The following is a 57,671-nucleotide window of genomic DNA, read 5'->3' as shown; positions in this document are numbered from 1 at the left end:
AATCGTAACAGAGATAGACATCGCAAGAAGCCATGGCGATCTAAAAGAAAATGCCGAGTATCACGCAGCAAAAGAGAAGCAAGCCTTTATAGACGCTAGGATCGCTGAGCTTAGCGCACTTTTAGCAAACGCAGAAGTGATCGATCCAAGTAGCTACGAGCATGACAGGGTGAGGTTTGGCTCAAGTGTGACGATAATGGACGAAGAGACTGAGGTAGAGCATACTTACACGATAGTTGGCGTTAGCGAAAGTGACCTAGACAAGGGCTATATCTCGATAAACTCACCTCTTGCAAAGCAGCTTTTAGGCAAGGCTGAGGGAGATGAGGTCGCGCTAAATTTACCAAAAGGCAGAAGCGACGTTGAGATCGTTAAGATCTGCTACAAACCTATAAAATTTGACTAAAAAGACGAGGCAAAGGGCTAAAAACTGTTTTTTGGCTCTGCTAATTTTTAATTAAGGCAAAATTTGAGCGAATATCTATATGCCCCCGTTATAAAAGAAGGCGCGATCTTTTTGGCTGATGCGCATGAAAACATAAACCGCGATGGATTTTTGAAATTCTTGCGCGCCGTCGATAGCGGAGAGATCAAAGAGCCGCCACAGATTTTCTTGCTTGGTGATATATTTGATTTTTTAACTAGCGAGGGCGAATATACAAGAGAATTTTACGCTGAGCACTTAAGCCTTTTAAATAAAATTTCACAAAAGGTGGAAATTTTTTACTTCGAGGGCAACCACGATTTTAGGCTTTCAAATTTATTTAATAAAACTAGAGATTTTTGGGACAAAGGCAAGAGGCTAAGCTTTGAAGGGGTAAAAGTTTATGACATTTGCGCTCAGCCAGTGAAATTTAGAACGATAGGTGGCGAGCACGTCCAGATCGCGCACGGAGATATATTTTTACCTTTTATAGATAAGTACGCACTTAGGTTTTTAAGGCTTAGATGGTTTTTGAAATTTATGAACGCGCTTGATAAAATTTTGAGCTTTAAAATTTCAAAAGCGATATTAGCCAAACTTACTAAGAAAAATCTGCACTATAAAATTTCAAACTTCAAGGAACTAATGAGCAAGCATTTGCAGGGCTTTGACGCAAGTGTAGTGATAGAGGGGCACTATCATCAAGGTGAGCTATTTGATATTTACGATAGATTTTATATAAATTTACCTTGTTTTGCATGCGAGCAAAGTTATTTTGTTGTAGAATACGCCCAGCAAAAGTTGAATTTGCTCAAAATGAGTTTGAAAGGACATTGATGTTTGGAGACAACGTACTAAAAACGGGCTCAAACGAGATGGAACTTGTTGATTTTCGTATCTTTAAAAAGGCCGAAAACAAAGTATATGAAGGAATATACGGAGTCAATGTCGCAAAGGTGCGGGAGATCATTAAGATGCCAAATCTTACCGAGCTTCCTGGCGTTCCTGAGTATATCGAGGGAATTTTTGATTTAAGAGGTGTGGTTATCCCCGTTATAAATTTGGCAAGATGGATGAATATCATCGAGCCAACTGAGGGTGTAGTCATAAAGCCACGTGTTATTATCGCTGAATTTAGCGGTATATTAATCGGTTTTATCGTCCATGAGGCCAAGAGGATCAGACGTATAAACTGGAAAGACATAGAGCCTGCAAATTTTGCTGCTGGAGCTGGTACTCTGGATAAAGGTAAGATCACAGGCGTAACAAGAATAGAAAATGACGAAGTACTTCTCATTCTTGATCTTGAAAGCATCGTTGAAGAGCTAGGAATTTACTCACCAAAGATCGAATTTGACGTAACAGACGATCAAAAGATCAAAGGCGCTGCTTTAGTTCTAGATGATAGCTCAACTGCTAGAAAGCTAGTAAAAGACGCACTTGAGAAGATGGGTCTTAGCGTAGTTGAAGCTAAAAACGGCGTTGAGGGCTTAGAGAGAATGGAAGAGCTTTATCAAAGATATGGAGATAACTTAACAAAAGAGCTTAGAGTTATCTTAAGTGATATCGAAATGCCACAAATGGATGGATACCGCTTTGCTTCAACTATTAAAAATGATGATAGATTTAAAGATGTTCCGATTGTGTTTAACTCTTCATTAAGCAACGAATTTAGTGAGGTTAAGAGTAAAGAAGCCGGTGGTGCTGCGTATCTTACAAAATTTGATGCTGGTGTATTTTATCAAGAGGTGCTAAAAGTGATTGAAGCACATTCTAAATCTGCGAAGTGAGGTGAAGTATGGATGATATGAAAGAAATAATGGAAGACTTTTTAATAGAGGCTTTCGAACTTATTGAGCAGATAGACCATGACCTTGTCGAACTTGAGTCAAACCCTGAAGATTTGGAGCTTTTAAATAGAATTTTCCGTGTTGCTCACACAGTAAAAGGTAGCTCAAGCTTTTTAAATTTTGATGTTTTAACAGAGCTTACTCACCACATGGAAGATGTTTTAAACAAAGCTAGAAAAGGCGAGCTAAAGATCACTCCGGACATCATGGACGTTGTTCTTGAGTCAGTTGATATGATGAAGGGACTACTTGAGAGCATTAGAGATAACGGTAGTGACGCAGCCGCTGGCATTGATATCAAAAATATTTGTGTAAGACTTACTCAAATTTCTGAAGGTGAAGCACCAAGCGCAGCCGCAGAAGCTCCAGCCGCACCAGCACCTGAGCCAGTAAAAGAGCCAGAACCTGTCGCACCAGCTGAAGAAGCAGCTCCTGAAGTAAGTGATGCTGAGCTTTCAAAGCTAAGCGACTCTGAGGTTGAAGCTGAGATAGAAAGACTTTTAAAAGTTAGAAAGGCTGAAGATCAAGCAAGACGTGCTTCAAAAGGCATAGCTCCAAAATCTCCTGAAGAGATAGCTCCAGCCACAAGCGCTGCGTCAGCACCTGCACCTAAGCCAGCTCCTAGTAGAGAAAGAGATGCGGATAAAAAAGTGCCAGCAGCTAGTAGTAACAGTGCGGTAGCACAAGAGCAAACGATACGTGTTGAAGTAAAAAGACTTGATCACTTGATGAATTTAATCGGTGAGCTTGTTCTTGGTAAAAACCGCCTACTAAAAATTTATGATGACGTAGAAGAGAGATATGAGGGCGAGAAATTCCTTGAAGAGCTAAATCAAGTAGTATCAAGCCTAAGTTTAGTTACGACTGATATCCAGCTTGCAGTTATGAAGACAAGGATGCTTCCAATAGCAAAAGTCTTTAATAAATTCCCACGTATGATACGTGATCTTAGCCGCGACCTTGGTAAGCAGATCGACCTTGAAATTTCAGGTGAAGAGACAGAGCTTGATAAATCAATCGTTGAAGAGATCGGCGATCCGCTAGTTCATATCATCAGAAACTCATGCGATCATGGCATCGAAGATCCTGAGACAAGAAAGGCAATGGGAAAACCTGAAAAAGGCCTTGTTCAGCTAAAAGCTTACAATGAGGGCAACCATATCGTTGTTGAGATAGTTGATGATGGTAAAGGCTTAGATGCTGATATGCTTAAAGCCAAGTCGATAGAAAAAGGCATCATTACTGAGCGAGAAGCCGATGCAATGAGCGAAAAAGAGGCTTTTGGTCTTATATTTAAGCCAGGATTTTCAACTGCAGCCAAGGTTACAAACGTATCTGGTCGTGGCGTTGGCATGGACGTTGTTAAGACAAATATCGAAAAACTAAACGGCATAATTGATATTGAGAGTGAAGTTGGAAAAGGCACAGTTATGAAGCTTAAAATTCCACTCACACTTGCGATCATTCAATCACTTCTTGTCGGAACACAAGAGGAATTTTATGCGATACCACTTGCGAGCGTTCTTGAAACTGTTCGTGTACCTATCGATGATATTTACACGATTGATGGCAAAAACGTTCTAAGACTAAGAGATGAGGTCTTGTCTCTTGTTAGACTTTCAGATGTCTTTGGTGTCAATAAAGTCTTTGATGGCGGAGATCAAACTTATGTCGTTATCATCGGCGTTGCTGAGGCAAAACTGGGCATCATAGTAGATACATTAGTCGGTCAAGAAGAGATCGTTATTAAGTCAATGGGTGATTATTTACAAAATATCCCAGGCATCGCTGGAGCTACTATAAGAGGCGATGGCCGCGTAACTCTTATCATAGACGTTGGTGCTATGATGGAGATGGCAAAGGATATTAAGGTAAATATTAGAGCCGAAATGGAAGATAGTGCTAAAGCAAAAGAGAAACCAAGCGATTATAAGGTCCTAATCGTTGATGACTCTAAGATGGATAGAACCATCATGCAAAAATCGCTTGAGCCAATCGGCGTCACAATAATAGAAGCAACTAACGGAGTAGAAGCACTCAATATAATTAAATCAGGCGAGCATGCATTTGATGCGGTCTTAATCGATATTGAGATGCCAAGGATGGACGGATATACTCTAGCTGGTGAAATTCGCAAATACTCTAAGTATCGCACTTTACCACTAATAGCAGTAACATCAAGAACGTCTAAAACTGATAGATTGCGCGGAGTAGAGGTTGGTATGACTGAATATATCACAAAACCATATTCGTCAGAATACCTTGAAAACGTTGTTAGAAAAAATATTAAATTAGGTTAGGGGTTAGGCGATGAATGATAAACTAAACCAAGTTTTAAGCAAACAAAAACAGCAAATTGACGAGCCTGAGATAAAAAACAACGAAGATATAGTCCAACTTGTAGGCTTTGTTGTTGGCGAGGAAGAGTATGCGATACCTATTTTAAATATCCAAGAGATAATCAAGCCTATCGAATACACCCGTGTTCCTAGTGTGCCTGACTATGTCCTTGGTGTATTTAACTTGCGTGGAAACGTTATCCCTCTTATTGATTTGCGAAAACGTTTTTCACTAAATGTTACAAAACAAAGCTCAAACACAAGATATATCGTCATGAAAGATGAGGATAATATAGCAGGCTTCGTGATAGACCGCTTGACGGAGGCTATCAGAATAGACCGCAACAGGATCGATCCGCCGCCAGAGACTTTAGTAAAAGACAAAGGCATGATCTATGGTATCGGCAAACGTGATCAAAACATCCTTACGATTTTAAAGGTTGAAAGCCTTTTAAAGCGTGATTTTTAGGGCATAGCTTGATAAAACTTTGTGTTTTTGACTTTGACTCTACGATAATGGACGGCGAGACGATTGATATCCTCGCCGCTGCCAATAACGCCAGCAATGAGGTGGCTAGCATAACGAAGCGTTCTATGAACGGCGAACTTGATTTTTTTGAAAGTCTTACAGCAAGAGTAAAATTTTTAAAAGGAATGCCACTTTCAAAGGCAGATGAAATTTGTAAAAATTTACCTATCATGCCAGGAGCTAGCGAGCTTATAGCGGCTCTAAAGCAAAAAGGTATAAAGGTCGTGGTTTTTAGTGGTGGTTTTCACATCGCAACTGATAAGATGCAAGAAAAACTTAAATTTGATGCAAATTTTGCAAATATTTTGCACCATAAAGATGGAATTTTAACAGGTGAAGTTGGCGGAGAGATGATGTTTGGTAGCTCAAAAGGTGAGATGATAGATCGTTTAAAGGGGCTATTAAATTTAGATAAAAGTGAGATCATGTGCGTTGGCGACGGAGCTAACGATGTGTCTATGTTTAGAAAATGTGATCTAAAGGTTGCCTTTTGTGCGAAAGAAATTTTAAAAAAAGAGGCGACGCATTGCGTGGATGTCAAGGATCTGCGTGAAATTTTAAATTTTATAAGGTGAAAAAATGTATGACAATGAAGCTAGATTTTCTCTTTGGTGTGACTTTATAGAGAGAGATTTTTTACAAAACGAATTCAACTCTTTGCTGGAAAGTGGCGTTATAAACGGAGCTACAAGCAACCCAGCTATCTTTAAAACAGCTTTTGCATCACCTGCTTACAAACAGATCATACAAAATAGCAACAAGCGTCACCCAAAAGATCTCTATGAAATTTTAGCGACCCAAGATATCAAGATCGCCGCATGTAAAATGCTAGAAAACTACGCAAATGGCGATGATGGCTTTGTTAGCATCGAGGTTGATCCAAATTTAAGTGGCGAAACAGCTGCTACGATAGAAGAGGGCATCAGACTTCACAACCTTATCTCAATGCCAAATGTTATGATAAAAATTCCAGCCACAAAAGAGGGCTATGAAGCGATGAGTGCGCTTATGGCAAGAGGTATCAGTGTAAATGCGACGCTCATTTTCTCGCCAGATCAGGCTAAAAACTGCCTAGAGGCTTTTAAAGAGGGCAGTAAGGCATACGCAAGCCGCTTTGTGGATACCACTATGCCAAAAGGCGTTATTAGCGTTTTTGTTAGTAGGTTTGATAGAAAGCTTGATGAGACAATGTCTGCAAAGAGCTTGCCAACAGGACAGATCGGCATAATGAACGCTGCAAATATCTATCATATCATTGAGGATTTTGGCTTAGACAATGTAAGGACACTTTTTGCAAGCACTGGCGTAAAAGGCGGTGGCTTAAGAGGGGATTATTACGTTAGGGAGCTAATGTATAAAAACTCTATAAACACAGCTCCGATAGATACGATAAAAGAATTTATAAAAGAAAAAGCTGAGGCAAAAAATGCTCCTAGCAAAGAGAATATCTCAAGCTTTTTTCACATCATAAAAAATAATGAGATCGATATAAATGCTACTTATAAAGAGCTTTTAAATGACGGCTTAAAGCAGTTTGTTGCAGCATTTGACGACATTATGAAATCGCTTTAATGACCAAACAAGACCTAGACTCATATCTGTGCTCTTTAGTGGATAAAGGCGGTAGCGATCTTCATCTAAAGTCTGCAAGCCTTGTTTATGGCAGATTTAATGGTGAGATCATGCCACTTAGCGAAGAAAATTTAGACCCAAGTGACGCAGTAGCTATCGCAAATGAGCTTTTGGGGGCTAAATTTGATGAGTTTATGGATAAAAAAGATATAGATTTTTCTTATAAACTAAATGATGAGTACTGCTTTCGTGTAAATATGTTTTTGCAGATAAATGGAATTTCTGCTGTATTTCGTGTCACTCCAACTAAAATTCCAACCATAAAAGATCTAAATTTACCAAGTGTGATAGAAAAAATTTGCACTGAGACCACTCGTGGTATCATCCTAGTGACTGGCCCAACTGGAAGTGGCAAGACGACAACGCTTGCTAGCATGATAAATTTCATAAACCAGACAAAAAGATCGCACATCGTGACTATCGAAGATCCGATCGAATACGTATTTAACGACGATAAAAGTATAATAAATCAGCGCTCTATCGGGGCAGATGCGCTAAATTTCTCAGATGCGCTAAGAGCTTCGCTAAGAGAAGATCCTGACATCATCTTGGTGGGCGAGATGAGAGATCTTGAGACGATTGAGACTGCCATTAGAGCTGCTGAGACTGGTCACTTGGTGCTTTCGACACTTCACACACTTGATGCAAAAGAGAGCGTAAATAGAATAGTAAATAGCTTCCCTCAAGGCGAGCGAGATAAGGTCAGCCTTATGTTCTCTTCAGTGCTTGCTTGCGTCATCTCACAAAGGCTAGTTAAGACACTTTTTGGCACAAGACGGCCAGCAGTCGAGATCATGAGAAAAAATACCCGCATAAAAGAGCTCATATCTGAAGAGAAATTTGACGAGATCGATCTTGCCATAGCTGAGTCAAAAAATACTTACGGCATGCAAACTTTTGATCAGCACCTGCTTGAGCTTTATGAAAATAAGATAATTAGTGCCGAAGTAGCACTTGACAATGCCAGCAATAGGGGCGATTTGCAGCTTAAGATAAAAAGCTCAAATGTGGCAGGTTTTAGCTTTGAAAATGGTGTAAATTTTGGCAAACCTCAAAGTAAACAAGATCAACCTGAAGTGATCGCGCTTAAAGAAATTTAATAAGCTTTATGTGAAATTTATAAAGCATTAGATAAAATCAGCACCTATTTTTTATGAAAGGAAAACGATGTTAGAAGGAATCGTTAGAGAGAGTATCGGTAAGAAGTCTGCGAAGGCTTTGAGAAGAGATGGTTATCTAATCGCCAACATTTATGGCAAGGGATTAGAGAATGTTGCAGCTGCTTTTAAAGTCAATGACTTTATTAAAGAAGCGCGCAAAAAAGAAGGCCTTGCTTTTGATGTAAAAGTAGGCGGAAAAGTTTATAATGTCGTTATTGTTGATTACCAAAGAGATGTTGTTACAAGCGATCTTAAACACGTGGATCTAAAAGTAGCACTTCCTGGTGTTTTATCAAAATATATGATCCCGGTTAAGCCAGTTGGAACACCTATTGGTCTTAAAAATAAGGGCGTTTTGATCCAGTCAAAAAGACGTCTTTGCGTAAAATGCACGGCTGAAAATTTACCAAATTCATTTGACGTTGATGTAAGCAAACTTGACATTGATGATACGATTTTGGTTCGTGATATCACAGCTCCTAAAGGCGTTACTATCATTGACGCTGACCGTGTTGCGGTACTTGGAGTTATTAAAGCTAAATAAAAAGGGCTTTTGTGACACTAATAGCGGGGCTAGGCAATCCTGGCCCCAAATACGAAAATACTAGACACAACATAGGCTTTATGCTTATAGACCTTCTAAAAGACTCAAATTTCAAAGATGTTAGCTCAGCTAAATTTCAAGGCGAAGTTTTTAAATTTAATGACATTATCTTGCTAAAACCAACAACTTTTATGAACCTCTCAGGTCAAAGTGTTAAGGCGGTAAAAGACTTTTATAAGCCAAATAGGATCATTGTCATCCATGACGATCTTGATCTTAGCTTTGGCGCGGTTAAATTTAAAAAAGGCGGCAGTAGCGGCGGACATAACGGCATAAAATCGATCGATAATCTAATAGGCAACGACTACGAAAGAGTGCGCGTTGGCATAGGGCATGAGGGTGATGCTAAAAATTTCGTCCTTGGTGAGTTTGGTGATGATGAGAAAAAGGCTTTAGATGAAATTTTAGCCTACACAAAAAATGCAGTTTGTGAGCTTCTAAAGAGCGACATCAACGAAATTTCACAAAAATTTACGGTAAAAAAAGGTCTTATCAAATGAAACTATACGCCAGATATGTTGGCTGGGTCTATATAAAATCTTTTCTTATCGTATTTTTAGCGCTTGAGCTATTTTATGTTGGCATTGATCTGCTTACAAATTTAAAAGATCTGCCGCCATCTGCGAACCTTCAGCTACTCTACGTTGGCCTTACTGCGCTAAGTGCCATTAGCTATGTTTTGCCACTATCACTCATCTTTGCGCTAATAATTTTACATGTAAATATGGTTCGCTCAAACGAGCTAATCAGCTTTTATGCTCTTGGCATTAGCAAAAATAAGCTCATTTTGCCGCCATTTCTTATCGCATTTTTTGTGACTATTTTTTACGTTGGGCTAAATTTTACGCCATTTGCTTATGCGCATGACTATCAAAAAAGTATCGCAAAAAATACCGCTTTTTCAAAAAGTACAAACGACTCATTTTTGAAATTTGAAGGTAAATTTATCTATATAAAAGAGCTAAACTCAGCCAAACAAAGGGCAAATGATGTGAGAATTTTTGACATTAATGGCACTGACTTGCTCTCGACAACCTTTGCCAACCACGCTAAATTTAAAGACAATGAGTGGGTTTTAGAGGATGTAAATCAGACCTTTTTGCCTCAAAATTTAGAGCTTGGCGAAAATGGCTTTAGCAAGGTAAAAAGCGAAAATTTAGATGCATTAAGAGGCTTTAAGCCAAAGAGCATCGAGAGTGCTGCAAGCGTTGAAAACTCGAAATTTAACATACCTGATGCGATAAATTTTATAAAGACTTTTAAAAACGAAGGCATAGGGCTAGACAGCGCAAAAACGGCATTTTATAACCTTGCTATCACCCCATTTTTTGCGCCATTTTTATTGCTTATTTTTTACTATCATTTGCCAGTGACCGGCAGGTTTTTTAACCTTGCACTCTCAACATTTATCTTTGTCGTCATAACACTCGTAGTTTGGGGACTTCTCTTTATCTTAACCAAATTTGCTCAAACCTCAGTCGTCTTGCCAGAGATCGGCATGGTGCTCCCTGTTATTTTGCTTTTTGCATACGCCATTTATCTCATAAAATCGCATCGTTAAGCCAAATTTTGGCAACTTTTTTGTAAAATCAAGCCATTTTAAAAAAGGCTATTTTATGGATTTTAAAGAGCTTGCAAGCAAATACAAAACCCCACTTTATGTTTATGATTTTAACTACATTAAAGAGCGCTATGAGGCGCTAAAAAACGCATTTTACGCTAGAAAATCTCTAGTTTGCTACGCTGTAAAGGCAAACTCAAATTTAAGTGTTTTAAAATTTCTAGCTGATCTTGGAGCAGGATTTGACTGCGTGAGCATCGGCGAGGTCAAAAGAGCGCTACTAGCGGGAGCTAAGAGATATCAGATCATCTTTAGCGGCGTTGGCAAGAGCGATGCGGAGCTAAAAGAGGCTTTAGAAAATGAAATTTTGCTTATAAATGTCGAGAGTTTTGCCGAGCTTTTAAGGCTTGAAAACATTGCAAAGGGGCTAAATTTAAAAGCTAGGATTAGCATCAGGGTAAATCCAGGCGTTGATGCAAAAACACACCCATACATCTCAACAGGGCTAAATGAAAACAAATTTGGCGTCGATGCGCAGACAGCTAAAAAGATGTATATCCACGCTAAAGCTTCAGAGTTTCTTGAGCCAACTGGCATACACTTTCACATCGGCTCGCAACTAACTTCACTAAGCCCGATAATAGACGCTGCAAAGATCGTAAGCGAGCTTTTAAGAGAGCTAAGAGCGCTTGAGATTGATATCAAATTCTTTGACGTTGGTGGCGGACTTGGCATCATCTATAACGACGAAAAAGAGATAAATTTATATGACTACGCACAAGGAATTTTAGGCGCGCTAAAAGGTCAAGATGTGACCATTGTTTGCGAGCCAGGACGCTTCATCGTGGGCAATGCTGGCTACTTTGTGGCAAGCGTTTTATATGAGAAATTTAATGGCAAAAAGAGATTTGTCATCACTGATGGCGCGATGAATGATCTTATAAGACCAAGCCTTTATGGCGCGCATCACAAAATTTTCGCCTATGGCAAGGATGAAAATTTAGGCACTTGCGACGTGGTTGGTCCAGTTTGTGAAAGTGGCGACTTTTTAGCAAAAGATATAGAGCTACCAGAGTGTAAGAGTGGCGATATCATCGTGGTTAAAGGAGCTGGGGCTTATGGATTTAGCATGAGTTCAAACTACAATACAAGAAACAGAGCCGCTGAAGTTTGCCTGCTTGATGGCAAAGATAGGCTGATAAGAAGACGCGAGAGTTTCGAGGACGTTGTGGCACCTGAGATAGAATTTTTGGAGAGCGCTGATGCAAGAGCTAAATGAGCTTAGAAAAGAGATCGATACGATCGATGATCTTATCTTAAACAAGCTAAATGAGAGAATGGGGTTAGTCGAGCAAATCGGCAAGCTAAAGCAAACGAGTGGGACGCCTATATATCGCCCTGAGCGTGAGCGAGCTATCATAAACCGCTTAACTAGTCTTAGCAAAGATAAAGCTTTAAATAAGGCTGCGATCGAGGCTATTTATCTTGAAATTTTTGCCGTTAGTAGAAATTTAGAGATGCCTCAAAAGATCGTCTATCTTGGACCTGAGGGCACCTATACGCATCAAGCGGCGCAGAGTAGATTTGGCGCGATGAGTGCCTATCTGCCACTTGCTACGATCGAGGCAGTTTTTACGAAGCTAGCTCAAAAAGAGGCAAAATATGGCGTCGTGCCTATCGAAAACAACACCGAAGGCGCTGTTGGAGCTACGCTTGATTGTTTGGGTAAATTTGATGATATAAAGATAGTAGCAGAGCTCTACGTAGATATCCACCACAGCTTTGTTAGTATAAATGAAAATTTAAAAGAGATAAAGCGAATTTACTCGCATCCGCAAGGCTACAACCAGTGCCGTAAATTTTTAGAAGATCACTTGCTAAACGAGGTCGAATTTATCCCAGCCAAATCAACCGCCGCAGCCGCATATATGGCATCTATGGATAGAGAATCAGCCGCTATTTGCTCAAAAATCGCAGCTAAAATTTACAATGTGCCAATCGTCTATGAGACTATTGAAGATAATATGGCAAATAGAACGAGATTTCTCATTCTTAGCGATTTTAAAAACGCCAAGGTTGAAAACTCAAAAACTTCGATCCTAGCTAAAACCGATCACAGTCCAGGACGCCTTGCTGATCTGCTTTCTATCTTTAAAAATGAAAATATCAATATTACAAAACTTGAGTCACGTCCTATCAAACAGCGCGAATTTAAGTCAATTTTTTACCTTGACTTTGAGGGGCATATCGACGATGAGAGGGTGCAAAATGCCTTTGAACTCGCAAAAGAGAGCGGCGCTGAGATAACGTGGCTTGGAAGCTATTTAAACGGAGATGAGTAATGAAATTTAATGACTTTTTAGATGATCTAGTAAATTACGAGGCTGGAAAGCCGATCGAACTTGTGGTTAGAAAGTTTGGCATCGATGCAAAAGATGTGATAAAGCTAGCGAGCAATGAAAACCCTTTTGGCACTAGCAAACGCGTAGAAGAGGCGCTAAAAGAGGTCGCTAAAAACGCACATCTTTATCCAGACGATAGCTACTTTGAGCTAAAAGAGGGGCTGGCTAAGAAATTTGGCGTAACTAGCAAAAATCTAATCATCGGCTCTGGAAGCGACCAAATCATAGAGTTTGCGCTTCACGCAAAGGCAAATAAGCAAAGTGGCGTTTTGATGGCTGGTGTGACATTTGCGATGTATGAAATTTATGCAAAACAAACAGGGGCTAAAATTTACCGCACAAAGAGCGTGGAGCATAATTTGAGTGAGTTTTTAGAAATTTATAACGCGCACAAAGATGAAATTTCTGTCATCTTTCTTTGCTTGCCAAACAACCCTTTGGGCGAATGCATCGATGCCGACGAGGTCTATAAATTTATAAAAAACATTGATGAAAACACACTTGTGGTGCTTGATTGCGCTTACAACGAATTTGCTAAATTTAAAGACAGCAAAAAAGAGATAAAGCCAAGCGAGGTGGTGAAATTTAAAAATGCCATCTACCTTGGCACTTTCTCAAAGGCCTACGCACTTGGCGGCATGCGCGTTGGATACGGCGTAGCAAATGAAGAGATTATAGGGGCTCTTTCAAAGCTAAGAGCTCCATTTAACATCACAACTCCAAGTCTAAGAGCAGCGATAGTAGCACTTGGAGATGATGAATTTGTGCAAAAAACTATGCAAAACAACTTCGAACAGATGAAGAGATATGAGGAGTTTGCAAAGCAAAATGGCATCGAGTTTATCCCAAGCTACACAAATTTCATAACTTTTAAATTTAACGAGCCAAAATCAAGCCAGATATGCGAAAAGATGCTAAAAAAAGGTATAATTTTACGAGATTTAAAAAGCTACGCCTTAAATGCGGTGAGAATCACCATCGGTCAGGCATGGCAAAACGATAGAGTTTTTGAAGAGTTAGAGCAAATTTTAAAGTAGGGATATGGATTTTAAGGCATTACTTCATCAAATAAGTCAAATTTATCAAAAGCTTTCACTAAAACAAAAGATCGTCGCAGGCAGCTCGATCGTTTTGGTTGTGGCTTTTTTGGTATTTTTAACGCTTTACAAAAGCAAAAGTGATAGCTTTGCAGGATATAGCGTCCTTTTTGAAAACATCAGCCCAAGCGACTCAGCCTTAATAGTCGATCAGCTAAACAAAGATGGTATCAAGTATAAACTAGCAAATGAGGGAACAATACTGGTGCCAACAAGCGATGTATATAAAGAGCGTATCGCTGTTGCAACGCTTGGCATACCAAAAGAGAGCAAGATCGGTTTTGAAATTTTTGACAAGCAAGAATTTGGAGCAACGGACGCCGAGCAGAGAGTTAAATTTCAAAGAGCGCTTGAGGGTGAGCTAGCTAGAACGATCGAGAGCCTCTCATCTATCCAAAAAGCAACTGTAAGAATAGCCATACCAAAAGAGAGCGTCTTTACTGAAAGACAAGCACTCCCAACGGCCTCGATCGTGGTTGAGCTAAAGCCAGGCGTTAGTTTAAATGCGAAGCAAATTTTTGGCATTAAAAACCTAGTTGCTGCCTCTGTTACAAATTTAAGCACAGAAAATGTAAAGATAGTAAATCAAGATGGCGTCGCACTTGGCGATGAAGACGGAGAATTTGATAGTGATGCCATAGCTCAGCAGATCCGCTATAAGCGCGAGTTTGAAAATAATTACGAGCAAAAGATCGTAAATGTGCTAGCTCCTATCGTGGGTGGGGCAGATAAGGTCGTAGCAAAGGTAAATATCGACTTTGACTTTGATAAAAAAGATACAAAAAGCGAGGTTTATGACCCAAATAACGTCGTAAGAAGCGAGAGCAACATCGAAGAAAAGCGCCAAGGCTCAGCTCCAAATGAAGTAGGCGGTGTGCCTGGTGCGGTTAGTAATATAGGCCCTGTTCAAGGGCTAGATGACAGCACTTTAAAAGAGCAGTACAACAAAAGCTCGCAGCAGACAAACTACGAAATTTCAAAGAAAGTGACAAATGTCAAAGGGCAGTTTGCTAGCATAAACAGAGTGAGCGCAGCTGTCGTTATAGACGGACTTTATCAAAGCAAAAAAGACAAAGACGGCAAGCCAACTGGCGAGCTTGAATTTGCCCCGCTCACTAAAGAGCAAAGAGAATCAATCACAAATTTAATCAAGCAATCAATCGGCTACAATCAAAATAGAGGCGATGAGGTAAGCTTAGATAACTTCGAGTTTAAAACTGGCAAAGATGTCAGCACTGGCGAGAAGATGGATGGCTTTATGAATAACTACGTGATGCCTTTCTTGCCGCTACTAAAATACATCTTTGCGGCGCTGTTACTCTATATCTTCTACAAAAAAGTCATCGTGCCATTTATGCAAAAGATGCTTGAAGAGACGAAAGAAGAAGAGGAGCAAGCCCAGGACGATCTTGAAGATATCGAGATGGATGCTGAAGATACGCTTGAGAAATTTAAAGCCGCTCGTAAGAAGGTCGAGGAGCAGCTTGGTCTTAGCGGTGAATTTAACGAAGATGAGCTAAAATACGACGTCCTTCTTGAAAAGATGAAGATAGTAGTCACCGAGCGAAGTGAGGAAATTTCAAATTTACTCCAAGATATGGTTAAAAACGATAGTGACTTTAACATGCGTAAGGAAATTTGATGTCTATAAAACTAACCGATAAGCAAAAGATGATATATGATGATCTTTCAATGCCTGAAAAGATCGCTATTTTACTAATCCAGCTTGGCGAAGAGGCGACAGCTCTTATATTTTCTCATATGGATGTTGATGTCATCACCGAAATTTCAGGCTACATAGCAACTGCAAAAAATATAGACAAACAAGTTGCAGGCGCCATTTTAGAAGAATTTTACGCTCTCATGCAGTCAAATCAATATATGAGAAGCGGTGGCTTAGAGTATGCAAAAGAAATTTTATACCGCACATTTGGTCCAGAAGCTGCGCAGAAAATTTTAGACAAGCTTGCTAAAAGCATGGAAAACTCAAAGAGCTTTGGCTATCTTGATAAGATAAAGCCACAGCAACTCGCAGACTTCATCGTAAAAGAGCACCCTCAAACTATCGCGCTAATCCTAGCCCACATGGACTCAACAAGTGCCGCCGAGACGCTAAGCTTTTTCTCAGATGAGCTAAGAAGCGAGGTTGTGATCAGGATGGCAAATCTTGGCGAGATCAGCCCATCGGTCATCAAGCGTGTCTCAACTGTGCTTGAGGGCAAACTTGAGAGCCTCACATCTTACAAGGTCGAGGTTGGTGGCCCAAGAGCTGTGGCAGAAGTGCTTAACAGACTTGGTCAAAAAGCTAGCAAAAGCACGATCGAGCGCATCGAACAAAGTGACGATAAGCTTGCCACAACGATCAAAGAGCTTATGTTTACCTTTGAAGATATTATCAACCTTAACGCAACTGCGATTAGAGAAATTCTTAAAAATGTCGATAAAAAGGACCTTATGGTTGCATTTAAGGGCTCAAGTGATGGCATTAAGGATAAATTTTTATCAAATATGTCTCAGCGTGCAGCCGAAGCCTTCAAAGAGGAGATGCAATACCTTGGCGCTGTGCGTGTAAAAGACGTTGAAGAGGCGCAAAGACGCATCGTTGAGGTCGTTCAAGGTCTAGCTGATCAAGGTGTCTTCCAAGTTGGCGAAGCAGATGAGATGATAGAATGAAAAGTAGCGTAATAACAAGTGAGACCTCGCCGGCTCACTTTATAGAAAATTATAGATTTAAGGTGCTTGGGAGCAATGAAAGAGCCCAAGATAGCGCACCTGTTTTGATAGAAGAAAATAATCTTAGTGAAGAGCTAAATGAGCAAAGCTTAGAGCAAGGTGGTGAAAATTTTGCACCTCAGATGCCGCATCCAGTGCAACCAAACATGCAAAATCACTTTGCGCCTCAGCCTCAAAATAGCCAAGCTCACCAGCCTGGATTTGACTCGAGTTTTGTCGAGGAGCTACTTAAAAAGACAGATGAGCTAAGCAGCAACATCATCAAACTTCAAATGCAAATAGAAAATCAAGAGAGTGAATTTGCAAAGCGCCTTGAAGCTGAGATCGCCCGTGCAAAAGAGGATGGCAAAAATAAAGGCATCGCTCAAACAAATGCTGCAAACGAGGCAAAGATAAAGGAGCTTGAGGCTAAATTTAGTGCTTCAGCTGCAAAGCTTGATGAGCAGTACGTTAAATTTGAAGAGTTTTTGAAAAAGAGCGAGGAAGAGCTTGGGCAAACTGCGATAAAGATCGCTAAAGAGGTGATAGAAAAAGAGGTTTCAACGGCTTCTAGCCAGATCGCTCACCATTTAGCTGGCTCGCTCATTAAAGAGTTAAGCGACGTAAAAAACATAGAAATTCGCGTAAATCCTGAAGATAGCGACTATCTAAAAGAGCAGTTTAGTAAAAACGAACGCGTAAAAGTAAGCGCTGATGATGCCATAAGCAAAGGTGGCGTGGTGATAATAAGCGAGGGCGGGAACATCGATGCAACGATGCAAACAAGGCTTGAGAAGCTAAAAATGCTGGTAAATAATGAATAAAGATCTTAAAAGCCTAAATGTCGATGAGCTAAACGCGCTTTGCCACGACATCAGAGATAAAATTTTAGCCACCGTTAGCAAAAATGGCGGCCACCTTAGCTCAAACATCGGTGCAGTCGAGATCATCGTTGCGATGCATAAAATTTTTGACGTTACAAAAGATCCGTTTATTTTTGACGTGAGCCACCAAAGCTACGCGCATAAGTTACTAACTGGGCGCTGGGACAAATTTGATACGCTTAGAAAATTTAACGGTATCAGCGGCTATACAAAGCCAAGCGAGAGTAAATTTGACTACTTTGTAGCAGGCCATAGCTCAACGTCCATTTCGCTTGCAGTTGGCGCTGCAAAGGCGATCAAACTAAAAAATGAAGAGCGCTTGCCAGTAGCTGTCATAGGCGACGGCTCGCTAAGTGGAGGCATGGCGTATGAGGCGCTAAATGAGCTGGGGGACAGAAAATATCCTTGCGTCATCATCCTAAACGACAACGAAATGAGCATAAGTAAGCCAATAGGCGCGCTTAGCAAGTATCTAAGCCAGATGATGGCAGGGCAGTTTTATCAAAAATTTAAAGGCAGGGTTGAGCGCTTTTTAAGCTACATGCCAGACTCCGCAGCCTACATGGCTAGACGCATGGAGGAGGGCATCAGACTCATCACCCCTGGCATGTTTTTTGAAGAGCTTGGACTTGAGTATATAGGCCCAGTCGACGGGCACGACCTTTCAGCGCTTCTTAGCACATTTGAAACAGCCAAAAACATGAAAAAGCCAGTCATCGTGCACGTGCAGACGCTAAAGGGCAAAGGGTATGAATTTGCCGAGGGTTACTATGAAAATTGGCACGGAGTTGGGCCGTTTGATCTAAAAAGTGGCGAATTTATCAAAAGACAGTCAAACAAGTCAGCCACGGCGATCTTTAGCGAGCAGCTTTTAAAGATGGCAAGAGAGCACAGCGACATCGTTGGTGTAACGGCTGCGATGCCAACAGGCACTGGCATGGACGCGCTCATACATGAGTTTCCAGACCGCTTTTGGGACGTGGCGATAGCCGAGCAGCACGCAGTTACCTCGATGTCAGCCATGGCAAAAGAGGGCTTTAAGCCATTTGTCGCGATATACTCGACCTTTATGCAAAGAGCATACGATCAGGTCATCCACGACGCTTCTATACTAAATTTAAACATCACATTTGCGATGGATAGAGCAGGCATCGTTGGCGAGGACGGCGAAACGCATCAGGGCGTCTTTGATATTAGCTTTTTAAACGCTGTGCCAAACATGGTTCTTTTTGCCCCAAGGTGCGAAGAGAGCATGAAAAATGTTATGGAATTTGCCTACTCTTACAAGGGCGTTAGCGCGTTTAGATATCCGCGTGGGGCGTTTATCTTAAGAGATGAGTTTAAAGCCAAACCGCTTGAATTTGGCAAGGGTGAAATTTTAGCTGACGCAAAGAGTGAGACCGCATTTTTAGGCTATGGCAACGGCGTTGGCAGGGCAAATTTGGTTAGAAATTTACTAGCTGGCAAGCTTGAAGCTATCCTTGTTGATCTAGTCTTTGTAAAGCCGCTTGATAGAGAGCTTTTATGTGAGCTAGCAAAACGCACTAAAAAGTGGTATATCTTTAGTGATAGCGCTAAAAAAGGCGGCGTTGGCGAGATTATAAGTGCCTTTTTGCAAGAAAATGGCATCTCAAATGTAAGCGTTGTTAGCTTTGAGTATGATGATAAATTTATCCAGCATGGCTCGACAGCTGAGGTCGAAAAGAGCCTTGGCATAAGCGCTGAGCAAATTACCCAAAAATTACTAGAGAATAATTAATATCATTTAATAAAGAAACGTTTAATATTACTTTTGCTAGCATAAAGTAAAAATTTGTATAGGGGAAAATTATGCAATATGTATCGTTGCTAAAACAGTCTGGGCTTAAAGTAACGCCACAGCGTCTTAGCGTTTTGAGAATTCTTGATCGTCACACACATCCAACGATCGATGAGCTTTATGATGAAATTTTGAAAGAAAATCCATCAGTTTCGCTCGCAACTGTCTATAAAAACCTAAACACTCTAAAAGACGAGGGTCTAGTGGTTGAAGTAAATATCGTCAATCAAAAGGCGAGATACGACATCTACGAGCATCCGCACATTCACGTGGTTTGCGAAAACTGCGGTAGCGTCGAGGATATGAGCTATGATGACTCAGAGCTTGGCAAATACCAAGAAGCGCTTGAAAAAAAGATCGGTAACATTATCGAGCGCCTAAATATCGTTGCTAGCGTAAAAAGCTGTAAACACTGCCGATAAGGCAAAATTTATGTTGCATTATGCAGCATAAATTTTTATTTTTCTTCATAAAACACTTCAAACAAGCCTGAAATTAGCTTTTTTCTCATTATTTTAAGCACTAACTCGCTAAAATAAACAAAAAATTTCGGAGAAAAATGTGGGTTTGGAGATAGAGCGTAAATTTTTACTCAAAAATTCTCAAATTCTAGATTTTCTAAAAGAGGCTGGGCTAGTTTTTAAGCACCTTGAAATTTCTCAGTTTTACACTAAGATCACGCAAAATGAAGAGATCCGCTTCAGAAGCGAAGAGGATAAATTTATAAAAACGATCAAGGTCGGTAAAGATCTTATAAGAGAAGAAAATGAGGAATTTTGCGAAAAGGCGGAGTTTAAAAAGGCTCTAAAAAACCGCATCGGGCACGTCATCACAAAAGATAGATACATTTTTCGGCTAAATAATAACCCCTGCAACATCGATGTTTTTAAAGATGACTTAAATGGACTTTGCACATTTGAGATCGAATTTAGTGATGAAAATGAGGCTGTCTATTTTAAGTTGCCATCATTTTTGGAGCAGTTTTGTAAGGCCGATGTCACCTGCGATAAAAGATATAAAAATAAATTTCTAGCCATCCACGCAAACGAAAATGAACAAATCGACTACAAAAGAGCCTACAATGTCTTTAAAAACAAAGAAATTTCACCAAATTTTACTGCGAATTTAAAAAGTGGCGAGGCACTTAGAGCTTTGTTTTTAAGCATATATAAAGAGATAAAGAGGCTAAAGAGTGACTATCTGCAAGATCATGACGAAGAAATTTTGCATAGCCTACGAGTAAATTTAAGAAAGATCAGGTCGCTGCTTAAAATTTTTAACGGAGTTTTTGATGAGAAAGTGACGCTTTTTTTTGGAGAGAATTTTAAAATTTTGGCAAATTCAACCAACAAAAAGCGAGACTTAGACATATTTTTAGGCTTTTTAAGCGAACAAAAGCACGCAAATGAGCTAATTTACTTTGTGCAAAAGGCTCTAAATTTAGAATACGAAAACGTTAAAAGCTACCTTAGTGACGAGGAAAACTACGCATTTTTAAAAGAGTGGGAGATATTTTTAAACGAGGGTGAGTTTTATAGATCAAAGCTCTTTGATGTAAGCCTTTCACGCCTTGGCTCGTTTAAGCTAAGAACGCTTCTAGTTTTGGCTCAAAAGAGGCTAAAAAGCCTAGATCAAGACTGCCCAAATGAGAGCTTTCATAAGATCAGGATCGAGCTTAAAAAAGTGAGATACACTTACGAGTTTTTGAGTGAGATTTTTTATTTTGACGGGCTTAAAAAGTATGAAGAGCGGCTAAAAGATATGCAAGAGATCTTTGGCGCGCTTCAAGACTATGATGTCTGGCTTGGCATCTTAGAGCGTTTGCCAGAGGCTGCTGGCAAGGAAAAACTTGAGAGCAAAATTTACAAACAAATTTACAAAACCAGAGAAGAGATACTAAAAAAACGGCTTAAATTTATAAAAGCAACTCGCAAGATCTCGCGAAATTTAAAAATTTACTACATATAAAGGTCTAAAATTTATGCAAAAACAAGAAAAAATAGTTGATATGTTTAACCAGATCGCTCCTACGTATGACGTCGCAAACAGGGTTTTAAGCCTTGGCGTGGACGTGAGTTGGAGGAAATTTGCCTGCAGATATATGCTAGAAATTTTTAAAAATAAAAGCATAAATATCGTGGATGTGGCATGCGGCACTGGCGATATGATGGGGCTTTGGAGTGAAATTTCAAAAGAATTTGGCGTAGAAGTAAAAAGCCTAACTGGTATCGATCCATCAAGTGGCATGCTAAAAGAGGCGAGGGCGAAATTTCTAAATTTTAAATTTATAGAGGCCTACGCTGATAATACAACGCTTGCAAGCGGCGAGGCTCAAATTTTAAGCATAAGCTACGGCATAAGAAACGTGGTCGAGCGAAAGGCTGCGCTTAGGGAGTTTAACAGGGTCTTGGCTGATGGCGGATACGTCGTCGTGCTTGAATTTACCAAACGCCAAAAAAAGGGCTTTATAACCGCGTTAAGAGATTTTTACCTAAGTAAAATTTTGCCAAGTATCGGCGGCTTTATCTCAAAAAATAAAGAGGCGTATGAGTATCTGCCAAGCTCGATCGAAAATTTCTTGGACGCAAAGAGCTTTTGTGATGAGCTGGTTGAAGCTGGCTTTGAGATAGAGCTTTGCAAGGGCTTTAGCATGGATATCTCGACGCTATTTATCGCTAGAAAGGTCAAAGAGATCAATGCTTAGCGTATCTGAGCTAAACGAAAAAGCAAAGGCGCTGCTTGAAGCGACACTTGACTACGTCGAGGTAAGTGGCGAAATTTCGCGCCTTACTAAGCACGCCTCTGGGCACTGGTACTTCACGCTAAAGGATGAAAAGTCAAGCATCTCAGCTGTGATGTACCGCATGAACAACCAAAAGGTGAAATTTTTGCCAAAAGAGGGTTTGAAGGTTAAAATTTATGGCAAAGTGACCATTTACTCGCCAAGTGGCTCGTATCAGCTAGTGGCTAGTGCGATGCTGCCTGATGGCGAGGGCGAGCTTGAGCTTGCGTTTAGGCAGCTTAAAGAAAAGCTCGAAAACGAGGGGCTTTTTGACATCAGTGCAAAAAAAGAGATACCAAATTTACCTAAGAAAATAGCCCTTGTCACAAGCGCCACTTCAGCTGCACTTCAGGATATGCTAAAGGTGGTAAGAAGCCGCTGGAGGCTAAGTGAAATTTATATATTTGATGCGCTAACTCAGGGCGAAAGTGCTCCAAGCTCGCTTATAAAAGCTTTGCGTAGGGCCGATAAATACGGCGTTGATGTGATCGTTTTGGCTCGCGGAGGCGGCAGCAAAGAGGATCTTTGGTGTTTTAACGACGAGGGTTTGGCACGTGAAATTTACGCTACAAAAACGCCAGTCATAAGCGCTATCGGACATGAGATAGACTACGTTATAAGTGACTTTGTAGCAGACCGCAGATCTCTTACGCCAAGTGCAGCGATGCTTGATCTTTTGCCTGATGAAGAGGCGTTTTTTCAGTATCTTGATAGGCTCAGCGACGATCTTGATAGCGCCTTAAATTTAAAGATAACAAAGAAGCAAAATTTATTAAATTTACTACTTTCTAAATTTTCATCAAACGCTCTAAAAGCTAGGATCGAGCTAAAATTTAGCGAGGTGGCAAACAAGCAAAATGCCCTAACAAACGCCGTGCAAAGAAAGATCTTGCTTCTTAGCTCAGCTCTTGGCTCGCTAGAGAAGGCTTATGAGATGAGGGAGCTCTTTTTTGAGAGCACGAAGGGGCTTATCGAGGTTAGAAAAGATGGCAAGAGAGCTGATCTTAGAGATTTAAATTCAAATGATGAGATCGAGCTTATCTCGCAAAATACACATAAAAAAGCAATTATCAAGGAGTAAAAATGAGTAGAAAAATCAACTTTAGCGCAGGCCCAAGCGCGATACCATTAGATGTTTTAGAGCACGCAAAGGCCGAATTTACCGACTACAGAGGCGAGGGCTACTCGATCATGGAGATCAGCCACAGAAGCAAGACCTTTGAGGAGATCCACTTTGGCGCGATGGAGAAGATAAGAAAGCTTTACGGCATCGGCGATGAGTATGAAATTTTATTTTTGCAAGGCGGCGCACACTTGCAATTTAGCATGATACCGATGAATTTATATCAAGGTGGCAGGGCCGAGTATGCAAACACTGGCGTTTGGACAAACAAAGCCATCAAAGAAGCAAAAGTGCTTGGCGTAAATGTAGATGTCGTCGCAAGCAGCGAGGATGAAAATTTCTCTTACATCCCTGAGTTTAAATTTAGCGATGACGCTGATTATGCCTACATCTGCTCAAACAACACGATTTACGGCACGCAGTATAAGGCTATGCCAAAGACCAAATCGCCCCTAGTTGTTGACGCTTCGAGCGACTTTTTTGCTAGACCGCTTGATTTTAGCAGTATCGGCCTACTTTACGGTGGCGCTCAGAAAAATGCAGGCCCAAGTGGCGTGACTATCGTCATTTTAAGAAAAGACTTAGTTGATCGCGTTAGCAACCAAAACGTCCCTATGTTTTTGCGCTACAAAACGCACGTAGAGGCAAACTCGCTTTACAACACACCGCCAACTTTTGGAATTTATCTCTTAAATTTAACTATGCAGCACCTGCTAGATCTTGGCGGACTTGCTGAGGTTGAGAAGATAAATGCCAAAAAAGCAAGCACGCTTTATAATATTATCGATAGCTCAAATGGCTTTTACGTGGGTCACGCTAAAAAATCAAGCAGATCAGATATGAACGTGAGCTTTACGATACCAAAAGATCATGCGCTTGAGCCAGTTTTCGTCGAAGAAGCGCTAAAAGAGGGCATGCTTGGACTAAAAGGCCACAGACATCTTGGCGGCATAAGAGCCTCTATCTACAACGCCGTTAGTCAAAGCGACGTTGAGAAACTTGGCGAGTTCATGAGAGAATTTGCCAGAAAGCACGGCTGATGAACAAGGCAAAAAAAGCTTACGACGAAATTCCTTATTTCTCAGCTGCATTTAGCGACTGCTCGCCCGTTAGGATAGAGGCGGTTGCTAAATTTTTAGGCTTAAAGGCGGCAAATTTAAAAGACGCTAGAGTGCTTGAGCTTGGCTCATCGTATGGTGGCAACATCTTGCCATTTGCAGCTTCACACAAAGAGGCAAAGGTTGTTGGCATCGACATCTCAAGCCACCAAGTAGAAGAGGGCAACAAGATCGCAAAGAAGATGAATTTAAAAAATTTCACCCTTCTTGAGCGCGACTTCTTGCACATGAATGAGCACGATATCAAAGAGCTTGGCGAGTTTGACTACATCATCGCTCACGGCGTTTATAGCTGGGTGAGCCCAAACGTGAGAGACGCGCTACTTGCAACGATAAAGGCGCTACTTAGCAAAGATGGCATCGCCTACGTCTCTTATAACACCTACCCAGGCTGGAAGAGCCTTGATATCTTAAGAGATTTCATGCTTTTTGCGAGCGCAAATAGAGGCGATAAAGACTCACTTCCTCACGTCAAAGAAGAGTTAAATTTCTTGCAGGATTATTTGAAATTTAGCCTGCAAAACCAAAGCGACGTCGTCTATAAAGACAGCATGAAGCTACTTTTGACGCAGCTAAATTTCTTGCAAGGCATCATCGCAAAAGGGAGTGATTATTACATTTTGCACGACTTTTTGGAGGCGAGTAACGAGCCAACTTACTTTCATAAATTTGCTAGACACATCGATAAACACGGACTTTGCTACGTCATAGACGCCTCACTAAATGACATCTTTGCAAGCTCGACTGGGATTTACCGATTTGACGCGCACATCGAGCAAAGCTACAACACTCGCATCAAAAAAGAGCAGCTAAACGACTTTTTGTTTAATAGATCCTTTAGAAAAAGCCTCATCGCTCACAAAGAAAGGCTTGAAGGCGCTGATGACTTTGACGCGGTGCTTGGAGAGAGCGAGCTAAATAGCCTAAATTTTGCCTACTTTAGCGAACAGCCAAGGACAAAAACGCAAGAAATTTTAAGCAAGGCCTATCCGCAAAGTCTAAATTTAGACGAGGTCAAAGCCGCTCTTGGCGAAAATGAGAGCGAGGGCTTTATGGGACTACTTGAAATTTTAAATGATCAAAACACTAAAATTTCATCATCAAAGCTTATTGCGCTTGATTATGAGCCTAAAAAAACTAGGCTAAAGCCTATGGCAGCAGCGTATCTAGGATATTTTTTGGAGACTAGTTTGCCAGTTATTTCTTTGGCAAATGAGCTAAATGGCAAGCTTAGCTTAAGCGTTGAAGAGATCAAAGCCGCCTTGAAATTTGACGGCAAGGCTAGCTTTAAAGAGATCGCAAAGGGCGCAAATTTAAGCGAAGATGAGCTAAAAGAGCTTGCTTTTAAACTAAGCGAAGCCTACTTCTTTGAAGAAATTTAAAAAAAGAGCGTGGCAAATTTAACCATGCTCTTACTCAAAAAACATATCTTTTAATATCAAACATATCATCGCTATGTAAAAGACCAAAAACCATTTTTTAAGTGTTTTTTTGTCGGTATTTTGCGTCTTTTTGGTGCCAAAGTATGCGCCTATTAGCGAGCCAAGACCTAAAAATGCGCCCTCAGCGTATGAGATATGGCCATTTAGCGAGAGTGAGATGAAGCCAGCGATGGCTGCAAACATAACGAAAAATACACCCATTGAGACCGCTTTTTTTAGCTCATAACGCAAAAAGCCAACCAAGATCGGCGCGATAAAGACACCTCCACCGATACCGATACTAATGGCAAAAACGCCAACAAAAACGCCAACTAAAAATAGCAAAAAGAGCGAATTATTCGCATTTGAGCCGTCGCTGTTTGGTGAAAAGTATAGTTTTATAAGCGAAAAGACAAATGTTGCTAGAAGCATAGACTCAAGTAAGAGTGCAGGCGCGTGCGATACGATGATACCACTAAAACTTGCTCCCACAAGACCCCCAAGCCCCAAAAATACGCCGCGGTTTAGCTTTAAAAGTCCAGCTTTGTAGTTTAGATACGAGCCAAATGTCGCACTAAAGATCATCTGCATGACGCTTATGCCAATGGCAGTTTTGACGTCGTATCCAAAGGCGACCATTATAGGAACGACGACTGTGCCGCCACCGATGCCAAAAAATCCAGCTATATAGCCAACGCCGATACCTAATATAAAAAGTTCTACAAAAAGCATTTTTTCTCCCTTGACTAGTGCAAATTTTAGCCAAGGGGCTCTTAAAAAAATAGTAAAAAAGGCGTAAATTTAAAAATTTAGCCAAAATTCTAAAAAGTAAAAGCGAAAATTTTTTATAATCAATAAAAAATTTAAAAGGAAAAAGATGCTCTTAGAACAACCACTTTTTTATTATGAAGCGATCAGAGAGAAATTTAAAAATAGCTACCTTGCTGAAGACAAGACACAGACGATAATCGGCATCGACTGCGAATATATCGATGAAAAAGATATGGACTTTTACGGACTTAGAAGCTATTTTGATACCAATCGTAACAGATCACTCGCACCTTTTGCTGGGCTTTTTGGCGTTTTTGCTTATGATGGCGTGAGATATTTTGAATATATCGGCGAAGAGAAAACTAAAAAATATGAATTTCCAAAATTTATCTACGCCGATGCTAAAGCATATCTGCACTTTGATAAGATGAGTAAAATTTACACTTTTTATGGAGATAAAGAGAGGTATTATGACTTTTTGCTAAATTTAAAGGCAGAACATAAGGGCGAAAAAGAGTGTGAATTTAGCATAAAAACTGATCTTAGTAGCGAGAAGAAACACTTTGAAGATATGGTTGAAGTGGCAAAAGAGTATATAAGAAGCGGTGACGTCTTTCAAGTGGTGCTTGGCGAGCTACTTGAAATTTCAACGAATATGAGCAGCCTGGACTTTTACAAAAAGCTAGCCACTGCAAATCCAAGCCCATATATGTTTCATTTTCCTACGCCTTATGGCGATGTGGTTGGCTCGTCGCCTGAGCTTGTTTTTGAGATGAAAAGTGAGCAAATTTTTGTAGCACCAATCGCTGGCACAAGGCCACGTGGGGGCGATGCAAATGCTGATGTAGCGCTTGAAAATGAGCTTTTAAGTGACGAAAAGGAGCTAGCTGAACACAAGATGCTAATCGATCTTGCAAGAAATGACATCGGCAGGGTTTCAGAGCCAAAGAGCGTGGCGGTAAAAAATGCGATGCATATCCAGAAATTTGAAAAAGTGATGCACATCGTTAGCGACGTCTATGGCAAGTGCGCTAGGGGGCTTAATCTTTTTGACGTGCTAGCTAGCATCTTCCCGGCTGGCACGCTAAGCGGTGCGCCAAAGATCAGAGCGATGCAGATAATCAATGAGCTTGAAATTTTTGAGCGAAATATCTATGGCGGGGGCATTGGATTTTTGCATTTTAATGGCGACGCTCAGGTGGCGATCCTCATCCGCTCAGCCATCTTTGTGCCAGCTAAAAACGGCTTTAGCGACGTCTTTGTCGGAGCTGGAGCTGGCATAGTCTATGACTCAAAAAGTGAGAAAGAGTATGCTGAAATTTGCCACAAACGAGCCAGTGTGGTAAATGTCTTTAAAAACAGCGCAAAAGAGGTTTAGATTTACAAAGTAGGAGCTTTCATGCCAGGGCAAAATTTGATCCTAGCCATAACGATTTTTGTTTTTATATGTGTGTGCTTTATGGCGTATAAGGATAATAAAAAGAATTTGCAAAAGAAAGGGAGATAAATTTATTAAATTTGCAAGGTGGCAAATCAAACTGCAAGAGTAAATTTGTATTATTTGGCTTTAAAAAGAATAACTAATGTCAAGATAAATTTATCCTAGCTCTAACGACCCTATTTTTGTGCGCTAAATGTCGGCAAGATGAAATTTTGCTTTGATGAGCGCATCCAGACAAAAGTGGTGGCAAATTTTACGCAAATTTATGAGTATGAAAATTTACACATCAAAAAGGGCGAGCGTCTGGGAATTTCGAGCTTGGCTCAACTATCGTCATACTTAGCGAAAAAGATGCGACCAAATTTAAGCTCTTTGAAAACAAAGAGCTTAAATTTGCTGAAGCGATAGGACTTATAAAATAAATACACTAAACATATAGGTAAATTTTTATACCTTATCTAATGATCAATTTTTATATATCCATTATAATATGAGTTATAGTCTTCAAAATATTATAGGTATGAAGGCTTGTAAAAGATGATGAGCGTATTATTTTATCTACCAAAATTTCTCTAGGATTAAGATTTGATTGGCTTATCTGTAAGCTGGTATTTGTTTTACTAAGTCGATAGCTTTTACATCATTTAAATATATTAATAAGATATAAGATTACGACTTATCGTATTTTTTAAAAGAACTTTTATTAACTTGCAACAAAGAGGTTTAAATTTGCCTTGCAACCCAAGGCTTAAATATTTTTATGAAAAATTTAGCTATTTAGCCCAAAAAGGGCTAAATTTAGACATTAAACCTAAAGTGCATCACGTCGCCATCTTGCACGACGTAGTCTTTGCCCTCAAGTCTCATCTTGCCAGCCTCTTTGGCTCCATTTTCGCCGCCATGCGTGATGTAGTCATCATAACTTATCACTTCAGCTCTGATAAAGCCTCTCTCAAAGTCGTTGTGGATGACGCTTGCTGCTTTTGGCGCTTTCCAGCCATTTGTGATCGTCCAAGCCCTTACTTCTACGACGCCAGCTGTGAAATAGCTTATCAAATTTAGCTTAGCAAAAGACGTTTTGATGATCTTTTCAAGGCCGCTCTCACTCGTGCCAAGAGATGCCAAAAACTCGTGAGCCTCCTCATCGCTTAGGCCTATTAGCTCCTCTTCGACCTTGGCGCAAAGCTTTATCACCTCGTGGTCTGAAGCTTTAGCATACTCTTTTAGCACTTTTACAAATTTATTATCTTCGCTAAGCCCCTCTTCATCGACGTTTGCGCCATAAACTACCTCTTTTGCGCTTAGAAGCCTTAGCTCTTTGTTTAGCGCTAAAAACGCCTCGCTATCTCTTTGCTCAAAGCTGCTTGCGCTTTTACCATCATTTAGGTGAGCAAGAAGCAAATTTGCTATCTCAAGCGCCTCTTTAGCACCTTTTGCATTTGCTTTTGCCTCTCTTGTGAGCTTTTCTATCTTTTTGTTTAACTGCTCGATGTCAGCTAGTATTAGCTCGGTTTGGATGATCTCGATATCTCTTACTGGATCGACGCTACCCTCGACGTGAGTGATGTTCTCATCCTCAAAGCAGCGAACTATGTGCAAGATAAGCTCGGTTTCTCTGATGTTTGATAAAAATTTATTGCCAAGTCCTTCGCCAGAGCTAGCCCCTTTTACAAGGCCTGCGATATCGACGAATTCGATGGTTGAATATTGAATTTTATTAGGATTTACTATCTTTGCAAGCTCATTTAGGCGCTTATCAGGCACTGGCACGATGGCTTTGTTTGGCTCGATAGTGCAAAACGGATAGTTCGCACTCTCAGCGTTTTGCGCCTTTGTAAGTGCGTTAAATGTCGTTGATTTGCCCACATTTGGTAGGCCTACTATTCCAACTGAAAGTCCCATCAATTCTCCTTGCTAAGTGCTTGTAAAAAGTATAAATTCATCCTAACTCCTGCTCCACTCGCACCTGCTTGGTTGTATCCCCAAGCTTTTTCGCGGTATGCTGGACCTGCGATATCAAGGTGTAGCCACTTGTCTTTATACTCATCTTTGATAAATTTGGCTAGAAACATGCCAGCCGTGATCGCGCCGCCATATCTGCTTGAGGCGCAGTTGCTAACGTCTGCGATCTGGCTTTTGATAAGCTCGCTAAGATAAGGGTTAAAATCAAGCGTAGTCGCTAGCTCGCCACTATCTTTTATCTTGTTTTTAAACTCGCTTTTTAGGCTCTCGCTGTTGCCCATGATGCCTGTTGTGTATTCGCCAAGTCCCACGACGCAAGCGCCAGTTAGGGTTGCCATGTCGATTAGGATGTCTGGCTTAAAGTCTTGTGCGTAGCTTAGGCAGTCAGCCAGCACCAAGCGTCCCTCTGCGTCAGTGTTTCTCACCTCTATGCTAACGCCACTTCTTGAAATAAGCACGTCGTCTGGCTTATAGGCATTGCCGCCGATCATATTTTCAGTTGCGCCCAAAATGGCGTGAATCTCAAATGGTAAATTTAGCTCTGCTGCACCTTTTATGATGCCAAGAGCTGCTGCTGCGCCGCTTTTGTCTGATTTCATAGTGAGCATATAATCAGCCGGCTTCAGGCTAAGTCCGCCACTATCGTATGTTAGCCCTTTGCCAACAAAGATGATGCGTTTTTTAGATTTTTTAGGCTTATAGGTTAGATGGATGAGCCTTGGCTTATGCACGCTTGCGCGATTTACCGCTAAAAATGCGTTCATATTCTCTTTTGCTAGAAATTTCTCGTCATAGACTTCGCACTTTATGTTTGCGATGTTTTTGGCTAAATTTAAAGCGTCCTGCGCCATCTTTTGCGGTGTGTAAATTTCTGGGATTTCATTTACGATATCTTTTGTGAAATTTGTAGCACTTGCTATTATCTCCGCCTCTTTAAAGCCCTCGTTTGCTGCCTTTAGATCGACCTTTTTGCCAGAAAATTCTTCAGTGGCAAAGATGACCTCTTTAAGGGTGTATCTCTCTTTTTTCTCTTTATATTTGTTAAATTCATAGCTTCCAAGCAAAAAGCCCTCAGCTAGCGCCTCAAAGCTTAGTTTTTGGCAACCAGCTACATATGAAGCTAGCTTTACACTCTTGATGTTTAGTGATTTTAGTGCGTTATAAGCTTTCGCAGCCCCAACCCTAAGCTCATCAAGATCAAGCTTAGAAAGTGGCACGTAAGCCCTTTTTGCCTCGCTTAGGATAAGGACGCTATCGCCTTTGTAATTGTTAAATTTAATAGCCTCTTTATCGCTTATAAATTTATGTTTTAACTCCTTATCCACTACGAAAATTAGTTCAATATCAGCTTTTATATCTTTTAATTTTTTATCAACTATTTGAAACTGCATGTCTTCTGTCTCTCCTTTCGTTTAAAATTTTATTTTCGATGCGCTTAAATGCATAGATCAAAAGCCCCATAAATATAGCAACCACTGGGATAGCGACGTACCAGTGCTCTTTTGCTTTTTGCAAAAGCACAAGTATATGCTCGCCAAGTATCCAAGCAGGTATGGTGGTGATCGCCGCCCAGCACCAAGCGCTGATCAAATTTATAAAGGCGTATTTTTTGGCGTCATAGCCAGTAAGTCCTATGCAAAGCGGGATGATGACACGAAAGCCATACATATAGCGTTGCAAAAAGATGATTGGCCAGCCATATTTTTTTAACATTATGTGCGCCACTGCAAATTTTCTCCGCTGCGTATGAAGCCTTTTTGCGATGTATTTTTTATTGTAACGCCCTAAATAAAAGTAAATTTGATCTCCCACAAAGCCTCCAAGTCCAGCCACAAATATAGCAAGCGCGATGTGCATGTGCGTGGTGTGAGCGAGAATTCCAGCCATTATTAAGGCCATCTCGCCCTCCATGATACACCAGACAAAAAGTATGATGTAGCCGTACTCTTTAAGCAGTTCTATAAAAAACTCTTCCATGCTAAACCTCTAAAACGCTGTAAATTTTAGTAAGCGACTTTAGCTTTTCGCTACCTTTTAGATCGACTAGATCTATGAGAAAGCACGCCTCTACGCAGGTTGCATTTGTTTGGTTGATAAGCTCAACTGAAGCCTTTGCGGTGCCGCCAGTCGCGATGAGATCGTCCATCAAAAGCACTCTAGCGCCCGCTTTTTCTCCAAAAGCATCGATGTGAATTTGCACTTCATCGACGCCGTATTCTAGGCTATATTTTTGAGAAAGCGTGATAAAAGGTAGTTTTTTTGGCTTGCGAATAGGCACAAAAGGCAGCCTTAGCCTTGCCGCAAGCGCCGCGCCAAAGATAAAGCCTCGTGACTCGATACCAGCGATATAGTCGATACTAGCGCCCTCATATCTATCAGCCAAATGATCTATCAAAAAGTTAAATGCCTCTTTGTTATTTAGTAGCGTCGTGATGTCGCGAAAAACTATGCCAGGCTTTGGAAAATCGTTTATGCAGCGAATAGAGTTTAGTAAAAATTCTTTGCCCTTTTGATCTAAAATTTTCATAAATTTCCTTAAATTTGAGATTATAGTAGCGCTTCGATCTTGCCTTCAAGCTCACGTATGCGTTGTCTTAGCTTGTCGTTTTCTAGGCGGTACTGTGAATTTCTTGTGCGAAGTGAGGTTACGTCGTTTTTGGTTTTGTTTAGCTCATCTGTCAAGATGTCGATGTTGCCTAGACTTCGTTGGAGTTGGATCTGAAATTTCCTTATGACGACCTCGGTGTCTTGGAGGTTATTTTTCATAAAATCTTTTGTCGCACGCTCTTTTTTTAGAAGCGTTTTGAAGTAAAAAACCATGACGGTTAGGTAGATCGCAGCACAAACAAGAGCGGTAAAAACGATCCACTCGCCTATCATTTGCCTGCCTCAAGCTCGATTTTTTTGACTCTTCTTTCGTGTCTGCCGCCTGCAAACTCAGTCTTTAAAAAGGCTTCTACCGCCGATATAGCCACACCTGCACCGATAACTCTTGCGCCAAAAGCGATAACATTTGCGTCATTGTGCTCTCTGGCAAGCCTTGCGGTAAATTCATCGTGGCAAAGGGCACACCTTACGTTTTCATGCCTATTTGCAGCGATCGAGATGCCAATGCCTGTGCCACAAACTAGCACGCCGTAGCAGTCAGGCTCAAGCTTGCTCGCTATCAAATGCGCATAATCAGGGTAATCAACGCTATTTTTATCGTTTGTGCCAAGATCAACCACTTCGTATCCAAGCCCTTTAATGGCCTCTTTTAGCTCGTTTTTTAGCTCAAAACCAGCGTGATCGCTAGCTAAGAAAACTTTGTCTATCTTCATGAAAAGTCCGTTAAATTTTTTGTTGATTATAGTCAAAGTTGCATTAAAATAAAATTTTACTCTCAGCCAAAATGAAGCTATAATTTACCAAAAATTTAAAGGAGAAAATGTGAAAAAAGCACTCTTTTTAGTGGCTTCTACGCTAGCCTTTGCAAATGAAAATCTAATAGAGATCTACACAGATCAAACCATCATCACTCAAAAATTTAGTGACGCAAATAGCTCTTTTAGCGCCTTTGTGCCAGAGGGCGTGGAGAGTGAGAGCATCACTATAAATGGGGATTGTGACGCGAATGCTAATCTAAAAAAGATCAGCGAAGAAAATAGCCCAAGTTACATAAAATGGAAGCAAGAAGTCGCAAATTTAAGTAGCAAGCTTGAGGCGCTAAATGCAAGAGGTAGGTTTATAGAGCAGGCTTTAGTAGAAGAAAACAAAAGTAACGATGTGACAAAAAGAGCTGATGAGTTTTATAAATTTAGCCTAGAAAATATCGAGAAAATTTCAGCTGCTAAAAGTGAGCTTGAAGCGCTTAAAGAAAATGAGCCAAAGAGCGAAATGGCTGGATTTTTGCAGCTTGATATGAAATTTGCTTGCAGCCCAAAAGAGGCGACGCTTTCATATATGGATGATGAGGCGCCAAAGACGCTAAATGAAATTTATGCAGATACAAAAAACAAAAATATCTTGATAAAACAAGAAATTTTGCTCACCAACCCATATGCTAGCGATGTTAAAAATTTAAAGCTCGCTATCTATCCAACCAGATATCAAAAGGCTCTTGCGCCAAGCAAGTTTTACCCTTGGTATGAGGAGAGCGAGGCTGAAGCTGATGGTTACGGCGCTTCAAAAAATATGCTAAGAGCTGCGAAAGTCGCTGCTGAGGTCGCTGATATGCGTGTGCAAAGAGATGAGAACGAATTTGCCAAAATTTGGAAGATAGATGGGATAAATTTAGCAAAAGGCGAGAGCAAATATATAACTTACGATACACAAAAAATGGATGCAAATTTTAGCGTTTTTGCTGATTTTTACGGCTCACTAAAGGCATATAACGTAGCTAGCTTTAAGCTAAATGACGATCTAACTCCAGCTAAAACGCAGTTTTACGTTAATGGCGTGAGTGTTGGCAGTCCAAGCGAGTTTGAGATGAAAGCTAAAGATGAACCCTCTCAGCTATTTTTAGGACAAAATGAGCTAATCGAGCTTAAAAAAGAGCGCTTAAATAAATTTAAAAAGAGCTCGCTTCTTGGTAAGGATCGCATAAGCGAAGAGGGCTATGAGATAAGTGTCAAAAATAACTCAAGTAAAAGTGTCGATGTCACTTTGGTTGATCGCGTGCCAGTATCTGCTGACGAGGCGGTAAAGGTCGAGATAAAGGGCTTTGATAAAAAAGATATCAGCAAGGATGGCAAAGTGGAGCTTAAATTTAGCCTTGCACCAAAAGAGGAATTTAAAAAAGAGTACTCTTATAAGATAACAAAGCCAAAAATTTAGAGCAAATTTGCTCTAAATTTAGCCATTTATAAATGCACTTGCGATATCTAAAACGTATCTTGTCGGATAAAAGATAGTATCTTTTAAAGGCGAGATGAGGATGATGATAAGGATGACAAAGCCATATCTCGAGATACCCTCAAGCTTTTCAGCTAGTGCGTGAAAGCCAAAATTTCTAAGCGCGTACTCAACTGCGTGAAAGCCATCAAGTGGCGGTATCGGATAGAGGTTAAAGATGGCTAACATCAAATTTAAAAGCGCAAGCGTAAATAAAAACTGAAGTAAAATTTCAAAGGTTTCTATATTTAGCAGAGCCTTTAGCACAAAAAGCGATAAGATGCCTAGGATGATGTTGTAGCAAATGCCAGCTAGACTTACGTAGATAGCTGCCTTGTAGCCGCCATTTCGCACGACTGTGTAGGTATTTACAGGCACTGGTTTTGCCCAGCCAAACATCATGCCAGTGCTTAGATAAAGCACCAGTGGCACGATGATAGTGCCAACAAGATCGATGTGTTTTATGGGATTTATGCTAAGTCTGCCAAGGCTTTTTGCGGTGTTGTCGCCAAATTTATAAGCGACATATCCGTGAGCGATCTCGTGACCGACGATGGCGATTATTAAAGATATGACGATAGTGGCGACTTTTATGGGATCAAAATTAGTGAAGTCCATCGACTTCTCCCTCTTTTAGAGCTTGTTTTGTGAAAAACTCGTCATTTTCTATCGTATCTATAAAGCGTCCGACACGCTCCCAGCGTATTTGAAAATTACTATCAAAGCTCATGTATATGAACCATGGTTGTCCAACTATGTATTTATATGCCACGCTTCCCCAAAAACGGCTATCATGTGAGTGGTCACGGTTGTCGCCTATCATGAAGTACTCATCTTTTGGCACTTTTACGTAAAATGCGTTAAATTTAAAATTTGGATTTTGAGGTAGCGAGCTAATAAGCGCTGGCTTCATAAAAACGCTTGATTTATCAATATTTAGTTTAAAAGCCATATGCTCAAATAAATTTTCCTTATCATCATAGTGGATGCCACTAAATTTATATGGCTCTTTTATGAAAAGCTTGCCGTCAAGATCTACGACATCGCTGCATGAGTAGCCAAATTTGCTCTCTTTGCCGTTTAAATTCTCTCGGCAGTTTGCCTTTATAAAGCTATCTCCCTCTTTTGGGCGTAGATAAAATGTTTTTCCAGTAAAAACTACCTCATCTTCGCCAGTCGCAAAGCAGCGCTTTACAAAGTGAGTTTTCTCATCGTTTGGATAGCGAAATACGACTATATCGCCCCTTGCTGGACCTTGTCCAGTGATAATATGGCCATTGTTATTTATGTCTGGAAAAACTTTTAGATTAATAAAAGGTATGGTTGGTGTGGGTACACCATAAACATATTTTTTAGCAAATAAAAAATCCCAAACTAAAAGTGTGTTTTTCATCGAACCAGACGGGATCACAAAGGCTTGAGCCACAAAAAAAATGACAAGCAAAACGATGATAACCGTGCCTGTCCAGCTCGAGCAAAAGTCATAAAATTTAGTAAAAGCTCTCTTCATTATCTCACTCTTTAATTTTTAGCTATCTTTGCTTGTGCAGCAAGGATTGTGTTGTTTAAAAGCATGGCTATGGTCATCGGGCCAACGCCGCCAGGAACAGGTGTGATGTATGAGCATTTTGGTGCGACTTCGTCAAAATCCACATCGCCCACAAGCCTACCATCATCAAGTCTGTTTATACCCACATCAACGACTACTGCGCCATCTTTTACCATGTCAGCCTTTAAGAAAAATGGCCTACCGATGGCTGCAACGATGAGGTCAGCATTTTTGCAAATTTCTTTTAAATTTTTAGTCTTGCTGTGTGTCACCGTAACCGTTGCAGAGGCGTTTAGGAGTAAATTTGCCATAGGCTTGCCAACGATATTGCTTCTGCCGATCACCACTGCATTTAGCCCAGCTACTTCTATGCCATACTCTTTTAAAATCTCCATCACGCCAAGCGGTGTGCAAGGCACGAAGCCATCAAGTCCGCTAACAAGTTTGCCAACATTTACAGCGTGAAAGCCATCTACATCTTTTCGTGGATCGATCGCTGCGAGCACGACGTTTGTATCGATGTGCTTTGGCAGTGGTAGCTGAACCAAGATGCCATGGATGCTGTCGTCTAAATTTAGCACGTTTATAAGGGCAAGTAGCTCGTTTTGGGTTGTATTTTCACTTAGACGGTGAGCCACGCTTTTTATGCCGTATTCGTTGCAGGCTTTCTCTTTGGCTCTAACGTATGTTTGAGATGCCTTATCATCGCCGACCAAGACGACGGCTAAGGTTGGCTCGACACCAAATTTCTTTAGCTCATCAGCTCTTACTTTTACGCTTTCTTTGACCTTTAAAGATACGGCTTTTCCGTCTAAAATTTTCATATTCGATCCTTACTTAAAAGCTTTTTTAATCACAAGGGTGGTATCATACCTAAAAATAAATTAAATTTTTAAAAGAGAGGTTTATGAGGTCTGTTTTTTTGATTTTGCTTTTTTGCGTGGCGATTTTTGGTGCTGATTTTATCACAAAGACCGAGTACGCCAAGATGCTCTACCTAAATCCACGTGGCATAGGATGCGACAAATGTCACGGCGCAAAGGGTGAGGGTAGTCTAATCTCTAAATACAAACACTTCGACAAAAAGGCAAACAAAACGGTCGATGATGAGCTTAGAGCACCAAAGATAAATGATATAGATTTTGAAAGCTTTAAAGCCGCTCTAACAAAGCCAAAAGGCGTCATGCCAAGCTACTTTTTGACAGACGAAGAGACAACCATACTTTATGAATACATCACAAATCAGATGAAACCTCCCGCAAAAGCGGCAAAATCGCAAAATTTAGCCAAGCCAGCCGCTCCTGCTGCTACGCAAAAACAGCCTGAACCTGCTAAAGCTGCCCCAAGCGCAAAAGCAGTAGAGCCAACCACCGCGCAGGCACAAAAGGCACCAACTAAGCCAGCTGAGCCCGCAAAGCCAGCTAACACCCAGGCACCAAAGTCACCAGCAAAACCAGTAACAAATCAAAAAGATAATCAAAAGACAAATTTAAAAACACAAAATCAAAAGGATAAAAAATGACAAATAAAGAGGCGTTTAGTGAAGCTAAAAAATATATCCCAGGCGGCGTAAATTCACCTGTTCGTGCATTTGGCAGTGTTGGAGGCGAGCCTGTGATGATAGATCATGCTAGGGGTGCTTATCTATACGATGTTGAGGGCAAAAAATACCTTGACTTCATCCAAAGCTGGGGTCCTCTCATCTTTGGTCACTGCGACAAAGATATCGAAGAGGCGATCATCTCTGCTGTAAAACAAGGCGTATCTTATGGCGCTCCCTCTCCAAAAGAGACAGCCCTAGCAAAGCTAATATGCGATGAGTTTAAACAAATAGATAAAATTCGCTTCGTTAGCTCTGGCACAGAGGCTACCATGAGCGCGATCAGAGTAGCTAGAGGATATGCTAAAAAAGACGGACTTATCAAATTTGAGGGATGCTACCACGGACACAGCGACGCACTTCTTATCAAAGCAGGAAGTGGCGCAACGACATATGGCAACGCTTCAAGCGGCGGCGTGCCACAAGACGTCGTGAAAAACACGTTTTTAGCTATCTACAACGATATAGAGAGCGTAAAAGCCATTTTTGAGAACAATAAAGACAAAATAGGTGTAGTCATAATCGAGCCAATCGCAGGAAATATGGGGCTTGTGCCAGCTGATAAGAAATTTTTACGTGAGCTTAGAGAGCTTTGCGATAAATTTGGCGCTGTGCTCATTCTTGATGAGGTTATGAGCGGTTTTAGGGCTTCTCGCCTTGGCTCATATCCATTTCACGAGGTGGATGCCGATCTTGTCACATTTGGCAAGGTTATAGGTGGAGGCATGAACGTCGCTGCATTTGGTGGCAAGGCCAAGATAATGGACTGCCTAAGCCCAGAAGGCGCTGTCTATCAAGCAGGCACGCTAAGTGGCAACCCAGTGGCGATGAGTGCTGGTATAGCGGCTATTTCAAAGATAAATAGCGATGTAAATTTATACGCCAGACTTGAAAAACTAGCTAAAAAACTAATGGATGGCTTCAAAGAGGCTGCAAAAAGCGCTGGCATCACTATCCAAACTGAGGTTCGTGGCTCGATGTTTGGCTACTTTTTTACAGATCATGCAGTAAAAAACTACGATGATGCGCTAAAGAGCGATACAAAACTCTTTGCTAAATTTCACCAAGCGATGCTTAGGCGTGGAATTTATCTAGCGCCAAGTCAGTTTGAGACGGGATTTATCTGCGATGCGATGAGTGAAGCGGATATCGATCTAGCGGTAAATGCAGCTAAAGAGGCATTTTTGGAGATAAAAGCTTAATGGCAAAATTTAAGATAAAAGATATCGTAGCAGGTGCTGAGCAGCTAAGCCTTGGCATATCGATGGTTGTGGCTGTGGTGATCGGCACTGGGCTGGGGTATCTTGTAAAAAAGGCTACAAATTTCACGCCAGCGCTTTGGATAGGGCTTGCCTTTGGCATCGCAGCTGCCATTTTAAACGTTTATAAAGCCTACAAAGCGCAGGTAAAAAGCCTAGATGAGCTAAAGGATGAGGCTAGATATAAAGGCTATAAAAAAGACGATGATGACGAGGACGATTAGTAGGCTTTTTATTTGCTACTTTGCGCTTTGGCTAGCCCTTAGCGTGGTTGGCAAATTTATATCAAATCAATTTTTTATAAGCTCGCAAATTTCATTTTTTGCCTCGCTTATCATCCTAACGGCTAGCTTTTTTGCCTATAAAAACCGCATAAACTCAAGGCTAGAAAATGCAAGAGAGGAAATTTTAGCCAAGATAGAAGAAGAGGATGAAGAGTATGAAGAAATTTTGCCCCAAAAAGAGGCAAAAGAGCTTAGTCTAAAAGATGAAAAAGCAAGGCTAAAAAAGCAGAAATTTTCATTTAAAGATAAAAGCTTTGTGGCAGCATTTATGCCTTATCGCTTGGTTGCATATGCGATACTTTTTTTTGGATTTATATTTTTAAAAAATGAAAATTTACTAAACGTGCCTGGCTTTTTAGTGGGGCTTGCTCCGATGCCTATTGGAGCTTTTATCTTTGGGATAATGCAAAATAATTTAAGAAAGGACGAAGATGGCAAGTAGCTTTAGGATCATTCGCTCGATGGGACCGCTATTTTTGGGTATGAGCCTGCTTTTTATAGGCAATGGCCTAGTCATCGCATCTTGTAGTGCGCTTCTTAAGCAAAATGGCGTAGGCGAGCTTGCGATTGGACTAATTAACACTGGATTTTTCATAGGAGCGTTAATTAGCACGATCACAGCGCACAGGATCATCTCAACCACCGGCCACATCAGAGCTTTTGCTATCTTTTCATCTATATTTGCAGTCTCAGCCATGCTTCACGCCATAAGTGAAAATTTGATCTTTTGGGCGATTTTGCGAGCCTTTTTGGGATATTGCTACTACGCACTTTTGATGGTTATAGAAAGCTGGCTAAATGCTAAGATCCCAAACAAGATAAGATCACGCGTTATTGCCTTTTACGAGTGCGTTTTCTACACAAGTTTTGGACTTGGAATTTTGATCTTAGCACTTGATCTTAGCGCATTTGAAATTTTCATCATCAGCGCAGCCTTTATCATGCTCTCAAGCATACCTTTAAATTTAATCCGCATCAACCAGCCTCAAATCCCACAGCGCCAACCCATAAACATCCCAAAAATTTTTGGTATCGTCCCGCTAGCACTCGTGGGAGCGCTCGTTGCAGGACTTGCGATAAATGGCTTTTTTTCTATGGCAAGCCTCTTTGTCTTGCTTCAAGGATATAGCGCAAAAGAGGCATCATTTTTTATGACTATAGCGATGGCTGGAGGCTTTTTGGCTCAAACATTTATCGGAGGCTTTTCAGATAAATACGGCAGACGCCCAGCGCTCTTGCTTTGTAGCGTTGTATCTTTAATCAGTGCGGTTTTATTTTTGCTAAATGGCTCAAATTTGATCGTTCAATACATACTTTCGTTTTTCTTTGGTGGCGGCATTTTTTGCACATACGGACTTTCGCTTGCTAGGGCAAATGACGAGATCACAGACAAGACAAAGAGCGTCCAAGTGGCACGCGCGCTACTTTTTAGCTACTCTTTTGCCTCGCTTTTCTCGCCGCTTCTTATGAGCTATGCGATGAAAATTTTTGGCGCATTTGGCTTTATCTATGTCTATTTGGTGCTTTATGTTGGGCTCATCTTGTTTGCGCTAACGCAAAAGACCATACCGCAGCACATGAGAAAAGAGTACAACGACAGGCTCGTTGCAAGGACGGCTGGCATCGCGACTATTCAGCAAAATGGCAATTTTGCCGATAGAGAAAATAAAAAGTAGAAAATGGACGTAGCAAATTCTCTAAATATCTCAAACACCTCGGTTCAAACTGGGCAAAATGCCGCCCAAAACGCGCCTGTTCGCAAAAATGAAGGCTCACTTTTTAAAAACCAGCCAGCTGGGACGCCAAGCGAACAGACCGTCTCAAACGCTCTTGATAACGTTGGCAAGCTAGTTGCAAGGGTGCTTGATGATCTAAAAAGCGCTTCAAGCCTTAGTAAGGCTGAGCAAATTTTATCTCAGGCAAAAGATACAAAGATCGCTCCAAATTTAGCTAGCGAGCTCTCAGACCTTGCAAAAAGCTTAGAGAGCGAGGCTATGCAAAGCGAAAGCCCTGAGATAAAGAGCCTTGCACTAAAACTAAAAGAATTTCTAAAACCAATAGCCGATCTTAAAGCTGGTTCGCTAAATGATCAGATCAAAAACTCTGGCGTCATGCTTGAAGCAAATTTAAAAGATGCGCTTACCCCAGAAAAACTGCCAAGCTCGATACAAAAGTTACTAAGCGATATAAAAAATCTCTCAAATCAAAATTTACTTAGTCAAATTTTAACTCTAAATGATGAGAGCTTGGATAATCAAAACTCATTTATGAAGCTTACTTCTATGCTTGAAAAAGCGAGCAGTGACGCTAAAAATATCCTTGATAACTCAAGCATAAAAACGCTTTTAAAAGATGTGGATAAGCTTGATAATGTGGCTAAATTTCTGGATAAAAACTTCTCAAAAGATCAAAGTGCAGACGCGGTTAAAAGCCAGATCGGCAAGATAGAGAATTTCATCTCAAATTTAAGCGAGAAGGTAGCAAATTTAGCGAGTGAAAAGCTAAATCAAAGTGTGGCTTTTAGCTCAAACCACAAAGAGCTAAAGCTGGTCCTTGATAGCCTAAAAAATGATCTAAAAATGCTAAACAACATAGGCGATGAGGCTGGGCTTGTAAAGGCATTTAACGAGGTTAGCGACGTCTCAAAAGAGGGCAGCTTGCAAGATAAGCTCCAAAGTGCGGCCAGACGCCTAGCTCACAGCCTAAGTCTAGCAGATCCAGAAGCAAGCACAGCTAAAAGCGATCTAGCTGAGAGTAAGGCGCTTTTAAAGCAGCTAAAGCTCGCTATAAACGACATAAACAACATCACGACAAAGAGCGGCAGTGAAATTTCAAAGGTGCTAAATCAAGATGTAAAAAGCACGCTTTTAAACATAAGCGAAAAGAGCCAAAACCCCCAAACCGTAAATGCTGCAAACAAGATGATCTCGCAGATCGAGATGCATCAGATGGTCTCAAGCTTGCAAGGAGGCATACAAACCTATATGCCATACATCTGGGACGGCGTGGAGGGCGGAAATGTCGCGTTTAAACAGGGCAAAAAGGATAAATTTTATGCCCAGATCGATCTAAATTTTAAGAAATTTGGCCAGATAAATATGATGGTGGGGCTTGTGGATAAACGCTATATCGATCTATCGGTGGCAACGCAGACAAATGAGTTTAAGGAGCTCATTTTAGGAAATTCAAGCAAGCTAAAGCAAGCTATCTCAAAGCTTGGACTAATCGTTTCAAATTTTAACATCAAAACCTTGCCAAAGGTGAAGCTAAACGATAGATTTAAAAATTTTGGCGGCCTTGATGTGGGCTTTGATAAGAAAATTTGATGCAAGTAAATAAGAAAAAAGCCGTCGCTCTTGGCTACAACAGGTCGCAAGATAACGCTCCAAAGGTGCTTGCAAGCGGTGCTGGCGAGATAGCAAATAAGATAATAAGCCTTGCAAAAGAGCACGATATACCGATCAAAGAGGATCCTGATCTCATTGAAATTTTAAGCAAGGTCGAGGTCGATCAAGAGATACCGCCAAATTTATATAAAGCGGTGGCTGAGATTTTTAGCTTTTTATATAAGATCACAAATAAAAAGTAAATATTGCACTTTAATGGTGCTATAATCTCAAAATTAAGGAAATTTAAACATTAAAAAGGAGGTATTATGAAAATTTCATCAAAAGTGACGATGATGATCGTCTCGTCCCTACTGGTGCTTGGAGCCATCTTAGTCTTTCTAAACATTTACGAGCAAAACAAAGCGATAGAATTTTCCACCAAACAGCTGACTGAAACGATCTTAGCCGACAAAAGGGCAGCTTTAAGTGAAGAGATGGATATCGTTTCAAATATTTTGCTAAAAATTCAAGAGGTTTATGACGACGCAAACGAGACCATTGAAGATCAAAAAGAAGATATCATCGACTATCTCTCAAAGGCTAGATTTGGCGATGATAAAAAGGGATACTTTAGTATCTACACTACAAAAGGTGTGGTTATCTCTAGCCCTGGAGTGCCTGAGTATAACGGTCTTGATAGACTTGAAGCAACTGACGCAGATGGCTATAAATACATAAAAGATTTCATGCAAAAAGCCTCGGAAAATAGCGAGGGCGCTTTTGTAAATTTTGTAGCTAAAGCAAAAGATGGCTCAACGACTAGAAAGATAGGAAAAGGGCTAAAACTAAACCTCTTTCATGAAGATGTAGTGCTGATGTCTGTTGTTAATCTTGAGGGTATGTATAAAGAGATAGATAAAATTTCAGCTACCATGCAAAATGACGCTAAGGCAAACACTACAAATTTCGTTGTTATAGCTGTAGTGGTTTTAATCATCTCACTAATAGTTGCCATGCTCTACTCTAAATTTTCTATCACAAAACCGCTAAATGAGCTAATCATGCGGGCTACAAATCTCTCAAGCGGCGATGGCGATCTAACAAGAAAACTAGAAGTCGTCGGCAAAGATGAGATAGCAAAAGCAAGCGAAGCCATAAATAAATTTATAGAAAAAGTAAAGGTTTTAATCGCCGAGGCAAAAGATATCTCGAATGAAAATAGCTCCATCGCAAACGAGCTTAGCTCAACCTCCGTCCAAACTGGCCGTGGGGTAGAAAACTCAAGTAAGATAGTTGAGAGCGCTGGGAAGGATTGCGCTGAGATACAATCATATATGAAAGATTCAATCGAAGTTGCAAAAGGTGGCAAAGATGATCTTCAAAAGGCGCTAACCTACGTTGATGAGACCTTAAATACCATCTCAAATTTATCTTCAGAGATCGCTCAGACATCAGATATAGAAAATCAAATGGCTGGCAAGATCGAGCAGCTTAGCCGTGACGCTGAGCAGGTAAAATCAGTCCTTGTGGTTATCAACGACATCGCTGATCAGACAAATTTACTTGCACTTAACGCAGCCATTGAAGCAGCACGTGCAGGAGAACACGGACGCGGCTTTGCAGTCGTTGCTGATGAGGTTAGAAAGCTAGCTGAGCGCACTCAAAAGAGCCTAACAGAGATAAACGCAACTATCAACGTCATCGTTCAAGCGATAAATGAAAGCAGCGAGCAAATGAGCATCAACTCTAAGCAAATAAGCGAGCTAACAGGCGTAGCAAACAACGCACAAAATACCATAAGAGATATGAGCGATATCATGAGATCAGCCATAGGACTATCTGATAAGACTATCGAGGACTATATAAAGACAGGTAGGGATATTGACGATATAGTAAAAAGCATGGAGGGCATAAGTCAAATTTCGTCTCAAAGCACAAGAAGCGTAGAAGAGATAGCTTCAGCGGCTGAGCATCTAAACAAGATGACAGATACGCTAAATGCAAAACTTGGCGAATTTAGAACTTGATTTGTGCGATAAATTTTAAATTTAAAGGCAATTAGTGGCTCAAAAACTGGTCTTAATAGGGGCTTCTACAGGAGGCCCAGGTCATATAAAAAAACTATTAAAAGATATAAATTTAAATGGTGCGATGGTTGTCATCGCTCAGCATATGAACAAGATGTTTATAAACTCATTTGTCACGCAAATGGGCAGGGAGTGCAACATAAATGTTGAAATTTTAAGCGAAAAGACAAATTTAAAAGAAAATATCGTCTATATTTGTGATCAAAATTTTGAAATTTCAGCGACTTTGCCAGTTAGCGCAAAGCCACAACCTGAGATAAAAACGATATATACGCCAAATGTTGATGTGCTTTTTAACTCAGGCACGCAGATCGCCAAAAATGTAAATTTACTAGCGATCTTGCTAACTGGTATCGGCGATGATGGTGCAGCTGGGCTTGATAAGCTCTACAAAGCAGGCGCAAAATGCATAGCTGAAAACGAAGAGAGCGCCATAGTTTATGGCATGCCAAAGCGTGCTAAGGAGCTAAATCAAAATTTAAAATCGTTAAATTTAATGATGATAAGAAAAGAGCTTGAGGAGTTTTTAAATGCTTTTTAACAAAGTGGATAAACAAAGCGAAGTTTTAGAGGCAAAAGCACCAAGCGACATGGATGGATTTAACGAATTTATGAGCACTATAAAGACGCTTTGCGGGGTCGATCTAGAGCCAAAGAGAGACATTACGCTGCAAAGAGTTAGTATATTTGCCAAAAATCGCCAGATAAAAAGCTTTAAAGAACTAGTTTCGATGATAAGATTTGACACGCTACTTAGGCAAGATCTTTTAAATTTAGTCACCGTAAATGAGACATATTTTTATAGAGAGCTAGCCCAGCTAAAAGACGTGATCTACTACGCAAAAGAGCTTGGAGAGGCTAGAATTTTATGCGCGCCTTGCTCGACTGGTGATGAGGTCTATTCGCTTGCAATGCTTGCTTATGAATTTGGCCTTAAACAAAGTGATATCCAGCTAACTGGCATCGACATAAACTCAGAAGCCATACAAGCTTGTAGCGTCGGATGCTACGGCGAGAGGAGCTTGCATAGACTAAGCGAGTTTCAAAAAGAGAGATTTTTTACAAAAAAAGATGACAAATTTTTCATCAAAAAGGAAATTTTGCCAAGGTGTGAGTTTAAAATTTTAAACGTTTTTGACGATGCGATGTTTAATCTTGGTAAATTTGACATCGTCCTTTCAAGAAATATGATGATATATTTTGACGATGCGTTTAGACTAAAATGCGTTGAGAGGCTGCACAAGCTACTTAAACCAGAGGGTAGGCTTTATGCTGGACACGCTGATCTTGTGCCATATACCCCACTTTACACAAAGCGTTTTTCAAACGGAGCTACATATTACGAGCGTGCTTAAGGGTTAAATTTAACCCAGGCCGCTTTGCCCTTAGAAAGTTTTTATCAATTTTTGGCTAAAATCCCTCAAGCTAAATTTAAGGATAAAAATGAAAGACAATCTACTTGAATTAACTCAAGATATCGCTTCAGTTGATATCGAAGATTCTATAAAAAATAGCTATCTTGACTACTCTATGAGCGTCATCGTCGGACGTGCTTTGCCTGACGCTAGAGACGGACTAAAGCCAGTTCATAGAAGAATTTTATACGCTATGGATAATCTTGGCGTTGGCAGCAGAAGTGCCTATATGAAGTCAGCACGTATCGTCGGTGAAGTCATCGGTAAGTACCACCCACACGGCGACACAGCGGTTTATGACGCACTTGTTCGTATGGCTCAGAAATTTTCTATGCGCTATCCAGTCGTTGATGGACAAGGAAACTTTGGCTCGATTGACGGCGACAGCGCAGCTGCGATGCGTTATACCGAAGCTAGAATGACCATGCTTACTGAAGAGCTTTTAAAAGATATCGATAAAGATACGGTTGATTTTGTACCAAACTACGACGATAGAGAGGTCGAGCCAGATGTTTTGCCTAGCCGTGTGCCAAATTTATTATTAAACGGCTCAAGCGGTATTGCGGTCGGTATGGCGACAAATATCCCACCACACAGCCTTGATGAGCTGATAGACGGTCTTTTGCTACTTCTTGAAAACAAAGAGGCGACACTTGAAGAGGTGATGGAATTTATAAAAGGTCCAGACTTTCCAACCGGCGGTATCATCTTTGGTAAAAAAGGCATCATAGAGGCCTACCGCACAGGTCGTGGTAGGGTCAAACTAAGAGCCAAAACTCACATAGAAAAAAAGCCAAACAAAGACGTCATAGTAATCGACGAGCTACCTTATCAAACAAACAAAGCAAGGCTTATCGAGCAGATCGCTGAGCTTGTAAAAGATAAGCAGATAGATGGCATCAGTGAGGTTAGAGATGAGTCTGACAAGGACGGCATCCGCGTAGTCATCGAGCTAAAACGCGACGCTATGAGCGACATCGTGCTAAATAATCTCTTTAAATCAACCACGATGGAGAGCACTTTTGGCGTTATTATGCTTGCTATTAATAACAAAGAGCCAAAGGTATTTAACCTTATTGAGCTACTTAAGCTATTTTTAAATCACAGAAAAACCGTTATCATTAGAAGAACGATATTTGAGCTTGAAAAAGCGCGCGCAAGAGCCCACATCTTAGAGGGTCTAAAGATCGCACTTGATAACATCGACGAGGTGATCGAGCTTATTAGAAATAGTGCCGATACAGCGGTTGCTAGAGAAGGCTTGATGAGTAAATTTAACCTCTCAGAGCTTCAAGCAAATGCTATCCTTGATATGCGTCTAAGCAAGCTTACAGGCCTAGAGAGAGAAAAACTAGAGGCTGAACTAGCCGAGCTTATGGCCGAGATCGCAAGACTTGATGAAATTTTAAAGAGCGAGACATTGCTTGAAAATTTGATCAAAGAAGAGCTTCTTGAGATCAAAAATAAATTTAAAGTACCAAGAGTGACTGAGATCGTTGATGACTATGATGATATCGACATCGAAGACCTCATACCAAATGAAAATATGGTCGTAACCATAACTCACCGCGGCTACATCAAGCGTGTGCCAAGCAAGCAGTACGAGAAGCAAAAACGCGGTGGCAAGGGCAAAGTAGCGGTCACGACATACGATGATGACTTTATAGAGAGCTTCTTTACTTCAAATACTCACGATACGCTTATGTTTGTGACTGACCGCGGACAGCTCTACTGGCTAAAAGTATATAAGATCCCAGAGGGAAGCCGCACGGCAAAGGGCAAAGCAGTTGTAAATTTGATCCAGTTGCAGCCTGATGAGAAGATCAAAGCGATCATCCCAACGACTGACTTTGATGAGAGTAAATCGCTAGCATTCTTCACTAAAAATGGCATCGTAAAACGCACAAATTTAAGTGAGTTTAAAAACATCCGCTCAGTTGGCGTAAGAGCGATCAGCCTTGATGAGAACGACGAGCTAGTAACTGCACTCATCGCTCAAACATACGATGATATGCCAGTAACTGACTCTGAAAATGAGCTAAGCGTTGAGACTGAGGTGCTTGAAGTTGAAGAGCTTCAAAATGAGATCGATGAAGATAGTGCAAATGCCGAAGAGGACGCAAACTCAGGCGATGAGACAATGCTATTTGTCGTTACTAAAAAGGGTATGTGTCTTAAATTTAAGATCAGCAAAGTTCGCCAAATGGGAAGAACTGCACGCGGTGTAACTGGTATTAAATTTAAAGAGCCAGGCGATGAGGTCGTAGGCGCAGCAGTCATCGAAAGCAATGACCAAGAAATTTTAAGCATATCTCAAAAAGGTATCGGCAAGCGCACAACCGCTGATGAGTACCGCTTGACAAACCGCGGCGGCAAAGGCGTCATCTGCATGAAACTAACAAGCAGAACAGGCGATCTTGTGGGCGTTGTGATGGTTGATGAAGAGCAAGATCTAATGGCTCTAACATCAAGTGGTAAGATGATAAGAGTCGATATGCAAAGCATCCGCAAAGCAGGACGTAACACAAGCGGCGTGATCGTCGTAAATGTCGATGGCGATGATGTTGTAAGCATCGCAAGATGCCCTAAGGCAGATGATGGCGAAGATGAGGAAGAAGCACCAAGCGAAGATATGGGGCTTTTGGAATAAATTTTGCTGTTAAATTTTAAATAAAAGCATAAAAAAGGTTGTTTATGAAGGTTAAAATTTTATCTTTTGCTTTGATGATCGCTATTTTTGGCGGTTGCTCATTTAATGGCTTTATGGGCGAGCCAACTAGCACATCAAACCGCAACGTAGTCATCCAAAAGGTCGATAAAGACGATCTTAGAGAGGTGATGAAAAAAGAGAAGATGATATATGATAGCGCTCCAAGAGAGACCACTTTTAGAGCCACAGGCGAGGGCATAGCTCCGCTAAATTCGCTCTCATACGCTCAGTCTGTTACACTTGCGAAAAGAGCGGCGATGGCTGATGCTTATTCGCAGCTTGCAGGCAAGCTTTATGGCGTAAAGATCAACGCTGAAGACACCGTAAGAGATGCGATGCTAAACGACTCATCTATCACTTCAAAGGTTCAAGGCCTTGTCAAAAACGCAAGGATCGTGAATGAAAATTTCAAAGACGGGCTTTATAAGGTAAATATGGAGCTTAAGATAGACGAGGATAAGTGGCGAGAAGTCTTTTCTTACTAACGATACTTTTAAATTTCGCCTTTTGCCTAGAGGAGTTTATCTTCTGGGCGAAGGTCGATACGAAAAATCAAATAGTTGCCTTTGAAGAAATTTCATTTTCTAAGGCGATGACTCTCTCGCCCAATCCAAAACCAAAATTTCTTTGTCAGATAGACGCTTTTAAAGATGAAAACACCACAACTCTTGGCTTTTTAAATTTACACAAAGATGAAATTTTTGACTGCTTTGCCTTAAAAAAAGTGATGATAAAAAATGAGCTAAATGTCAAGAATTCACAGATATCAAACGCTTCAAATTTGAAAATTTTGCCAGTTAGATTTATGGTGGAATTTAAGCCAAAATCCGCTATCATCGGCACACTTCAATAAAAAAGAGATCAAATGAATATCGTCATAGTAGAAGATGACATCAATATGCGAAAGTCGCTTGAGATCGCACTTGGCGAGTGTGAAGAGCTAAACATCAAGAGTTACAAGAGCGCAGTTGAAGCTCTAAAAAAGCTAAGCGACGACACTGATCTAATCATCACCGACATAAACATGCCAAAGATGGACGGACTTGAGTTCATTAAAGAGTTAAACGGCAAATTTGACGTCATCATAATGACTGGAAACGCCACACTTAATAAGGCGATCGAGAGCGTTAGGCTCGGCGTGAAGGATTTTTTAACAAAGCCATTTGACGTCTCGACGCTATATGAGGCGATAAAAAGGGTAGAGGCGCTAAAACAAAAAACTCCAAAAAGCATAAAAAAAGTTGAAACTAAAAGCGAAAATAACGGCTTTTTAGCCAGCTCAAAAGCGCTTGAAGCTACGCTAAATATCGCGGTAAAAGCTGCAAGAACAGACGCTTCAATAATGCTTAGTGGCGAAAGCGGCGTTGGCAAGGAGGTCTTTGCTAAATTTATCCATGCAAACTCACCAAGAAAAGATGCGGCATTTGTCGCTCTAAATATGGCTGCGATCCCTGAAAATTTGATAGAAAGTGAGCTTTTTGGCTTTGAAAAGGGCGCTTTTACTGACGCTGCTACTACCAAAAAAGGGCAGTTTGAGCTGGCAAATGGCGGAACGCTATTTTTAGATGAGATCGGCGAGATGCCTATAAATTTACAGCCAAAGCTGCTTCGTGCGCTTCAAGAGCGCGAGATAACAAGGCTTGGCGCCACAAAGAGCGAAAAGATAGACGTTCGCATCATCTGCGCTACAAATGCAAATTTAGAGCTTGCGATGAAAGAGGGCAGGTTTAGAGAAGATCTTTTCTACCGCCTAAACACGATCCCACTTTTCATCCCGCCACTTCGAGAGCGAAAAGATGAAATTTTGCCTATCGCACAAGATGCTTTAGAAAAATGTTGCAAAGAGTATGGCTTTGAGGCTAAAAATTTCTCAAAAGCAGCCAAAGAGGAGCTTTTGAGCTATGACTATCCAGGCAACATAAGAGAGCTCATCTCAGTTGTGCAGCGTGCGGCGATACTAAGCGAGGGCGATGAAATTTTGCCAAAAGATCTATTTTTGCAGGCGAGAAGTAAAAAATAGGTAAAAATTTAAGTTTTTGGCTAGTAAAATTATGCAAATTAAGAAAATTAAAAGAAACCAAGGAGAGCAGATGAGAAAATTTAACGTAGCGGTCGTTGGTGCTACTGGAGCGGTCGGCGAAGAGCTTTTTAGAGTTATGGAAGAGGTTGATTTTCCAGTTGGTGAGCTTTTGCCACTTGCAAGTGCCAAAAGTGCTGGCAGCGAGATAGAATTTAAAGGCAAAAACTACAAAGTAAAAGAGCTAACAGAGAAAGTTTTTAGCGAGCATGAGATCGATATCGCATTTTTTAGCGCAGGCGGCTCAGTTTCAGAGAAATTTGCCAAATTTGCAGCTGATAGCGGTGCAGTAGTCATCGATAACACCAGCCATTTTAGGATGGATAAAGATATCCCACTAGTAGTACCTGAGTGTAACCCAAGCGACATTGCCATGTGGAAAAACCGCGGCATCATCGCAAATCCAAACTGCTCAACCATCCAAATGGTGCAAATTTTAAAACCACTAAACGACGCTTTTGGCATTAACAGGGTCGATGTTTCTACCTACCAAGCAGCAAGTGGCGCTGGCAAAGAGGGCATGGAAGAGCTTGTCGTGCAGATGCAAAAGTTTTTTGAATTTAAGCTTGATGAGTGCGAGCCAAAGGTCTTTGCGCACCGCCTAGCGCTAAACGTGATCCCGCATATCGACGTCTTTTTGGATAACGACTACACAAAAGAAGAGATGAAAATGGTCAATGAAACGCAAAAGATCCTTCACAAAGATATCGAAGTGAGCGCTACTTGCGTGCGTGTGCCAGTGCTTAGAAGCCACTCTGAGGCGATCACTATCCACTTTGACAAAGACGTGAGCGCAGATGCGGCAAGAGAGGTTTTAAACAAAGCTCCAAGCGTCGTCGTAGTCGATAATCCAGCCAAAAAAGAGTATCCGATGCCTACTATCTCAAGCGATACAAACGAGACTTATGTTGGCAGAATCAGAGTTGATAACTTTAGATCAAATGTGCTTCACCTTTGGTGCAGTGCCGACCAGATCCGCGTAGGAGCTGCGACAAATGCCGTGAGAATCGCACAAAAATGGATAGCGATGCAGGAGTAGTTTGCATTAAAATTAATTGCGATCTTGCGCCTAAAATTTAAGGAAAAAACTATAAAATACCCCCTTTTTAAATTTCACAAAAAGGGTTTTTATTGCGTAAAATATTTGAGAGAATTTTGCTTGCAAGCAACAGTTTCACGCTTTTCCCGGTAGTTTTTGGCCTTTTAGGCGCGATCGTGCTTTTCATCATCGCAAGTTATGATGTCGGCAAGGTACTTTTAGAGGTTTATAAATATTTCTTTGCTGCAGATTTTCATGTTGAAAATTTTCACTCAGAGGTCGTTGGCGAGATAGTTGGAGCGATCGATCTATACTTGATGGCGCTTGTTCTTTGTATATTTAGCTTCGGAATTTACGAGCTTTTCATCTCAGAGATCACACAGCTAAAGCAGTCAAAGCAGAGCAAGGTGCTTGAAGTGCATTCGCTTGATGAGCTAAAAGACAAGCTTGGCAAAGTGATCGTCATGGTTTTAATCGTAAATTTCTTCCAAAGAGTGCTTCACGCAAACTTCACAACTCCGCTTGAGATGGCCTATCTTGCGGCTTCTATCCTTGCACTTTGCCTTGGACTTTACTTCCTTCACAAGGGCGAACACTAAAATTTTAAGCGTTCTTACGCTTAAAATTTCTCCTACATCTTTTCTTTAGCTATTTTTAGATAATATCCATTTAAAAATTTAAAGGAAATTTGATGATTTTCATAGACGCTTGCCTTAAAAAACCAACCCCATATACGCCTGTTTGGATGATGCGCCAAGCTGGCAGATATCTACCAGAATATATGGCTGTAAGAGCTAAAGCAGGGGACTTTTTATCACTTTGCAAAGACTATAAAAAGGCTAGCGAGGTCACGCTTCAGCCAGTTGATATCTTGGGTGTTGATGCGGCTATTTTGTTTAGCGACATCCTTGTCGTGCCTCTTGAAATGGGTATGGATCTGCGCTTTGAAAAGGGCGAGGGACCAGTTTTTACAAAGCCTTTGCGTGATGAGGCCGCACTTGATGCACTTAGCATCGAAAGATCGGTTAAGAGCTTAGCATACGTCTATGACACGATCAAACTTACAAGAGAAAATTTAGCCAAAGATAAGGCGCTCATTGGCTTTTGCGGAGCACCTTGGACGATAGCTACATATATGATAGAGGGTGGCGGCAGCAAAAACTATGCGGTCTGCAAAAAGATGCTCTATGAAAATCCAGAATTTTTACATCAAATTTTAGAAAAAGTGACGCAAGCGCTCATTCTTTACGTCAAAGAGCAGATAAGAGCTGGCGTAAATGCGGTGCAAATTTTTGACAGCTGGGCGGCCGCACTTGAGGAGCAGGCATATTTTGAGTTTGGATTTAGCTATATAAACAAGATAGTTGATAGCGTAAAGGCCGAATTTCCAGAGATCCCAGTCATAGTTTTCCCAAAAGGTATAAGCGGCTATTTAGATAAAATTTCAGGTAAATTTGACGTTTTTGGCGTTGATTGGAGTACGCCGATCGAGCTAGCAAAAGAGAAACTTAGCCCAAGATACGTCCTTCAGGGCAACATGGAGCCAACAAGGCTATATAGCAAAAAGGCGATCGATGAAGGCGTGGATAAAATTTTAAGCACGATGAAAGGCGCACCGCACATTTTCAACCTTGGTCATGGAATTTTACCTGATGTGCCAGTTGAAAACGCAAAATATTTCATAAAAGAGGTTCAAAGAAGAAGTGCAAGATAGCACTATCGTCTTTGGGCCCATAAATTCTCGCCGTTTTGGCATGAGTCTTGGCATCGATCTAAGCCCAAAACAAAAATCATGCAATTTTGACTGCGTTTATTGTGAGCTAAAGGGCGCAAAGCCAGTTGAAGAGATAGAAAATCCCCCAAGCGTTGATGGAATCATAAGCGCTTTAAAAGAGGCCTTAAAAGTTCATCAAAACATCGATGTCATCACGCTTACAGCAAATGGCGAACCAACTCTTTATCCTCACTTAAAAGAGCTGATCTCAAAGGTAAATGAGCTAAAAGGCAAGGCAAAAACTCTTATCTTAAGCAATGGCTCAGGCGCGAGGAATCAAAAAATTTGTGAAGCCTTGCAAGGGCTTGATATAGTGAAATTTAGCCTTGATAGTGCCGTACAAAGCACATTTAAAAAGATAGACCGCAACAAAAGTGGCATAGAAGTAAATGAACTTATAAAAGCAATGTCTAAATTTCGCAAGGAATTTAAGGGCGAGCTTGTGCTTGAAATTTTGGTCGTGGCTGGATTTAATGACAAAGAAGAGGAATTCATAGCGCTTAATGAGGCTATAAATGAGATAGCTCCGCACCGAGTGGACGTGGGCACGATAGATCGCCCGCCAGCTTACAATGTAAAAGGCGTTGATGCTAGTAGGCTTGAAGAGCTAGCAAGCAAGATAAACGGCGTGCCAGTTACCATAGCTAGGGCTCACAAGATAGAGCAAAAGTATGAATTTAGCAAGAGTGAAATTTTAGCCATGCTAGAGCGCCGTCCGCAAACTACGGCAAATGTAGAAGAAAATTTCTCAGAGCACTCAAAGCAAATTTTAAACAAGCTCTTACAAGATGGCGCGGTTTATCAAACTGACGTTGCTGGCGTTAAATTTTATAAATTAAGATGATAGATGAAGCGAATTTTAACTATACAAGACATCTCGTGCGTGGGCAAATGCTCGCTCACTGTCGCACTTCCCATAATCAGCGCCCAAGGCATCGAGACGTGCATCTTGCCAACGGCACTGCTCTCAACTCACACTGGCTTTAAAAATTTCACTTTTCGTGATCTAACTGATGAATTTGACGCTATAACGCAGGTTTGGCACAAAGAGGGCATCAGTTTTGATGGAATTTACACTGGATTTTTAGGTAGTTTTAGGCAGCTTGAGCTTATAGAAAAGGTCTTTGCTGAATTTGATAGCGGCTCTTTGCTAAGGCTTGTGGATCCTTGCATGGGTGATAATGGTAAGCTTTATCACGGCTTTGATGGGAAATTTGTGGCAAAGATGAGGGAACTTTGCAAAAAGGCTCACGTCATCACGCCAAACATAACTGAGGCAAGTTTTATGTGTGAAAAGTCATTTTTAAGCGAGGGATACGGCGAGGATTACATTTTAGAGCTGCTTGAGGGTTTGGCTAGTTTTGGTGCACGAAAGATCGTTTTAAAGGGCATTAGGTATAGGCAAAATGAGTGTGGCATCATAGCATATGACGCAAAGACGAAAGAAAAAGTGGAGTACTTTCACGAATATTTGCCATTTCATGCAAGTGGCACTGGAGATATCTTCGCTTCAGTGCTTTTTGGCTCGCTCATAAATGGCGAAAGCATGCAAAATGCTATCAAAAAGGCAGCAAATTTTGTGCTTGAGAGCATCAAGATCACGCTAAAAGATGATAATCGCACAAGATATGGTGTGCAGTTTGAAAAATTACTTAGAAATTTTTAGCACTTTATGACAAGGAGTGATTTAAATTTGTGTCATTATAACCCCACAAAGTGACATAGTTAAAACAAAATTTCAGATTTATTTAAATTAATTTTACTTTTATATAAAAAGTTGAATAATTACGCAAATATTGATCAAGGAGTGATTTATGAAGTCTTTAAGGATTAAAATTTCTGTTATTTTGACAGCTGTGATCGTGCTGCTACTAATCGGCGTTAGCCTCATTAGTTACAACATAGCTCGCAACCTATATACAGAAAAAGTTGTGAAAGATGAGCTACCACTAGCTGTCTCTAACGTTGCAGGTGAGATCGGCTATGCCATAGACAAGATCATTAACACCTCTTATCAGATGACTAAAAACGACTATCTTCTCAAGTGGATCGACGAGGGCGAGCCAAAGGACGGATTAGCAACGCTTTTTAACTATAACACCGACCTTATGAAGGCGTTTAACCTCTCAACGGCGATGTTTGTCTCTGATAAAACTCTAAACTACTACACAAATGACAAAATTTTAAAACAGCTTAGCAAGGACAATCCACGTGATAGCTGGTACTTTGACGTTAAAAATGGCAAAGAGGTAAATTCTCTAAACATCCAAGTATCAGAAGCTACTGGCTCACTAACGCTTTATGTAAATAGCAAGGTTGAAAAAGACGGCAAATTTTATGGCGTCAGCGCGATAGGCATGAACCTTGATGACATCGTAAATTTAGTCACTTCAAAAACCATGGGTGAGGGCAGTAAATTCCTAATGGTTGATTCAAGTGGTATCGTAAAGATAGAAAAGAGCGACAGGGTCGGCAAAGTAAATGTAAAAGATGTCCTTGGCAAAGAGAAATTTGATGTCTTGATGAATAAAAATGGCGGCGTCATCCATCACTTCAACGGCACGAGAAATTTGATAATTGGCTCAAAATATATCCCAAGCCTTGATTGGTATCTCTTTGGCGAGATGGACGAGGATGTGCTTTTAAAAGATTTGCATACGCTATTTTACTCAGCTATCGGCGTTATCTTGGCAGCGATCATCATCTCTGTGATAGTGTCACTTCTAATGTCTTCTTACCTCCTAAAAATCATCCTCAAACTAAAAACAGGCCTACTATCTTTCTTTGATCTACTAAATCATAAGACAAACAAAGCAGAGCCTATAGAGATAACATCTAAAGATGAATTTGGTCAAATGGCAGAGCTAATAAACAAAAACACAAAGGCCATTGAAGATGGTATGAAAGATCAAAGTATCTTCATCCAAAAAGCCAACACCTTTGTAAATGAGATAAAAGATGGCAACTATGAAGCAAGCCTAGAAGCTGATACAAACAACCCAGCTCTAAATCAACTAAAAAGCACATTTAAAGATCTACAACTTGCTCTTAAAAATGCAATCTCAAGTAATGGTAAAGATGTACTTGACCTACTAAACACTTATAAAAACCAAGACTTTACAAAAAGACTTGATGATGATGGTAAGATAGCAAGTGGTATAAACTCTCTTGGCATTGAAATCTCTAAAATGCTAAATGACAATCTAAACCAAGCTCAAACCCTAGAAGAAAAAGCAAAACTACTAGCTAGCTCAGTATCAAAAGTAGCAAGCTCAGCAAATACTCAAGCAAATAGCTTACAAGAAAGTGCTGCTGCAGTAGAGCAAATGTCTAGCTCAATGAATGCCATCTCTCAAAAGACGGCTGATGTCATAAGACAATCAGATGAAATTAAAAACATCATAACTATCATTAGAGATATAGCAGATCAAACAAATTTACTTGCTCTTAATGCTGCAATTGAAGCAGCACGTGCAGGAGAACACGGCAGAGGATTTGCTGTCGTGGCTGATGAAGTTAGAAAACTAGCTGAGAGAACTCAAAAATCTCTAGGTGAGATAGAAGCAAATACAAATGTCCTAGCTCAATCAATAAATGAGATGAGTGAATCTATAAAAGAGCAAAGTGAAGGCATAAATATGATAAATCAATCAGTTGCTCAAATAGATCACCTAACAAAAGAGAATGTTGTAATTGCTAACCAAGCAAACGAAGTAACATCAGAAGTAGATGAGATGGCTAAAGCTATAGTTGAGGATGTTAGGAAGAAGAGGTTTTAACTTCTTAATAAACAAACTTAAATTTGTTTAATGCAAACTACTGAATTTAATAAACTCCAACCTGGTTTAGACTGGGTTGGAGTTTAATAAATTATCTTTTTAAATTTAATTCTTTATCCGACTACTTTAAATTTAATAATCAAGAATTATCTATCAAATTTTAAAATTTGAAAAATAGTTTTTTAGAAATTTAAATTTTTATTTCTTTGTTAAGGGGGAAGAGGCTTGAATTACGAAGTCGCTCCCTTCCCCCTTAACAATCCCCC

At 40.6% G+C, this 57,671-nt stretch carries 56 protein-coding genes and 2 pseudogenes (1 of these 58 cut by a window edge); 48 read left to right on the top strand and 10 right to left on the bottom strand.

Annotation, left to right across the window (positions count from 1 at the left end; all coding sequences use genetic code 11):
• The 24 genes from greA to F3G86_RS02975 form a co-directional block, all read left to right on the top strand.
• Positions 1-406 carry the 3' portion of a transcription elongation factor GreA gene (gene greA / locus F3G86_RS03090; RefSeq protein WP_012001423.1) on the top strand. Its footprint begins 80 nt before the window's first position, so 406 of the gene's 486 nt are visible here — the last part of the coding sequence; the start codon falls outside the window, past its left edge; it ends in the stop codon at positions 404-406.
• A gap of 63 nt (positions 407-469) precedes the next feature.
• The gene (locus tag F3G86_RS03085; protein WP_103573190.1) at positions 470-1,261 is read left to right on the top strand and encodes a UDP-2,3-diacylglucosamine diphosphatase; all 792 of its coding nucleotides are present in this window, start codon (positions 470-472) and stop codon (positions 1,259-1,261) included.
• Positions 1,261-2,214: a chemotaxis protein gene (locus tag F3G86_RS03080; RefSeq protein WP_107914591.1), complete on the top strand. Its 954-nt coding sequence runs from the start codon at positions 1,261-1,263 to the stop codon at positions 2,212-2,214. The genes F3G86_RS03085 and F3G86_RS03080 overlap by 1 nt, the downstream gene beginning before the upstream one ends.
• An 8-nt stretch (positions 2,215-2,222) precedes the next feature.
• Entirely contained in the window at positions 2,223-4,574 is a 2,352-nt protein-coding gene (locus F3G86_RS03075) for a hybrid sensor histidine kinase/response regulator (RefSeq protein WP_149722955.1), read from the top strand.
• Positions 4,575-4,584: 10 nt separating this feature from the next.
• The gene (locus F3G86_RS03070) at positions 4,585-5,082 is read left to right on the top strand and encodes a chemotaxis protein CheW (protein ID WP_021087872.1); all 498 of its coding nucleotides are present in this window, start codon (positions 4,585-4,587) and stop codon (positions 5,080-5,082) included.
• Positions 5,083-5,090: 8 nt separating this feature from the next.
• Positions 5,091-5,717, top strand: a complete 627-nt coding sequence (gene serB / locus F3G86_RS03065) for a phosphoserine phosphatase SerB (RefSeq protein WP_149722954.1) — start codon at positions 5,091-5,093, stop codon at positions 5,715-5,717.
• 4 nt (positions 5,718-5,721) lie between these two features.
• Positions 5,722-6,714 carry a transaldolase gene (locus F3G86_RS03060; RefSeq protein ID WP_149722953.1) on the top strand — a complete coding sequence of 331 codons (993 nt, stop codon included), beginning with the start codon at positions 5,722-5,724 and terminating at the stop codon, positions 6,712-6,714.
• The gene (locus F3G86_RS03055) at positions 6,714-7,874 is read left to right on the top strand and encodes a type IV pilus twitching motility protein PilT (RefSeq protein ID WP_021087845.1); all 1,161 of its coding nucleotides are present in this window, start codon (positions 6,714-6,716) and stop codon (positions 7,872-7,874) included. The genes F3G86_RS03060 and F3G86_RS03055 overlap by 1 nt, the downstream gene beginning before the upstream one ends.
• 67 nt (positions 7,875-7,941) lie before the next feature.
• Positions 7,942-8,478: a 50S ribosomal protein L25/general stress protein Ctc gene (locus F3G86_RS03050; RefSeq protein WP_149722952.1), complete on the top strand. Its 537-nt coding sequence runs from the start codon at positions 7,942-7,944 to the stop codon at positions 8,476-8,478.
• Between the two features lie 11 nt (positions 8,479-8,489).
• Positions 8,490-9,038, top strand: coding sequence for an aminoacyl-tRNA hydrolase (gene pth, locus F3G86_RS03045; RefSeq protein WP_149722951.1), 549 nt, complete (start codon positions 8,490-8,492; stop codon positions 9,036-9,038).
• Complete coding sequence (locus F3G86_RS03040) at positions 9,035-10,099, top strand: LptF/LptG family permease (protein ID WP_149722950.1); 1,065 nt, start codon at positions 9,035-9,037, stop codon at positions 10,097-10,099. Before pth ends, F3G86_RS03040 begins: the two co-directional genes overlap by 4 nt.
• 55 nt (positions 10,100-10,154) lie before the next feature.
• A complete protein-coding gene (lysA, locus tag F3G86_RS03035) occupies positions 10,155-11,378 on the top strand; it encodes a diaminopimelate decarboxylase (RefSeq protein WP_149722949.1) in 1,224 nt (407 codons plus the stop codon).
• Entirely contained in the window at positions 11,362-12,441 is a 1,080-nt protein-coding gene (gene pheA / locus F3G86_RS03030; RefSeq protein WP_149722948.1) for a prephenate dehydratase, read from the top strand. Before lysA ends, pheA begins: the two co-directional genes overlap by 17 nt.
• Positions 12,441-13,538: a histidinol-phosphate transaminase gene (gene hisC / locus F3G86_RS03025; RefSeq protein WP_149722947.1), complete on the top strand. Its 1,098-nt coding sequence runs from the start codon at positions 12,441-12,443 to the stop codon at positions 13,536-13,538. Before pheA ends, hisC begins: the two co-directional genes overlap by 1 nt.
• Positions 13,539-13,542: 4 nt before the next feature.
• A complete protein-coding gene (fliF, locus tag F3G86_RS03020) occupies positions 13,543-15,240 on the top strand; it encodes a flagellar basal-body MS-ring/collar protein FliF (RefSeq protein ID WP_103640002.1) in 1,698 nt (565 codons plus the stop codon).
• A complete protein-coding gene (gene fliG / locus F3G86_RS03015; RefSeq protein ID WP_012001435.1) occupies positions 15,240-16,271 on the top strand; it encodes a flagellar motor switch protein FliG in 1,032 nt (343 codons plus the stop codon). Before fliF ends, fliG begins: the two co-directional genes overlap by 1 nt.
• Positions 16,268-17,134, top strand: coding sequence for a flagellar assembly protein FliH (fliH, locus tag F3G86_RS03010; protein ID WP_149722946.1), 867 nt, complete (start codon positions 16,268-16,270; stop codon positions 17,132-17,134). Before fliG ends, fliH begins: the two co-directional genes overlap by 4 nt.
• Entirely contained in the window at positions 17,127-18,953 is a 1,827-nt protein-coding gene (gene dxs, locus F3G86_RS03005) for a 1-deoxy-D-xylulose-5-phosphate synthase (RefSeq protein ID WP_149722945.1), read from the top strand. Before fliH ends, dxs begins: the two co-directional genes overlap by 8 nt.
• Positions 18,954-19,024: 71 nt before the next feature.
• Positions 19,025-19,435, top strand: a complete 411-nt coding sequence (locus F3G86_RS03000) for a Fur family transcriptional regulator (RefSeq protein WP_009294652.1) — start codon at positions 19,025-19,027, stop codon at positions 19,433-19,435.
• A 139-nt stretch (positions 19,436-19,574) separates the two neighbouring features.
• On the top strand, positions 19,575-20,981 hold the full coding sequence (locus F3G86_RS02995; RefSeq protein WP_223228532.1) for a CYTH and CHAD domain-containing protein: 1,407 nt from the start codon (positions 19,575-19,577) through the stop codon (positions 20,979-20,981).
• Positions 20,982-20,994: 13 nt separating this feature from the next.
• Positions 20,995-21,717, top strand: a complete 723-nt coding sequence (gene ubiE / locus F3G86_RS02990) for a bifunctional demethylmenaquinone methyltransferase/2-methoxy-6-polyprenyl-1,4-benzoquinol methylase UbiE (protein WP_149722944.1) — start codon at positions 20,995-20,997, stop codon at positions 21,715-21,717.
• On the top strand, positions 21,710-22,876 hold the full coding sequence (gene xseA, locus F3G86_RS02985; protein ID WP_149722943.1) for an exodeoxyribonuclease VII large subunit: 1,167 nt from the start codon (positions 21,710-21,712) through the stop codon (positions 22,874-22,876). Before ubiE ends, xseA begins: the two co-directional genes overlap by 8 nt.
• Positions 22,877-22,878: 2 nt before the next feature.
• The gene (serC, locus tag F3G86_RS02980) at positions 22,879-23,958 is read left to right on the top strand and encodes a phosphoserine transaminase (protein WP_149722942.1); all 1,080 of its coding nucleotides are present in this window, start codon (positions 22,879-22,881) and stop codon (positions 23,956-23,958) included.
• Complete coding sequence (locus F3G86_RS02975; RefSeq protein ID WP_149722941.1) at positions 23,958-25,418, top strand: methyltransferase regulatory domain-containing protein; 1,461 nt, start codon at positions 23,958-23,960, stop codon at positions 25,416-25,418. The genes serC and F3G86_RS02975 overlap by 1 nt, the downstream gene beginning before the upstream one ends.
• Before the next feature lie 30 nt (positions 25,419-25,448).
• Here F3G86_RS02975 and F3G86_RS02970 read toward each other — a convergent pair whose 3' ends face one another.
• Positions 25,449-26,189: a sulfite exporter TauE/SafE family protein gene (locus tag F3G86_RS02970; protein ID WP_103598330.1), complete on the bottom strand. Its 741-nt coding sequence runs from the start codon at positions 26,187-26,189 to the stop codon at positions 25,449-25,451.
• A gap of 145 nt (positions 26,190-26,334) precedes the next feature.
• Between F3G86_RS02970 and F3G86_RS02965 the strand changes: the two genes are divergently transcribed.
• Together F3G86_RS02965 and F3G86_RS11170 are read left to right on the top strand one after the other, a co-directional pair.
• On the top strand, positions 26,335-27,606 hold the full coding sequence (locus tag F3G86_RS02965; protein WP_149722940.1) for an anthranilate synthase component I family protein: 1,272 nt from the start codon (positions 26,335-26,337) through the stop codon (positions 27,604-27,606).
• 392 nt (positions 27,607-27,998) lie between these two features.
• A complete protein-coding gene (locus tag F3G86_RS11170) occupies positions 27,999-28,091 on the top strand; it encodes a hypothetical protein (RefSeq protein WP_411160687.1) in 93 nt (30 codons plus the stop codon).
• A 376-nt stretch (positions 28,092-28,467) separates the two neighbouring features.
• Here F3G86_RS11170 and ychF read toward each other — a convergent pair whose 3' ends face one another.
• Genes ychF through rpiB form a run of 6 tightly spaced genes read right to left on the bottom strand, consistent with a single transcriptional unit; the run spans position 28,468 to position 32,951 of the window.
• Positions 28,468-29,571: a redox-regulated ATPase YchF gene (ychF, locus tag F3G86_RS02955; RefSeq protein WP_149722939.1), complete on the bottom strand. Its 1,104-nt coding sequence runs from the start codon at positions 29,569-29,571 to the stop codon at positions 28,468-28,470.
• Complete coding sequence (locus F3G86_RS02950; protein WP_149722938.1) at positions 29,571-31,022, bottom strand: leucyl aminopeptidase; 1,452 nt, start codon at positions 31,020-31,022, stop codon at positions 29,571-29,573. The genes ychF and F3G86_RS02950 overlap by 1 nt, the downstream gene beginning before the upstream one ends.
• The gene (locus F3G86_RS02945) at positions 31,003-31,608 is read right to left on the bottom strand and encodes a DedA family protein (protein WP_021086394.1); all 606 of its coding nucleotides are present in this window, start codon (positions 31,606-31,608) and stop codon (positions 31,003-31,005) included. Before F3G86_RS02945 ends, F3G86_RS02950 begins: the two co-directional genes overlap by 20 nt.
• Before the next feature lies 1 nt (position 31,609).
• Entirely contained in the window at positions 31,610-32,158 is a 549-nt protein-coding gene (locus F3G86_RS02940) for an adenine phosphoribosyltransferase (protein WP_149722937.1), read from the bottom strand.
• 20 nt (positions 32,159-32,178) lie between these two features.
• A complete protein-coding gene (locus F3G86_RS02935) occupies positions 32,179-32,511 on the bottom strand; it encodes a hypothetical protein (RefSeq protein ID WP_002939538.1) in 333 nt (110 codons plus the stop codon).
• Entirely contained in the window at positions 32,508-32,951 is a 444-nt protein-coding gene (rpiB, locus tag F3G86_RS02930) for a ribose 5-phosphate isomerase B (protein WP_149722936.1), read from the bottom strand. The genes F3G86_RS02935 and rpiB overlap by 4 nt, the downstream gene beginning before the upstream one ends.
• Positions 32,952-33,060: 109 nt before the next feature.
• Here rpiB and F3G86_RS02925 point away from each other — a divergent pair, with 109 nt between their 5' ends.
• Entirely contained in the window at positions 33,061-34,446 is a 1,386-nt protein-coding gene (locus F3G86_RS02925; RefSeq protein ID WP_149722935.1) for a DUF4139 domain-containing protein, read from the top strand.
• An 18-nt stretch (positions 34,447-34,464) separates the two neighbouring features.
• Here the strand turns inward: F3G86_RS02925 and F3G86_RS02920 are convergent, their stop codons facing one another.
• The 3 genes from F3G86_RS02920 to folD are packed head-to-tail and all read right to left on the bottom strand — an operon-like array spanning position 34,465 to position 36,876.
• Entirely contained in the window at positions 34,465-35,121 is a 657-nt protein-coding gene (locus tag F3G86_RS02920) for a site-2 protease family protein (protein ID WP_149722934.1), read from the bottom strand.
• The gene (gene lepB, locus F3G86_RS02915) at positions 35,108-36,013 is read right to left on the bottom strand and encodes a signal peptidase I (protein WP_149722933.1); all 906 of its coding nucleotides are present in this window, start codon (positions 36,011-36,013) and stop codon (positions 35,108-35,110) included. Before lepB ends, F3G86_RS02920 begins: the two co-directional genes overlap by 14 nt.
• Positions 36,014-36,024: 11 nt before the next feature.
• Positions 36,025-36,876 (bottom strand): bifunctional methylenetetrahydrofolate dehydrogenase/methenyltetrahydrofolate cyclohydrolase FolD, encoded by an 852-nt coding sequence (gene folD / locus F3G86_RS02910; protein ID WP_149722932.1) that lies wholly within the window; start codon positions 36,874-36,876, stop codon positions 36,025-36,027.
• A gap of 83 nt (positions 36,877-36,959) precedes the next feature.
• Between folD and F3G86_RS10395 the strand changes: the two are divergent.
• The 21 genes and pseudogenes from F3G86_RS10395 to F3G86_RS11160 all read left to right on the top strand — a co-directional run.
• A pseudogene (locus F3G86_RS10395) lies at positions 36,960-37,295 on the top strand (c-type cytochrome); the annotation flags it as partial.
• Positions 37,296-37,570: 275 nt separating this feature from the next.
• Positions 37,571-38,854, top strand: coding sequence for a glutamate-1-semialdehyde 2,1-aminomutase (gene hemL, locus F3G86_RS02900; RefSeq protein WP_149722930.1), 1,284 nt, complete (start codon positions 37,571-37,573; stop codon positions 38,852-38,854).
• A complete protein-coding gene (locus F3G86_RS02895; protein ID WP_087582590.1) occupies positions 38,854-39,135 on the top strand; it encodes an AtpZ/AtpI family protein in 282 nt (93 codons plus the stop codon). Before hemL ends, F3G86_RS02895 begins: the two co-directional genes overlap by 1 nt.
• Positions 39,119-39,637 carry a hypothetical protein gene (locus F3G86_RS02890; protein WP_223228531.1) on the top strand — a complete coding sequence of 173 codons (519 nt, stop codon included), beginning with the start codon at positions 39,119-39,121 and terminating at the stop codon, positions 39,635-39,637. The genes F3G86_RS02895 and F3G86_RS02890 overlap by 17 nt, the downstream gene beginning before the upstream one ends.
• Positions 39,627-40,871 (top strand): MFS transporter, encoded by a 1,245-nt coding sequence (locus F3G86_RS02885; RefSeq protein WP_107916964.1) that lies wholly within the window; start codon positions 39,627-39,629, stop codon positions 40,869-40,871. Before F3G86_RS02890 ends, F3G86_RS02885 begins: the two co-directional genes overlap by 11 nt.
• A 3-nt stretch (positions 40,872-40,874) precedes the next feature.
• On the top strand, positions 40,875-42,521 hold the full coding sequence (locus F3G86_RS02880) for a flagellar hook-length control protein FliK (RefSeq protein ID WP_149722928.1): 1,647 nt from the start codon (positions 40,875-40,877) through the stop codon (positions 42,519-42,521).
• Positions 42,518-42,784 carry a FlhB-like flagellar biosynthesis protein gene (locus F3G86_RS02875; protein WP_223227339.1) on the top strand — a complete coding sequence of 89 codons (267 nt, stop codon included), beginning with the start codon at positions 42,518-42,520 and terminating at the stop codon, positions 42,782-42,784. Before F3G86_RS02880 ends, F3G86_RS02875 begins: the two co-directional genes overlap by 4 nt.
• 66 nt (positions 42,785-42,850) lie before the next feature.
• Positions 42,851-44,551, top strand: a complete 1,701-nt coding sequence (locus F3G86_RS02870; protein ID WP_149722927.1) for a methyl-accepting chemotaxis protein — start codon at positions 42,851-42,853, stop codon at positions 44,549-44,551.
• A 34-nt stretch (positions 44,552-44,585) separates the two neighbouring features.
• Positions 44,586-45,152, top strand: coding sequence for a CheB methylesterase domain-containing protein (locus tag F3G86_RS02865; RefSeq protein WP_021090049.1), 567 nt, complete (start codon positions 44,586-44,588; stop codon positions 45,150-45,152).
• Positions 45,142-45,966 carry a CheR family methyltransferase gene (locus F3G86_RS02860; RefSeq protein WP_149722926.1) on the top strand — a complete coding sequence of 275 codons (825 nt, stop codon included), beginning with the start codon at positions 45,142-45,144 and terminating at the stop codon, positions 45,964-45,966. Before F3G86_RS02865 ends, F3G86_RS02860 begins: the two co-directional genes overlap by 11 nt.
• Before the next feature lie 88 nt (positions 45,967-46,054).
• A complete protein-coding gene (gyrA, locus tag F3G86_RS02855; RefSeq protein ID WP_149722925.1) occupies positions 46,055-48,676 on the top strand; it encodes a DNA gyrase subunit A in 2,622 nt (873 codons plus the stop codon).
• A gap of 44 nt (positions 48,677-48,720) precedes the next feature.
• Positions 48,721-49,221: an LPP20 family lipoprotein gene (locus tag F3G86_RS02850; protein ID WP_002939671.1), complete on the top strand. Its 501-nt coding sequence runs from the start codon at positions 48,721-48,723 to the stop codon at positions 49,219-49,221.
• The gene (locus F3G86_RS02845) at positions 49,197-49,589 is read left to right on the top strand and encodes a hypothetical protein (protein WP_107849736.1); all 393 of its coding nucleotides are present in this window, start codon (positions 49,197-49,199) and stop codon (positions 49,587-49,589) included. The genes F3G86_RS02850 and F3G86_RS02845 overlap by 25 nt, the downstream gene beginning before the upstream one ends.
• A 12-nt stretch (positions 49,590-49,601) precedes the next feature.
• Positions 49,602-50,756, top strand: coding sequence for a sigma-54-dependent transcriptional regulator (locus F3G86_RS02840; RefSeq protein ID WP_149722924.1), 1,155 nt, complete (start codon positions 49,602-49,604; stop codon positions 50,754-50,756).
• A gap of 70 nt (positions 50,757-50,826) precedes the next feature.
• The gene (locus tag F3G86_RS02835) at positions 50,827-51,852 is read left to right on the top strand and encodes an aspartate-semialdehyde dehydrogenase (protein WP_149722923.1); all 1,026 of its coding nucleotides are present in this window, start codon (positions 50,827-50,829) and stop codon (positions 51,850-51,852) included.
• Between the two features lie 92 nt (positions 51,853-51,944).
• On the top strand, positions 51,945-52,451 hold the full coding sequence (locus F3G86_RS02830) for a YqhA family protein (RefSeq protein WP_149722922.1): 507 nt from the start codon (positions 51,945-51,947) through the stop codon (positions 52,449-52,451).
• Positions 52,452-52,543: 92 nt separating this feature from the next.
• Complete coding sequence (hemE, locus tag F3G86_RS02825) at positions 52,544-53,566, top strand: uroporphyrinogen decarboxylase (RefSeq protein ID WP_149722921.1); 1,023 nt, start codon at positions 52,544-52,546, stop codon at positions 53,564-53,566.
• A complete protein-coding gene (locus F3G86_RS02820; protein ID WP_149722920.1) occupies positions 53,556-54,470 on the top strand; it encodes a radical SAM protein in 915 nt (304 codons plus the stop codon). The genes hemE and F3G86_RS02820 overlap by 11 nt, the downstream gene beginning before the upstream one ends.
• A gap of 3 nt (positions 54,471-54,473) precedes the next feature.
• Complete coding sequence (locus F3G86_RS02815; RefSeq protein WP_149722919.1) at positions 54,474-55,292, top strand: pyridoxamine kinase; 819 nt, start codon at positions 54,474-54,476, stop codon at positions 55,290-55,292.
• Positions 55,293-55,440: 148 nt separating this feature from the next.
• A pseudogene (locus tag F3G86_RS11165) lies at positions 55,441-56,262 on the top strand (cache domain-containing protein); the annotation flags it as partial.
• Positions 56,251-57,405, top strand: coding sequence for a methyl-accepting chemotaxis protein (locus F3G86_RS11160; protein WP_411160686.1), 1,155 nt, complete (start codon positions 56,251-56,253; stop codon positions 57,403-57,405). The pseudogene F3G86_RS11165 and the gene F3G86_RS11160, both read left to right, overlap by 12 nt.
• Positions 57,406-57,671: the final 266 nt, after the last annotated feature.

The organism is Campylobacter concisus (assembly GCF_902460595.1).
Lineage (GTDB): Bacteria > Campylobacterota > Campylobacteria > Campylobacterales > Campylobacteraceae > Campylobacter_A > Campylobacter_A concisus_BL.
This window is presented reverse-complemented; position numbering and strand designations above follow the sequence as displayed.

What these genes read in the sequence shown, in the direction of transcription:
- gyrA (WP_149722925.1), top strand. Translation starts at nt 46,055, where the DNA reads ATGAAAGACAATCTACTTGAATTAACTCAAGATATCGCTTCAGTTGAT.
- F3G86_RS02860 (WP_149722926.1), top strand. Translation starts at nt 45,142, where the DNA reads ATGCTTTTTAACAAAGTGGATAAACAAAGCGAAGTTTTAGAGGCAAAA.
- F3G86_RS02835 (WP_149722923.1), top strand. Translation starts at nt 50,827, where the DNA reads ATGAGAAAATTTAACGTAGCGGTCGTTGGTGCTACTGGAGCGGTCGGC.
- F3G86_RS02815 (WP_149722919.1), top strand. Translation starts at nt 54,474, where the DNA reads ATGAAGCGAATTTTAACTATACAAGACATCTCGTGCGTGGGCAAATGC.
- F3G86_RS11160 (WP_411160686.1), top strand. Translation starts at nt 56,251, where the DNA reads ATGGACGAGGATGTGCTTTTAAAAGATTTGCATACGCTATTTTACTCA.
- hisC (WP_149722947.1), top strand. Translation starts at nt 12,441, where the DNA reads ATGAAATTTAATGACTTTTTAGATGATCTAGTAAATTACGAGGCTGGA.
- fliH (WP_149722946.1), top strand. Translation starts at nt 16,268, where the DNA reads ATGAAAAGTAGCGTAATAACAAGTGAGACCTCGCCGGCTCACTTTATA.
- F3G86_RS02880 (WP_149722928.1), top strand. Translation starts at nt 40,875, where the DNA reads ATGGACGTAGCAAATTCTCTAAATATCTCAAACACCTCGGTTCAAACT.
- serC (WP_149722942.1), top strand. Translation starts at nt 22,879, where the DNA reads ATGAGTAGAAAAATCAACTTTAGCGCAGGCCCAAGCGCGATACCATTA.
- F3G86_RS03075 (WP_149722955.1), top strand. Translation starts at nt 2,223, where the DNA reads ATGGATGATATGAAAGAAATAATGGAAGACTTTTTAATAGAGGCTTTC.
- F3G86_RS03040 (WP_149722950.1), top strand. Translation starts at nt 9,035, where the DNA reads ATGAAACTATACGCCAGATATGTTGGCTGGGTCTATATAAAATCTTTT.
- F3G86_RS02890 (WP_223228531.1), top strand. Translation starts at nt 39,119, where the DNA reads ATGACGAGGACGATTAGTAGGCTTTTTATTTGCTACTTTGCGCTTTGG.
- lepB (WP_149722933.1), bottom strand. Translation starts at nt 36,013, where the DNA reads ATGAAGAGAGCTTTTACTAAATTTTATGACTTTTGCTCGAGCTGGACA.
- dxs (WP_149722945.1), top strand. Translation starts at nt 17,127, where the DNA reads ATGAATAAAGATCTTAAAAGCCTAAATGTCGATGAGCTAAACGCGCTT.
- F3G86_RS02975 (WP_149722941.1), top strand. Translation starts at nt 23,958, where the DNA reads ATGAACAAGGCAAAAAAAGCTTACGACGAAATTCCTTATTTCTCAGCT.
- pheA (WP_149722948.1), top strand. Translation starts at nt 11,362, where the DNA reads ATGCAAGAGCTAAATGAGCTTAGAAAAGAGATCGATACGATCGATGAT.
- F3G86_RS02940 (WP_149722937.1), bottom strand. Translation starts at nt 32,158, where the DNA reads ATGAAAATTTTAGATCAAAAGGGCAAAGAATTTTTACTAAACTCTATT.
- F3G86_RS02965 (WP_149722940.1), top strand. Translation starts at nt 26,335, where the DNA reads ATGCTCTTAGAACAACCACTTTTTTATTATGAAGCGATCAGAGAGAAA.
- rpiB (WP_149722936.1), bottom strand. Translation starts at nt 32,951, where the DNA reads ATGAAGATAGACAAAGTTTTCTTAGCTAGCGATCACGCTGGTTTTGAG.
- hemL (WP_149722930.1), top strand. Translation starts at nt 37,571, where the DNA reads ATGACAAATAAAGAGGCGTTTAGTGAAGCTAAAAAATATATCCCAGGC.
- F3G86_RS02970 (WP_103598330.1), bottom strand. Translation starts at nt 26,189, where the DNA reads ATGCTTTTTGTAGAACTTTTTATATTAGGTATCGGCGTTGGCTATATA.
- fliG (WP_012001435.1), top strand. Translation starts at nt 15,240, where the DNA reads ATGTCTATAAAACTAACCGATAAGCAAAAGATGATATATGATGATCTT.
- F3G86_RS02945 (WP_021086394.1), bottom strand. Translation starts at nt 31,608, where the DNA reads ATGGAAGAGTTTTTTATAGAACTGCTTAAAGAGTACGGCTACATCATA.
- fliF (WP_103640002.1), top strand. Translation starts at nt 13,543, where the DNA reads ATGGATTTTAAGGCATTACTTCATCAAATAAGTCAAATTTATCAAAAG.
- F3G86_RS03070 (WP_021087872.1), top strand. Translation starts at nt 4,585, where the DNA reads ATGAATGATAAACTAAACCAAGTTTTAAGCAAACAAAAACAGCAAATT.
- F3G86_RS02920 (WP_149722934.1), bottom strand. Translation starts at nt 35,121, where the DNA reads ATGGACTTCACTAATTTTGATCCCATAAAAGTCGCCACTATCGTCATA.
- F3G86_RS02850 (WP_002939671.1), top strand. Translation starts at nt 48,721, where the DNA reads ATGAAGGTTAAAATTTTATCTTTTGCTTTGATGATCGCTATTTTTGGC.
- F3G86_RS02935 (WP_002939538.1), bottom strand. Translation starts at nt 32,511, where the DNA reads ATGATAGGCGAGTGGATCGTTTTTACCGCTCTTGTTTGTGCTGCGATC.
- F3G86_RS03055 (WP_021087845.1), top strand. Translation starts at nt 6,714, where the DNA reads ATGACCAAACAAGACCTAGACTCATATCTGTGCTCTTTAGTGGATAAA.
- F3G86_RS02870 (WP_149722927.1), top strand. Translation starts at nt 42,851, where the DNA reads ATGAAAATTTCATCAAAAGTGACGATGATGATCGTCTCGTCCCTACTG.
- ychF (WP_149722939.1), bottom strand. Translation starts at nt 29,571, where the DNA reads ATGGGACTTTCAGTTGGAATAGTAGGCCTACCAAATGTGGGCAAATCA.
- folD (WP_149722932.1), bottom strand. Translation starts at nt 36,876, where the DNA reads ATGAAAATTTTAGACGGAAAAGCCGTATCTTTAAAGGTCAAAGAAAGC.
- hemE (WP_149722921.1), top strand. Translation starts at nt 52,544, where the DNA reads ATGATTTTCATAGACGCTTGCCTTAAAAAACCAACCCCATATACGCCT.
- F3G86_RS02895 (WP_087582590.1), top strand. Translation starts at nt 38,854, where the DNA reads ATGGCAAAATTTAAGATAAAAGATATCGTAGCAGGTGCTGAGCAGCTA.
- F3G86_RS03000 (WP_009294652.1), top strand. Translation starts at nt 19,025, where the DNA reads ATGCAATATGTATCGTTGCTAAAACAGTCTGGGCTTAAAGTAACGCCA.
- F3G86_RS02885 (WP_107916964.1), top strand. Translation starts at nt 39,627, where the DNA reads ATGGCAAGTAGCTTTAGGATCATTCGCTCGATGGGACCGCTATTTTTG.
- lysA (WP_149722949.1), top strand. Translation starts at nt 10,155, where the DNA reads ATGGATTTTAAAGAGCTTGCAAGCAAATACAAAACCCCACTTTATGTT.
- ubiE (WP_149722944.1), top strand. Translation starts at nt 20,995, where the DNA reads ATGCAAAAACAAGAAAAAATAGTTGATATGTTTAACCAGATCGCTCCT.
- F3G86_RS03050 (WP_149722952.1), top strand. Translation starts at nt 7,942, where the DNA reads ATGTTAGAAGGAATCGTTAGAGAGAGTATCGGTAAGAAGTCTGCGAAG.
- F3G86_RS02840 (WP_149722924.1), top strand. Translation starts at nt 49,602, where the DNA reads ATGAATATCGTCATAGTAGAAGATGACATCAATATGCGAAAGTCGCTT.
- xseA (WP_149722943.1), top strand. Translation starts at nt 21,710, where the DNA reads ATGCTTAGCGTATCTGAGCTAAACGAAAAAGCAAAGGCGCTGCTTGAA.
- F3G86_RS03080 (WP_107914591.1), top strand. Translation starts at nt 1,261, where the DNA reads ATGTTTGGAGACAACGTACTAAAAACGGGCTCAAACGAGATGGAACTT.
- F3G86_RS02950 (WP_149722938.1), bottom strand. Translation starts at nt 31,022, where the DNA reads ATGCAGTTTCAAATAGTTGATAAAAAATTAAAAGATATAAAAGCTGAT.
- F3G86_RS03060 (WP_149722953.1), top strand. Translation starts at nt 5,722, where the DNA reads ATGTATGACAATGAAGCTAGATTTTCTCTTTGGTGTGACTTTATAGAG.